Origin of the sequence: Helicobacter valdiviensis, from assembly GCF_003245365.1 — a bacterium.
Lineage (GTDB): Bacteria > Campylobacterota > Campylobacteria > Campylobacterales > Helicobacteraceae > Helicobacter_D > Helicobacter_D valdiviensis.
The window spans coordinates 57,672-115,342 of the sequence record NZ_NBIU01000002.1; the positions used below are offsets into that span (position 1 = coordinate 57,672).

Here is a 57,671-nt window from a genome sequence, read left to right on the forward strand (position 1 = left end):
ACACATCATAGCAAATGACTATTTAGAATCTATAGTCGCACTCCCTACCAATATGTTCTATAACACAGGAATTCCCACTTTTATATGGATTATCACAAATAATAAGCCAGAGCATAAAAAAGGCAAAGTCCAGCTAATAAACGCTACAAGTCCTAAATATTTCTCCAAGATGAAAAAGTCCCTAGGACAAAAGCAAAACGAGATGACAAAAGAGCATATAGAAAAAATCACAGATTTATTTTTGAATTTTAGTGAAAATGAGGATTGCAAGATTCTAGATAATAGCGACTTTGGCTATACCAAAATCCTTATAGAAAAGCCAAAAAGCACAGAATCTCTAAAAGATGATGAAAAATTTGCAAAACTAAAAGATAAAGACAAAATCCTACAAAAACTACAAGAGCTAGAATCTAGCCCAAAAGATTTCAAAGATAGAGCAGAGTTTTTCTCCTATCTTGGAGTGAAGCTAAAAAAGAGTGAAGAAAATCTCCTGCTAGATTCTGATAAAACCAACAATACAGAGAAAATCCCACTAAAAGTAGATATACAAAGCTACTATGATAATGAAGTAAAGCCTTATGTTTCAAACTCTTGGATGGCTTGGGAGAGTGCAAGTGTAGGCTATGAAATCCTTTTTAACAAATATTTCTATACCTACACACCACCAAGAAGTTTAAAAGAAATTGATAGCGAACTAAAAGAGCTAGAAAAAGAAGTGCAAGATCTCTTAAGTGAGATTATACAATGAGAGCTTTTAAAGATAGCGGTATAGAATGGCTTGGGGAGATTCCAGAGTATTGGGAAGTGGTGAAAATTAAGCATATTGCCGAGAAATTGATTGGAGGCGGAACACCTGATACATCAATATCTGACTATTGGAGTTCAGATAAAAGCAATTCATATTTGTGGGTGTCTATTGAGGATATTACTAAGTCAAGTTTTATAAGGGATACAAGTCGGCGTATTACTCAAAAGGGTTTAGAAGCATCGTCAGCTAAGATTATTCCACCATTTTCAATCCTATATTCAATTTATGCGTCATTAGGGAAGATTGCATATTCTGATTTACCTGTAACAACAAATCAAGCCATACTTGCAATTCAACCAAAAAAAGAAATTTTTTATAAATTTCTTTTTTATATTTTGCACTCAACAACGAAATATATTATTACACTTTCAAGCGCAACTACGCAAAACAATATTAGCTTGCTTATTGTTCAAAATCTTAAAATCCCACTTCCATCCCTAGAAGAGCAAAAAGCAATTGCGGATTTTTTAGATTCTAAATGCATGCAGATAACAAACTTCATAGAGAAAAAGCAAAAGCTCATCACACTTCTAAATGAGAAAAAGCAATCCCTTATTAATGAATGCGTTACCAAGGGACTTGATAAAAATGTAAATTTCAAAGATAGTGGCATAGAGCATTTAGGAGAGATTCCAAAGCATTGGGAAGTAAGCAAAATTAAATTTGTGGCTTATGTTAAAGGCAGAATAGGTTTCCATGGATTAAATAGCAATGAGTTTCAGTATAATGAAGGAGCTTATTTGGTTACAGGCAATGATTTTGATAACAATGAAATCTCATGGGATAAATGTAGAAGGATAGGCGAAAAAAGATTCTATGAAGACCCAAATATACATTTGCAAAATGATGATTTACTAATAACAAAAGATGGAACTATAGGAAAAACAGCTATAGTTAAAAAATGCCCCAATCAAGCCACGCTAAACACAGGAATTTTTCTTGTAAGGGTTAGGGAAAAAATATGCTCTGTAAAATATTTATTTTATATTATAAATGCGCAATATTTTAAAGAATTTGTTGCTTTAAAGACTTGTGGTTCAACTATTAAGCATTTATATCAGTCTGATTTTCATGAGTTTAAATCCCCACTTCCGCCTATAGAAGAGCAAGAGCAAATCGCACAATTTTTAGATTCTAAAATTTCTAAGATAGATAAAATCATAGAAAAAACCAAAAAACAAATAAAACTCATAAAAGAATACAAAACCACACTTATAAATCAAGCCGTTTGTGGTAGAATTGGAAAAAACTAAATTAACTATAATTTTGGAGGTTAAATTATGAATAAATACACTAAGCCATATTTTGAAGGAAAAGCGTTTAATTGTCCTCATTGTGAAGTATATTCAAGTATGAAATGGGATACTTTTTATGAGTGTACAAGCAGGGATATAAAACAAGTGGAGGGATATTCTTTTTTTGATTCTACTTGTTTTAATTGCAAAAGGAGTGTTATTTGGTATTTAAAAGATAAAAATGCAAAAATATTCTTTCCAAGGGAAGTTACTATTCCTCCTGAAGAAAATATGCCTGAAAATGTTAAAGAAATTTATGAAGAAGCATCTTTGGTTTTGGGTGATTCTCCTAGGGCCGCTTGTGCTTTATTGCGGTTGGCGTTGCAAGAATTAATGAAATATCTTAAAGAAAACATTGAAGGGTATAACGAATTAAAAATCGAAAATCTTAATCAAGATATTGAAAAAATAATAGAAATTGGAAATTTTTATCAAGCTCAAGAGGCAATGATTAAAGAAGCAATGAATTCTGTTAGATTGATTGGCAATAGAGCTATTCACCCTTCAGAATTGGATATTAATGATAATTTAGAGATTGCAAATATTCTTTTTGAAATGATTAATTTTATTATAGGAGAAATTATTACAAAACCAAAGGAAAGAGAAGAAAGACTTAATAAACTAAAAAGCGCTTTAGGTAAAAAACAATAAATCAAAGGAAAAATATGGAAGATCGATTCTTGACATACGATGAAGTTTTAAAACAAACAGGTGAAAAAAGACACCTTCTTTTGGGAAATGGTTTTAGTATGGCTTACAATAAAGAGCGTTTTTCTTTTGCTAGCTTATTGCAAAGTGCTATTGATAAAGGCATCATAAAAGAAAATTCAAAGATTCATCAAATATTTAAAAACAATAACACTAGCGATTTTGAAGAAGTTGTTAAAATTTTAGAAAATACTTCTAAAATTATACAAATTTATACACAAGATGAAAAATTATGCAAGCAATTATTGGAAGATTCTAAAAAATTAAAACAATTTTTAGTTGATATTATCACAAATAATCATCCAGAAAAAATAACAGAAATTTCTGATGATAAATTTTTTTTAACTATAGATTTTATAAAAGAATACAAAAATATATATTCATTAAATTATGATTTATTGTTATATTGGACTACTGAAAAATTAAGAGAAAAAATAAAAAATAAGCAAATTCAAGATAGCACGAAAGTATTTATTGATGGTTTTTGCAATGGCAAAAATGGAAATGAAGTAGTATTTGATAACAATTCTCATGGCAATACTTGTTTTTATCTGCACGGGGCTTTACATATTTTTGATAGTGGAGATGAAATAATTAAAAAAACATATTCAAGAACAGGTAAACCTTTAAAAAGGCAAACTGAAGAAGAATTAAATAATAACAGATATCCAGTTTTTGTATCGGAAGGCACATCAGAACAGAAAAAAACAAAAATTATTCACAATGCATATCTAAATCATTGCTATAAAAGTCTATGTGCCATAGATGGAGATTTAGTTGTTTTTGGGACAACATTAAAATCAAATGATGAACATATACAAGATGCTATTTTGACAAGTAAAATTAAAAATATATATTTTGGGGTATCGGATTTAAACAAAGGACAGCAGGAGTTATTGGATTTTATTGAAAAAAATAACAATTTAGAAAAAAATAAAAAGCAAATTTTCTTTTATGATTATAAAAGTGTGAAAATTTGGTAAAAAATAAAGGAACTAATAATGCCTAACTACCAAGAAAAAGATTTAGAAAACTTTATAGAATCTTATCTACTAGAAAATAATGGTTATGCAAAAAGAGTAAGTCAAAATTACGATAAGGCTTTGTGCTTTGATGAAGAATTGCTTATAAACTTTTTACAATCCACACAAAGCAAAGAATTAGATGAGCTAAACAAGCGTTTAGGAGAGGATTATCAAGATGAGATTTTAAAACAAATTGCTTCTAAAATCACAAAGCAAGGTATTGTCAAATCCCTGCAAAATGGCATAGAAATACGCGGGATAAAGCTAAATCTAGCCTATAGAAAACCAAGCAATAGCCTAAATAGCGATAGCGTAGAAAATTATAATAAAAACACCCTTTCAATCATTCGCCAACTTTATTATAGTAAGGAAAATCAAAATTCTATTGATATAGTGATTTTTCTAAATGGTGTGCCACTTTTAAGTATCGAGCTTAAAAACCAACTAAGCGGGCAAAATGTCTATAATGCAATAGAGCAATACAAAAAAGATAGAGATCCAAAAGAGAGGCTTTTACAAAATTGTATCGTGCATTTTGCACTAGATTGTGATTTAGCCTTTATGAGCACAAAGCTAGAAAGAGAAAAGACAAGATTTCTCCCCTTTAACCGTGGGCTAAATAATGGTAGTGGCGAGATAGGCTTAAAGAGCGGTGCAGGAAATCCGCCAAGTGAGGGGCTAAAGAGTGCTTATCTTTGGGAGAAGATATTAAGAAAAGATATTTTGCTTACGCTTATTTTTGATTTTGTAAAAATGATAAAAGATAAAGAGCAAGAAAAAATCATTTTTCCACGCTATCATCAATTTGATGTGGTAGAAAAGCTTTTAGATGACGCAAAGGCTAATGGTGTAGGGAAATGTTATTTGATAGAGCATAGTGCAGGAAGTGGCAAGAGTAATTCTATTTCATGGCTTGCACATAATCTTGTAAGTTTGCATGATAGAGATTCAAAACCTATTTTTGATAGCATTATTGTTGTTACAGATAGAAAGGTGCTAGATTCTCAAATTAGAGAAAATGTAAAATCCTTTTCAAATACAAAAAATCTAGTAGAAGCTATCACGCATGGAAGCAGACAGCTAAAAGAGGCACTAGAAGAGGGTAAGAAAATCATCATCACAACTATTCAAAAATTCCCCTATATTTTAGATGAAATCACAACCTTAAAAAGCAAAACTTTCGCAATTATCATTGATGAAGCACACTCTAGCCAAAGTGGTGTTAGTGTGCAAAAAATGGGCGAGGCTCTTAGAGATAAAAGCCAAGATGAAGAAAAAGATATAGATGAAAAGATTATAGAGATTATAAAAAGCAAAAAATTACAAAAAAATGCTTCTTATTTTGCCTTTACCGCTACGCCTAGGCCAAAAACATTAGAGATGTTTGGGACGCCTTGCAATGTAAATGGAGAGAAGAAGTTTATCCCTTTTCATCTTTACTCTATGAAACAAGCAATAGAAGAAGGGTTTATCCTTGATGTGTTAAAAGGCTATACAACTTATAAAAGTTATTATAAAATCCTCTCTTCTATCAAAGAAAATCCTTTATATGATAAAAAAAAAGCTACTAAAAAGCTAAAAGCCTATGTGGAAAACCATAGAGATTCTATTGCTAAAAAGAGTGAAATTATGATTGATCATTTTTTCACTCATGCTTATAAGAAAATAGGAGCTAGAGCAAAAGCTATGGTAGTAACCAAAAGTAGAGAAAATGCACTTAATTATTATTTTGCCTTTAGAGAATATTTAAAGAGGAATTTTCCAAACTTTGAAACGATTGTTGCATTTTCTGGTGAGCTAAATATTAATGGTGAAACTTATAGCGAAAGTGCTCTTAATGGATTTAGCGAGAATGCTCTAAAAGAGGAATTTAAAAAAGATAAATATAAGTTTTTAATCGTAGCAGAGAAGTATCAAACTGGATTTGATGAGCCATTATTACATACCATGTATGTAGATAAAGCCCTAAGTGGTGTAAGTGCAGTGCAAACGCTATCACGCTTAAATAGAGTATGTAAAGATAAGGAAGATACTTTTGTGTTAGATTTTGTAAATTCACATGAAGAAATCGCAAAATCTTTTAGCACATTTTATGAGCAAACTTATTTGGGTGAAAAAAGTGATGATGAAAAGATTTTTGAACTTAAAAGCAATCTTTTAGAATATGAAATCTATACACAAGATGAGATAGATACTTTTGTAGAATCTATTTTAAACAAAGAAAAAGAAAATATTATTCACACACAGCTAGATAGAATGGTAGAGCGATTTAATCAAAAAAGCGATGATGAAAAAACAGAATTTTATAGCAAGGCAAAAACTTATTTGAATAACTATGCGTTCTTAGCACAGATTTTGCCCTATGAGGATATAAACCTAGAAAAGCACTATATTTTATTAAAGAAACTTATTGCAAAGATTTTTCCTCCAAGAATAGAAGATTTGGCAAAAGGGATTTTAGACAATGTGAGCTTTGATAGTTATCGTGTGCAACTTGTAGAAAGTAAAAATATAGAGCTAGAAGGTAATGGTGAGCTTTTGCCCTCAAATGCCGATGGTTCAAGCAAAACACAAGAAGCAGAATTGCAAGAGCTTTTAAGTATTGTTAAAGAATTTAATGAAAAGTATGGGAATGTAGAATGGAGTGAGGGGGATAAAATAGCAAGGACATTGCAAAATATCAAAGAAGATGTTCTAAAAGATGAAGGCTTTATTCAATCTTCTAAGCATTCTGATAAGCAAAATTTGCGTATTGAATTTGAAAAATTACTACAAACAAAAATGCAAGAGATTATAGAGGTAAATTTTGCCTTTTATAGAAATTTTAATGAAGATGAAGCATTTAAGCAAAGGGTTGTTCAAAAGATGTTTGATGTTGTGTTGGCAGAAGTAGGATAAATAGGGTAGAATAAAAGATTATTCCACCGTTACACTTTTTGCTAGGTTTCTTGGCATATCTACATCATTGCCTAAACGCAAGGAAACTTCTAGGGCAAAAAGCTGTAAAGCTACCATCATTTCAAAGAATTCTTCCATATAGCTTTGGCTTTGAGAGATTTGTATAAAATCATCACTACCTTCATAATTTTCCACACTAATCGCACAAATCATCGCATCTCTAGCACTTAGTTCTTCTACATTGCTTTTAATTTTTTCATACAAAAGATTTTTAGGCATGAGTGCTACACAAAATAGCCCACTATCTGCAAGTGCGATAGGACCATGCTTCATCTCTCCGCTAGGATAGCCCTCAGCATGTAGATAGCTAATTTCTTTTAGCTTTAATGCACCCTCTAGGGCTAGAGGATAGAAAATATCCCTGCCTATAAAGAAAAATCCATGTCCATGTAGATAGCGTCTAGCAAGTCTTTTGATGTGTTCGTGAGTTTTTTTATTAACTTGTGTGAGTTTTGTAGCATTTAGCATAGTTTGAGAAAGGATTTTTATCTCTTCTTTGGTTAAGAGATTGCGTTTTTGGGCTAGAAAACTTGCAAAAATCCACAATACCATAACCTGCGTAGCAAAGGCTTTAGTGCTTGCAACCCCTTTTTCAATTCCAGCGCGCGTAAGAAGCGAGGCATCACTTTCTCTTACAATGCTACTATTATCTACATTGCAAATACTAAGAGTTTTTAAACCTTGTTTTTTAACAAGCTTGAGGGCTTCTAAGGTATCAGCAGTTTCGCCACTTTGTGAAATAACGACAAATAACTCATCTTTGTGCAAAATTGGCTCTTTGTAGCGGAATTCACTTGCAATTTCCACTTTGGTTTTTACTTTTGCATAGCGTTCTAGCAGGTAGCTTCCAGCAAGTGCTGCATGGTAGCTTGTCCCACAAGCACAAAGGGTAATAGAGTTAATGTTATTTAGATTTAAATTATCTAATTCTCCTAAATCAAAAGAAGTTTCATTAACCCTTCCCATCATAGTTTCTAATAAAACCTTGTGTTGCTCATAAATCTCTTTTTCCATAAAGAAAGTAAAACCATCTTTTTGTGCAGAAAGTTTATCGCCTTTTAATTCTTTTAGATGCAAAAGAGTAGCAAAGTTTTCTTTATTCATCGCACCCAATGCTCCATCTTCAAGATAGCAAACTTCTTTAGCAAGTCCAATAAGGGGTGCATCAGAAGAAGCAAAGAAGATTTCATCATTTTCACCTTTTCCTATGATGAGTGGAGAGCCATTTTTGGCATAGAAAATCGTATCTTTTGCTTGATGAGTAATTAGTAAGATTGCATAAGCACCTTTTAAAGAAGCAATAGTTTTTTTAAAAGCTTCTAGTGGAGTTTTGGAGTTTTGTAAAAAATCTTCAAAAAGATGCACGATTACTTCTGTATCTGTTTGTGATATGAAATGAATTCCCTTTTTTTGCAGCTCTTCTTTTAGGCTTTGGTAATTTTCAATAATTCCATTATGCACGACATTGCTAAATTGTCCAAAGTGTGGGTGTGCATTAACTTCTGTGGGTTTTCCATGTGTAGCCCATCTTGTGTGTCCTATCCCCACTCCAAAATCACTAGAAGTAAAATCTTGGCATTTTCTCTCTAAGTTTTCTAGCTTCCCAACTGCTTTAAAGGTTTCTATTTTATCTTCTTTTAGAACGCAGATTCCAGCAGAATCATAGCCTCTATATTCAAGCTCTTTTAATCCATTTAAAAGAATGGATTTTTTCTCTTTTGTGCCAATATAGCCGATAATTCCACACATTGCAGACACTCCTAAAATTTAAAAATTTTTGTATTCTTGCATAAATTCTATAAATAAAAAGTAAATTAGCGAGGTTTTAAACATTTATTTTATAATTTTAAGTAAAATTAGTATGTTTTATTTGATAGAGTTATGGCAAAAATTAAACTTTAATAAGTTTTTAAAATAAAATTTAAAATTTCAACGCCACAATAAAAGGACAAAATTGCAACGAGATGTTTTTTATATCGCTGGTTATGATCCTAGAGGACGCAGACATTACTATACACTTTTAAAGGAAAATTTACTGAAACAAAATAAAATCAATGGATTAAATTTAGAGATTTCTCCTTTGCAAAAAGGGGAGCTTTCTTTTTGTGAAATTACACATAAGAGTGCAAAAACACATTATTATTTTCTAGAATGGGATAGTATCATAAGAGCACATTGGGCTAGAGGGAGTTTGCAATATTTGCAGGAATTTTTGTATTTTTTAAGAGTGTATGTTTTTTCTAGTTTATTTATGAAATTTGCAAGAGCTTCTAAAACACAACTTATTGCAGGGCTTTATCCGGTGATTTATTTTACTTTTATGCAATTTTTTGGGATTTTTTTGGTTTTAGTTGGTTGGAAGATTTTGGCAGGTTTTGGGAATTTTTTATTAGCTTTGGGTGTGATTTTTGGGATTGTTTTTTTTAAATTTTGGAATGATTTTGTAATTTTTTGCGGTAAAAAATTAGCCGTTTTTTGGCTTTCTAATATTTATGTATTTTGTGCTAAGTTTGCAAAGGGTAAAATTCCACAACTCAATGCTAAAGAAAATGAGTTTGCACAAAAGATTGTTAAGATTTTGGAGCTAAACCACCAAAATAAAAATTATGAAATGCTTATTGCCTCGCATAGTGTTGGGACGATTTTAAGTATCGGGGTGGTTGCTAGAGTAATAGAACTTGCCAAAAAGAAAAATTTAAATCTTAAGAATTTAAAGTTAGTAACTTTAGGAGAGTGCATACCACTTGCAAGTTTTCAAAAAGAAAATGAAGCATTTATTGCCAAGCTTGCAAGCATTATAGAGGAAAAATTGATATGGATAGATATTACTTCCCCTATTGATGGGGCTTGTTTTCCTCTTTTGGATTTTGTTACAATAGCAGGTATTCAAAAAGAAAAATTTCCGCATTTTAAAAATGCACGATTTTTTACACTCTTTAGCAAAGAAACTTATGCAAAAATACGAAAAAATCGCTATTTGGCACATTTTTTATATTTGTATGCCAATGAGATTTTGGGTGAATATGATTATTTTGCGCTTATAGGTTCTTGTGAGTTTTTAGAAAATAAATTTAAGGAGTGAAGATGGGTGAATGCCCCTTTTTTCCAAGCCCACACAAAAACAAAGCAAGCTTGCTTGTAACTTTTTTACTAAAGCGTAGATCATGGCTTGATGGATTGTATGAAAGAAGCTATAAGATGAAATCAGGTAGGGTAAAAATGCCTGGATTTGATTTGGTAATTGCAAATCATCCAAAAGATGTGCGTAATATTATGGTAGATGAGGTAAAAGAGTTTCCTAAAAGTCAGCTTTTGCATGAGCTTTTAAGTCCTCTTTTGGGAGAGAGTATTTTTACCACTAATGGAGAAGTTTGGAAGAGACAAAGGGAGCTTTTACGCCCTTCATTTGAGCAGGCTAGAATCACTAAAGTTTTTTCATTGATGAATGAAGCGGTTTTTGATATGATGCAAAAAATAGAGGATTTAAGCACTAAAGATAGCATTCTTGAAGTAGATGAGATTATGACTTTTGTAACTGCGGATGTAATTTTTAGAACTATTATGTCAGAAAAACTAGACGCAACAAGGGGAAAGGCAGTATTAGATGCGTTTGTTATCTTCCAAGAGCAGACTGTGCATACAGCCATCCATAAAATGTTTTGCTTTCCAAAGTGGATTTCTATACTTTTAGGAGAATACAAAAGAATTAAAGCAGGAAATACAATTAGGAAAGTTCTAGCAGATATTATAAAGCCTCGCTATGAGCAATCTCTCCAAGGCAGTAAGAGAGAGTATAGCGATATTCTTTCTTCGCTTTTAGAGGTTGTGGATGCAAATACAAATGAGCGTTTTAGTTTTGAAGAAATTTTAGATCAAGTGGCAATGCTTTTTTTAGCAGGGCATGAAACTTCAGCAAGTGCGCTTACATGGACTCTTTATCTTTTAAGCTCTCATACAAAAGAGCAAGAATTGGTTTATGAAGAGATATGTTCAATTAATCCAAATGGGGATTTTAGTGTTACGCATTTAAGAGCTTTGAAATATTTAAATAATGTTTTTAAAGAATCACTTAGATTGTATCCGCCAGTTGGATTTTTTGCAAGGACTGCTACAAAAGATACTAGTATTCAAAAAAATGCTTTAAAAGAAGGAAGCGGAGTGGTAGTAGCTCCTTGGCTTATCCATAGGCACAGCGATTATTGGGAGAATCCTCATGCTTTTAATCCTATGCGTTTTGAAGAAAAAGATAAAATTAAAAAAGATACTTATATGCCCTTTGGTATGGGGGAGCGTATATGTATAGGGCAGGGATTTGCTATCCAAGAGGCGATGTTGATTTTAGCAAATATTTTAAGGACTTATAAGTTAGAATTACAAGATGGTTTTGTTCCAGATGTGGTAGGGAGGCTTACTATCCGCTCAGCAAATGGAATGAAGATTAAATTCACTAAAAGATAAAGAATAATGAAAGAGAAACTAGCAGGAACAATTCTACTTTGTGCACTTGTGCCATTGATGGTGATAGGATATTTATTTATTGTCATTGTAGGGACTTTTGGCAAGGTTAGTCGCGTAAGGCAAGGGGTTAGAGCGCTAGATCATTTTGTAAATGCAACACTTTTTAATGGATATGCTTGGGAGTCTATTTCTTCACATGCTTGGAGAGAAAGAGATAAAAGATGGGCTAAAATTGTGATAAAAGTTACAAATTTTTTCCAAAAAGATCATTGCAAAAGAGCAAATTCAAGAGAGCAACCTATCATAGACTTAATGCTAAGAAAACGCCTTAATGATCAAACTATTGGCAAACAATTATAAAGGAAGATTATGCAAACTTATCTTTTTACAGGGGCGTGCGGGTATATAGGCTCACATACAGCTTATTGCTTTTTAAAAAATACAGATTGTAAGATTGTAATTTTAGATAATCTTAGCACAGGTTTTAGGGAAAATCTTAGCTTTTTACAAGAGAGTTTTAAAGGGCGAGTAGAGTTTATTTGTGGGGATTTTGGAGATATTGGAATTTTAGAGGAGCTTTTTAGCGCATTTAAAATAGACGCTATTGTGCATTTTGCTGGGAGTTTGATTGTAAGTGAATCGGTTGTTAAGCCTTTACTTTATTTTCATAATAACACAGCAAAAACGATTACTCTTTTAGAAATGGCGCAAAAATTTGGCATCAATAAAATGCTTTTTAGCTCCACCGCTGCAGTTTATGGAGAAGTTCAAGACGCAAAACCTATTAAAGAAAGTGCCATGCCTAATCCTATTAACCCCTATGGTGCCTCTAAACTTATGATTGAAGAGATTTTAAAAAGCTTAGAAGTGGCAAATAAGGACTTTAAAAGTGTGATTTTGCGTTATTTTAATGTAGCAGGTGCATTAAATGATTCTAAAAATCTTGGACAAAGATCGCTAAATGCTACACATTTAATTAAAGTGGCTTGTGAATGTGCTGTGGGTAAAAGGCAAGAAATGGGAATTTTTGGTGTAGATTATCCTACAAAAGATGGAACTTGCATAAGAGATTATATCCATATTGATGATTTAGCAAACGCACATTTAGAAAGCTTGAAAACACTAGAAAAAGAGGGGAAATCACAAATTTATAATGTGGGTTATGGTGTTGGCTTTAGTGTAAAAGAGGTTATTCAATGTGTTAAAGAAGTTAGTGGGGTGGATTTTGCGGTTAAAGAACAGCCAAGAAGGGCTGGAGATCCTGCGATTTTAATGAGTGATAATCAAAAGATTTTAACCCATACAAATTGGAAGCCAAAATATAATGATTTAAAGATTATTTGCAAGAGTGCTTATGAGTGGGAGAAGCAATTAAAGCATTAGGGTGAATGGTTATGCCTCTATGTTTAAAACATAATTGAAGGAAAATGCTATGGAAAGCATCAATAACTATGAAGATTGCAATCCTTTCTTTTATGGAGCGATTGTAATAAATGATTTTGTAATAGAAATGCAAAAAAGAAGAGTTAAGCTTAATTTTTCTTTGCAAACTGCACTCAATGAGCTAAAAATAAAAGATATTATAGATTAAAGAAAGTAGATTTATTACTTGGCGGTGTTTGAATCTGGTTAAGAGAACATATGGGAAGATTTTAAGAAATATCATAAATTATATTTAAGTATAAGGAACGCCTTTTGCTTACTCCTTTATAAATAAATCATAATAAAGGGGTTTAGCAATGGCAAGTGTATCTAATACTTATAACAGTTATGTTTTAAATGGGGCTTACACAAGCCTATATAAGACTTCTAATCCTAAAGTTTCTAATACTCAAGATGATGTTTTTATATCCTTGCAAGGCAATAATAAAGAGCAAACAAATTTAAGTGATAATGAGATTTTAGAAAAGATAAGGAATCAAACACATACCTATCAAGAGGCTTGGAGAAAAAGTTTAAATGTAAATGATATGGTGTGTTATACTAATGAAAGTGCTTTATATAGCGATGATACAGATATAAACTTCATAAACAATATAGATACCCAATTAAAACAAAATATGAATAAGAAAATTACCTTGCAAGAAGCAGAGGAAGCACAAGAGTTTTTAAATAAGCAAATGGATTCTATTATGCTAGAGCTTTATAAGAAAAATCCAAAGCTTATGGAAGACACTATGAAAAAAGAATATGACTTTTATACTAATGGCGGTTTTAGTGGAGATTATAAGCCTAGTGAAGAAATAGCTAATTTACAAACGGATAGAAAACTATCCTCAATTTTACTAGCCTATCAAGAAAGAGTAGAACAAGACAATATTGATAAGGATTTTAGTAACTTTATAAAAGGCTTTAAAGAAAACTTCAAAGAAGAAGAGATTGATGAAGAAACTTTAGCATATTTTAAAAAAAATATTGATTTTTATCTAAGAGCCAAACAAGATGCATCAGGTTATCACTTCTTTTCCTATGTTACCGATATGCTCTCTCCTTCTCAACAAGAACAAATTAGCAATGCCATCTCTAAAGTAATAACATTTTACTCACAAACGCAAACCTTAGAAGTTGATGGGGCTAAATTATCGTGGGAAAATCAACAAGCTAACAATAAAGCTTTGGATAAAAATTTAATGTATGGACTTCATAATTACTATGGTTTTGGACTTGATAATTTAAAGATAGAATACAAAGCAGATTTAAACAAACCCACCAACGAACTCTTAACTTCTCTAAGTTCTAATCTTAATAGCACACAAAACTTTTTTGATATGTTAGAACAAAGAGAAAAGCTAGAAAAAGAAAATCAAGAATTGCAAAATAAAAGAGGATTGAATTTAGTCAATAATCCTTATATAGAAACTAAAAGTGATGGTATTTTAAAAGAAGTGTTAAAGAGTAAAGATAAGGAGATAAAAGCATAGGGGCTATTTAAAGAAGCTCCTATTGGGGAATTCTAGTTTTTTAATAATAGGGGGTTTTCTATCTTTTCTTGCTATAAGGAGTGCGTATCCTCCTTTATTAAATCTATCCCAAACAGAATAAAATTCTTTTTTGGTGCTAATATATTCTCCAAAATTGGGATCTAGTATTTTAATAAAATCTCCCTCATAGTTAATAACTACTACAAAATGAGGAAATCTAGGGTCATCTTCAATTCTTACTAAAAGTGGGTAAGAGATTTTTTCTAAAATATCTCTTGAGAGCTGAAAACCTTTTGTTTCATATCCTAAAAATGTTGCTACTTCTTTTAATTCTTGAAAGCTAAGCATATCAGTTTTTTGTTGCAAAAGTTTTAAAATATCTTGTTCGCTAAATTGCTTAAATTCAAAGAAGTTTAGTAAATTTGCCAAAGATGAAGCCCCACAAGATTCTTCATAATTTTGTCTTACGACAAATTGATTGTGGATTTCTTGCAAAGATTTTACAGCAAAGCTATAACTAAATTCCATCATACACAATAAAACTAAAATACTTTTCTTCAAATTAACTTCCTAAACCATTAAAATTTCTCTTAAAAATATATCATATTTTATCAAATTTTATAAAATTGCACTTATTTTTACTAAATTCTATGTAAAAAAACTAAAAAATGATTAGTTTTGGAATGGCTTTTGCTATATATTACATTTTATATCTAAAAAAAGGAATTACAAATGGCAAAAAGGATTTTATTATCTTTATGTTTATTGTTGTCTATCAGTTATGCATCTGACCCTGTTACAATGGACTCACTTTTCAAAAAACAAATCGGCTTAAGGAGCATTACAAGCATTAGTTATTTAAGTAGTGGAAATGCCTATATTTATAATATGTATCCAACTCTTGTAGCACAGCCTGATACAAAAACTTGGACAGATACCAAACAAATCTCACTCAACCAAACTTTTATTTATACTCTTACACCCAAATTTGACTTATTAGTATCTGGAAGTGGTAGCTATAAACAAAATGAATATGTTGATAATTTTAGTTTCAAATATAGCTCACAAAGATCTGTAGATTTTGATTCTTTATGGATTGGTGGAATTTACACTGCCGATACTATAATGGATATGTTTGTGCCACAAATCACATTGCAAGCTGGGGTAATCCAACAAGAAGAACATTTTGATGAGGAAAAAAACTTTATGTTTAAATCCTATTCTGCACAATTTTCTTTAAGAAACTATTCTGACCCTGTAATTTCTTCTCTTTATATTGGAAGTGTTTATAATGCTGATAGGAAATTTGATTATGGAAAATTAGAATATGGCAATAGCTTTTATTTTGGCTTTGATATGTCTGTGATTTTAAGTCCTAAAATCTCTTTAGATGCAGGATTGGAACAAAGATATCAAACTGCTTCTAAATTTGAAAGCATAAAAACTTCCAATTCATATTCTATTCCCACATTCTCTTTAGGAGCAACTTATAGTCTTGATAGTGATACTTCTGTATCAATTTCTGGAACTGCTGGTGGTAGCTCTTCGGCTCCTGATAGTGTTTTTACTTTTAGTCTATGGAAAAAGTTTTAGATATTTTAAAGGAGGTTTTGTGTGATATTCTGACACAAAACACTTTAAAAATATTTTTACTCCTTTGTTAATGATTTGAAACTCCTCTTTTTTTTGGATATAATGTTGCGTTTTTTCTCAAAAAACTTTAAAAAATACAAAATACATTCTAAAGGTAAAGCATAATTTTAGTATTTTATTTTTATATTACAAAAAGGATTTAACATAACAATGAAAATATTATTAACTCTACTACTTAGTTTTACATTTTGTTTTGCAGAATTTGGACAAATCGCTTATGATAATAGAAGCGAAGAGGTTTTAAGCACTTTTGATATCGAGCCTAATTTTTTAAATAATCCCTATTTTATGGATGTTAAAAATTCTTTTTTTAAAGAGGATAAAAAAAATTATATTCTTAATAAATTTGAAAAAGGTTATGAATTTATTCCCACACTTAAAGAAATGTTTTTAAAAGAAGGTATTCCTCAGGAATTTTTATATCTTGCAATGATTGAATCAGAATTTTCTCCTCTTGCAAAATCCAGCAAAAAAGCTGTAGGAATATGGCAGTTTATCCCACAAACTGCTAAATCTATGGGCTTAGAGATTAATTCTCAAATTGATGAAAGAAGAGATCCTATTAAATCTACTCAAGCTGCCATTGCTTATTTAAAATATTTAAAAAATACTTTTGGTAAATGGTATCTTGCAGCTATCGCATATAATTGTGGTGATGGAAGATTAAGGCGTGCCATTAAAGAGGCGGGGAGTGATTCTTTAGCAGTTCTTTTGGATCCTGATGCCAAATATATCCCTTTAGAAAGCAGAATGTATATCCGAAAAATTCTTTCGGTTTCTCTTTTGTTTCACAATATAGATTTGTTAAAATCTAGCGATTATGATTATTTTTTAAACCGTGGGGCAAATTCACTTTTAGCTACCATTGAAGTACGCCCCTCAACTCCGCTTAGTCTTATTGCTTCACAAGCCAACTTAAGTTTAAAGGAATTAAAACATTACAATCCGCATTTTAAGCAAAATTCCACACCTCAAAAAGCAAGAATTTATAATGTATATTTACCTTACCATCTTCTAGCAAATTATAAAGAGGAAAATATCAAAAGAGGTAACAAAGTGCAAAATTTTCTTGTGCATAAGGTAAATAAAGGAGATACTATTTATTCTATTGCAAAACGCTATGGAATTTCTTCTAAAAAACTTGCTAATTTTAATGCAATTAAAAACTCAAATAGCCTTTCTATTAACCAAGAAATTATTATTCCCCTAGATGGAGGCAATGTATGAAAAAAATCTTATTATTTGTGAGTGTTCTTTTGTTTTTAGGAGGGTGTGGCTATAAAAGTAGCTCCTATAATCCTTCTTCCTATACTCCTTCAGCCACTAAAAACTATGGTACTATGAATAATAATGAACGCGTCCATAAAGCTACAATGCGTCCCTATCAGATTAATGGAAAATGGTATTATCCTACTTCTGTTGCACTAGGTGAGAGGAGCGAGGGAATTGCAAGTTGGTATGGCCCAAATTTTCATGGAAAGAAAACAAGCAATGGTGAAACTTATAGTATGTATGCTCACACAGCAGCACATAAAACTTTACCTATGAATACTATTGTGCGTGTAACTAGTAAGGAAAATGGTAAAAGCACTATTGTTAGGATTAACGATAGGGGGCCTTTTATTAGTGGCAGAGTGATTGATCTTTCAAATTCTGCTGCTAGGGATATTGATATGGTAGGAAAGGGAACTGCTAGAGTAAGCTTAGAAGTTATTGGGTTTAATGGGCAAATTTCTAATACTATTCCACTAAATACAACCACACTTGCTAATACAGAATATAAAGTGGCACACACACAAACAAGTGTAGAAATTACAAGTTTTATGGTGCAGATTGGAGCTTTTAGAAACAAAGAGGGTGCATATAGATTCCAAAAAAGTCATTCCCATTATGGCTATCAAGCATTGGTTAGAGAATATTCCTTAAACAATGCACCAATTTATCGTGTCATGCTGAGTGGATTTAAAAGTGAAGCAGAAGCTAGAGATTTCATAGCCTCTAAAAAATTAGTAGGCTCATTTATTATCACACAATAAGGATAGATTATGGCAACTCTCACAAGACAAACCAAAGAAACTAGCATTAAAGCAACTCTAGAAGTCTATGGAAAAGGGATAAGTAAAATCCAGACGGGCATTGGTTTTTTTGATCATATGTTGGGCTCTCTTGCAAAACACGCTTTGTGGAATTTAGAGCTAGAATGTAAAGGAGATTTACATATTGATCCTCATCATAGTGTTGAGGACTGCGGGATTGTTCTTGGATGCTTGCTTAAAGAGAATCTTTATCCCATTTCTTGTGTAGAACGCTTTGGAAATGCTTCTATTGTTATGGATGAAGCTTGTGTAGAATGTGATTTAGATCTTAGCAATCGTCCTTTTTTGGTTTATGAAATTCCCGCTTTAGAAGGAAAGCTTGGAAATTTTGATTGTGAGTTGGCAGAAGAATTTTTTAGAGCTTTAATCTTTAATGCAGGAATTTCTGCACACATTATTTTTAAAAGAGGTAAAAATCGTCATCACATTATTGAGGCAAGCTTTAAAGCGTTTGCTGTAGCTATGCGTAGAGCTTGTGTTATTAATAATGCCTTTAATATTCCCAGCACAAAGGGCGTATTGTGATCAAAATGATTGTATTAGATGTAGATGGAACTCTAACAGATGGTTCAATTACCTATAATGAAAAGGGGATTGAGAGTAAAACTTTTAATGTAAAAGATGGCTTAGGAATTGCAGGTTGGATAAAATTAGGCAAAAAAGTAGCTATTATTACAGGTAGAAAGTCTAAAATCTTAGAACTAAGAGCTAAAGAATTGGGTATTACCTATTTAAAGCAAGGTATTAGTAATAAAGCACTTGTATTAAAAGAAATCTTAGAAAAAGAAAATCTAAAATCAAATGAATTTGCTGTAATTGGAGATGATTTAAACGATCTTTGCATGTTAAAATTAACAAAATATTCTTTTGCGCCTAAAGATTGTGCTAAAATTTTACATAAAAAAGTCTATAAAGTTTTAAAATCAAAAGGCGGTAAAGGAGCAGTTAGAGAAATGATTGATTTTCTTATCCAAAAAGAAAATTTACAAGAGGAATTTTATGCACTCTTTTAAAACAAAATTCCAAAAAGGCTCTTTGGTTATTTATTTTTTTATTTTTTTATGCATTGCTTGTGTAGTAATGGCACTCATACTTAGCCAACAAAATCGCAAAATTGCAGATGCAGCCAAGCAAATTGAAAAATTTGAAATTTTTTCTTTTTTATACCAAAAAATTACTCCTTTTGGAGTAGAAGTTATAGCTAATGGCATCAAAGCCAAACAAAATAAAGAAGGACAAGAAGAATTGGAAGATTTTGTGGTTAAACATTATCTTTTTGATGAAAGAAAAATAGAAACTCTAACCTCTAGTTTTGCAATCCATAAAAATGATAATATTTATATGCCACAAGGTGCAACATATCAAAAAGATGCTTTAAATTTTTGGAGCGAAGTTGCAACTTATGAAATTAAAACCAAAAATTTATTAAGTCAAGGGGATTTTAAAATTATAGAAAAAAATTACCAATTTAATGGTAAAAATGCAGAATATAAAAATGGCAAAATTTATGCTAAAGATATTAAAGGAATCTTGCAGACAGGAAAAAAATTATGAAAAGATTTTTTCTTTTAACTTTTTTATGCTTAAGCCCGCTTTTATGCGATGAAATACAAGTGAGCGCACAAGAGCTTAGTGCAGATGAAACTAGCAAACTCACACATCTAAAAGGCGATGTTCGTATTAAACGCTTAGAAGATCGTCTCCATGCTGATGAGATGTTTATTTATTTTAATAAACAAAATCGTCCTGAAAAAATGGAAGCAAAAAATAATGTGCAATTTTGGCTTACTCTAAAAGATTCTCGCAAAATAGAAGGTAGTGCAGATACCCTTATTTATTTCCCTCAAAAAGAAGAATATCAACTTATAGGAAAGGCTTTTGTAAAAGAACCTGCTAAAAAAAATGAAGTGAGAGGAGATAAAATCATTATTGAACAAAAAAAGGGTGCTATTAATGTTTTAGGTGATACCAAAAAACCTGCTGTGTTAATTTTTGAATTAGAGAAAGAAAAATAATGCAAGAATATAAACTCTTAAATTCACAATTTATCACTTCAGCACAAAATATTTCACAATGTCCCCCACCTCTGCTTAGTGAAATTGCTTTTTTAGGCAGAAGCAATGTGGGTAAAAGCACAATCATCAATCTACTTTGTAACAATAAAAATCTAGCCAAAAGCTCCCAAACTCCAGGCAAAACACAACTTATTAACTTTTTTTTGACCCAATGGTGTAAAGAAGAAGAAAAACTCCAGCTTTATTTTGTGGATTTACCAGGATTTGGATATGCAAAAGTCTCTAAAACTCAAAAAGAATTATGGAATAAAAATCTTGTAGAATTTTTACAAAAACGCGATAGTATTAGACTTTTTATACATCTAGTAGATAGCAGACACCCTAATTTGGAAAATGATGTTAATCTTGTTTCCTTTGTGAATGGATTTTTAAGGGGTGATCAAAAAATCTTAAGAATTTTTACTAAAATTGATAAGCTAAATTCCTCTCAAAAGCAAAAATTAAAAAACTCTTTCCCACAAGCACTTTTTAGTGGCAATAAAGAAAATATTGCTCCTATTAGACAAAGAATTGTGCAAGAAGCTTTAGGAATTTATAAGGAGAATTGATGATTATTATACAGCCTACATTAGATTTGATACCCAAAATGCAAGAACTCTTAAAACCTGAAATTGAAAAGGGTGTGATTTTAGAGCGTTCTTCTGAAGTTATGGCAAATATGATTCGCTCTTATCATGTAGCTTTTGAAGAGGAAGAAAAGTTAAAAGAAAACTCCTTATTTTTGGAACAAAAATCCCTAGAGGATTTTAAAAATCCCATTATGCTAGGATTTTGTGCTTTGCATATTCATTCAAGCACATTAGCAGAAATTAGAAGTCTCATTGTCAATCCTCTCTATCAAAGAAAAGGAGTTGCAAGAAATCTTATACAAGATTGCATTAGTGAGGCAAATATTCTTAAAATCAAGGAGGTTTTAGTCTTGACTTACAAAAGAGAGCTTTTTTCTAAGCTTGGTTTTGTAGAAATCAGTAAAGAGAAAATCCCAAATCAAAAAATTTGGGCAGATTGTATTTTATGTAAGCACTTCCCTGTATGCGACGAAATAGCCCTCATCAAAAAAATTTAAGATTTATTTTCTTAATTATTGGCATTATTATTTACTTACCTTTAAGTGATATGTCTTATTATATGCCTCCTTTATTTGGTGTATTGTATGTATTATCACAAGATGCGTATGAGAAAGCCAATTATAATGCTTTTTATATTCTTGTTCCTATTTTGCTAATTTTTGAAACAACTAAAAATCTTCCTTTAGGAAGCACGCTTTTATTTTTAGCATTTTCTTTTGCACTCTTATTGCCAAAAGTGCGTAAATTCTTAGGGTTTAGTAAAATTCTTGTCCCTTTTTTCATTCTCTATAGCTATTTTGGATATTTCTTATTTTTAAAGCTTTTTGGCATAATTTTAGATGAAGAATTTTTAAAATTTAATTGGATATTTGCTTGGTATGTTTTGTGTGAGATTTTTCTTATTTGGATTTTTCTATGGATTTTATAGATGATTAATAGACAATTTTATCTTTTTATCTTTGTTTTTGTTGTTTTTTGGGGAATTCTGTTTTTTCGCATTTTCCATATTGGCATTATTTCACATGAAGACTATGAGAAGCAAGCTTTAAATAATACTTTAAGAACAGAACCTATTATTCCTTTTAGGGGTCAAATTTTAGATAGATATGGGCTTCCACTAGCTACAAATATGGTAAATTTCAATATAGCTCTTCCTCCACGCCTTTCTTTAAAAAGCAATTTACCTATTTTAGAAAAAGAAATTGATAAAATTTTAGAATTCTTTCCACAATATTCTAAGCAAGAATTGATAACAAAATATAAAAAAAATGATTCGCCTTATAGTCATGATCTTATTAATGTTATTGAATTTGTAGAACATGATTTTATCTTAAAGCACCACACACACATTTTGCAAAGTGAAAATATAAGAATAATTCCTACCGCTAAGCGTCTTTATCCTAATAATTCAAGTGCTTCCCATGTGATTGGTTATATTAATAAAGCTAATCAAAAGGATATAGAAAGAGAGCCTATAGCACAATACACAAAAATTATTGGCAAAGAAGGGCTAGAGCGACAATATGATAATTTTTTACAAGGAAAAATCGGAAGTCGCGTTATTAAAGTAACCGCCTTTAACAAAGAAATTGAAACCCTTTCTTATAAAGAAGCTAGTGATAACCAAGATTTAATTACAACGCTAGATATTAAAATCCAAAAGAAAATGGATGAAATTTTTACAGGCTATAATGGTGCTGCAATCATTATGGATGCTTCAAATGGTGAGATACTAGCAGCAGGTAGTTATCCTGAATATAATCTCAATCATTTTGTGGGTGGTATCTCTCATGATAATTGGAATACTTTGCTTAATAGTCCTTATAAGCCACTAATTAATAAGTTTATTAATGGGCTTTATCCTCCAGGCTCTGTTATAAAAATGGGAATGGGATTAGCTTTTTTAGAAAATAGCGATATTGATGAATTTAGCGAACTAAAAACACCGCCTTTTGTAGAAGTTGGAGGTAGAAAATTCCGTGATTGGAAAGAGGGAGGACATGGAAGTGCTGATCTTTTTAAAGCATTAAAGCGTAGTGTGGATGTGTATTTTTATCTTCTAGCTCAAAAGAGTGATTTTGAAAAAATCGCAAATGTGATTAAACAAATGGGGTTTGGGCAAAAAAGCGGTGTAGATTTAGCAAATGAATCTGTTGGAATTGTTCCTTCTCCTTCTTTAAAAAAATCAAAATATAAACAAGATTGGTATGTGGGAGATAGTATTGTGAGTTCTATTGGGCAAGGTTTATTTTTAGTTACTCCTATGCAAGTGGCAAACTATACTGCCCTTATTGCAACTGGGAAATTGCCTATTCCTCATTTTGTAAAAGCTGTTGGCGATGAAGAAATACAAAGGGAAAGCAAAGATGTTTTAAATGATTTTCAAAAAAGTAAATTAAAAGTTTTAAGAGAAGGTATGTATCAGGTATGCAGTGAAGTGGGAGGAACTGCATTTTATGCCACAAGAGAATCTAAAGCACTTTTGGCTTGTAAAACCGGAACAGCACAAGTAGTAGGCATCTCGCAAACCGATAAAGAGCGTATCAAAGAAAAAGATATGGAATATTTTCATCGCTCACAAGCTTGGATTACAGGTTTTTTGCCTGCAGATAATCCACGCTATGTAATTACTATTATGGTAGAGCATGGTGGAAGCGGTTCTGGCACAGCAGGACCTATTTTAGCTAAACTTGCAAATACTCTTGTAGATTTTGGCTATGTTGCACCCAAAAAATCTAAAAAGGAGCAATAATGGATATAGGCTTTCTCCCACCTCTTTTAGAAAACAAAAAAGTGATTTTAGGCGTTAGCGGAAGTGTATCTATCTATAAATCCTTAGAGATTTTAAGAGGCTTGCAGAAGTTAGGTGCTAGTGTGCGTGTGGTTATGAGTAATGAGGCACAAAAGTTTATCCAACCCTTGCTTTTTGAAGCACTAAGCCACCATCAAGTTTTACATAAAAGTAGCCAATCTTGGAGTCAAAATCCTTGTAATCATATAGAGTTAGCTACCTTTGGGGATGTTTTTTTGATTGCTCCTGCAAGTGCAAATACAATCAATAAATTGGCAAATGGAATTGCTGATAATCCTCTTTTGGAAACTTTTTTAGCTTATGAGGGTATTAGGCTTATTGCCCCTTCTGCAAACACTAAAATGCTAGAAAACAAAATCACTCAAGATTCTTTAAAAAAGCTTGAAAATCTGGGAATTTGTATAATTCCCCCTCTTTGCAAAGAGCTTGCTTGCAAAACCATAGGCAATGGTGCATTAGCAGAGCCTTTAGAGATTATCTATAAACTTTTAAGAGAATGTTTTAAACAAGATTTTTGGAAACAAAAAGAAGTATGTATTAGTGGTGGAGGAAGTATTGAAGATTTAGATAGTGTGCGTTATCTTTCAAACCATTCAAGTGGTAAGATGGCTCAATATCTAAGTATTGCCTCCTATCTATTGGGAGCCAAAACCACATATATAGGCTCTAAATTTCCTTTTATTTTGCCTCAAGAAATCAAAAAAACTCCTGTAAAAAGCACACAAGACTTTCTAAAAGAACTAAATATTTGGCAAGAAACCTCCAAAAACCACCTTTTGATTATGGCAGCAGCCATTAGCGATTATTTGCCAAAATACACACATTCTAAAAAACTAAAGAAAGAAGATTTAGGTGAAAACTGGAACTTAGAACTTATAAAAAATCTAGATATTCTAAGCACAATTCAAAAAGAAAACCAAACTACAATAGGCTTTAAGCTTGAAAGTAGTAAGGGATTAGAATCTGCAAAAAAAGCCTTAAAAAATAAAAATCTTGATGCAATTTGTCTTAATATGATTGATGAAAACTTTAGTCCTTTTAATGCAGAAAATAATGATATTACTTTTCTTAGCAATGATACTTGTGAAAATCTAGGCAAAGGGCATAAGTTAGATTTAGCCTTTAAAATCTTAAATAAGGCAAAAAGCTTATGATTAAACAAATGGCACAAGTAGCAAACCTCCATAATAAGCTACAAGCCTCCAATAATCCTACGCAATTTAATGCTACCCTCCCTATTAAGCTTGAAGTGTTAGAAAAATATCAAGGTATCCGTTATATGATAAAAGTAGGAAATGTGGCTATGGAAACTAAAAGCGTTAAAGAGCTTGAAGTGGGAAAAAATTATTGGGCACTTATGGGGAAATCTAATGGTTCTATTACGCTATCTAACCTCATAAAACAGCCCAATTTACTTAAAGAAACCAATACACCCTTAAAATTAAATCCCGAACTTTTAGAGAAATTTTTACAAGATGGAGCAAATCCTTTTGAGGCAATGAAGCAATTTGTGGGTGAAAGAATGGCAAGTGCTGAATCTAAATGGGAATTTGCCTTTCTTAGCCATATGCTAATGTCCCTAAAACATAAAGTTTTAACGCTTCCGCTCCATTATGATGATGAAAAAAAAGATGGTTTTTTACAGCTTAAAAAAAGAAAAGTTCAAGAATTGGAGGTTTTAGAATTTTATTCTGTGTTTGCAAATCTTGGTGCTACCTCTGGAATTTTAAGAAATTCTAATGAAGGTGTGAAGCTTGATATTAGTGTTATGTATGAGAGTGTAGCAAGGTTACTTAAAAACAATTTAGATGAACTTGCTTTCATTCAAAAAGTTAATATTAATGTAGATTCTTCTATTGCTCCACTTTATGATTTTAGTGATCAACTTTTGGATTTAGAGGGTTAAATGCTTCATTTAGCAATTATTATGGATGGCAATGGTAGATGGGCAACTCTAAAAAATAAACCACGCCATTATGGACATAAAGAAGGTGCTAAAAAAATTAGAGAAATTACACAAAGTTGTCTAAAACTAGGGGTTAATCATCTCACTCTTTATGCTTTTTCTACAGAAAATTGGAAACGCCCTAAAAGTGAGGTGGATTTTTTAATGAAGCTTTTAGAGCAATATTTAAAATCTGAAAAAAACACTTACAAAAATAATGGTATTGCTTTTAAGGGTATTGGAGATTTGAGTATTTTTTCTCCAAAACTTCAAAAACTTATTCAGGATTTAGAAGAGGAAACTAAAGATGGGGCTAAGCTTACACAATATCTTGCATTAAATTATGGCGCAAAGGATGAAATTATTCGCACATTTAAAAAGCTAAGTGCTAGTGCAATTTCTTTTAATGAAGAGAATATCAAAAAACATCTTGATAATCCACAAGATGTGGATATTCTAATAAGAACAGGAGGAGATTGCCGTCTTTCTAATTTTCTTTTATGGCAATGTGCTTATGCAGAACTCTTTTTTACCAAAACACTTTGGCCAGATTTTAATAAAGAAGAACTAGAACAAATTATTCAGGAATTTCACAACAGAGAAAGGAGGTTTGGGGGGTTAAAATAATTTCTTTAAATAATATTAAAATATTGCTAATTTATAATTCCCAATATATTTTAGTATCTAAAAATAAAGGAATAAGTGCATTGTTGGTCTTATTTTTAAGTTCTTAAAATAGCAATAAACTAAATAATTAAATTTAAAAGCAAGTATAATACAAGAACAGCCAGTATTAAAGAGATAAATTTTATAGAAATTTTTTTATATTTGCTTTTGGCTATTGGATAGAAGCTTGGTTTTTATTATATTTCAATTTTTTAAATTGGATTAAATATTTAGGAAATTTAAATAGCCCCTATGCCCTTATCTCCTTATCTTTACTCTTTAACACTTCTTTTAAGATACCATCACTTTTAGTCTCTATATAAGGATTATTGACTAAATTCAATCCTCTTTTATTTTGCAATTCTTGATTTTCTTTTTCTAGCTTTTCTCTTTGCTCTAACATATCAAAAAAGCTTTGTGTGCTATCAAAGTTAGAATACTTAGCATTTAGAGGTAACAATAAATCATCATTATTTGTTCCATATTCTATTTTTACATCAATACAAGCTACATCCATTGTAACATTAGAACCCCAACCATAAACACTATTTGGGTCTTTACTTTCTGGCTCCCAAGAAACTTTAGTTCCATTAAGCTCTATGCTATTAGCTCCTGAATAAAAAGATAATACATCAACAATAGCATCTGTAATCTTTTCTTGTTCTTCTTTTGAAAGCATATCAGTAACTTGTGAGAAGAAAGCATAACCACTCATTTCCATTTTTTGGTATCTATATATGCCAACACCTTGTCTTAATTCTAAAATTAACTCTTCATCAATATTTTCACCTTGAAAATTTTCTCGCATTTTTGCTAAAAATTTTTCAAAACTTTTATCAAGTTCTTCTCCCTCTGTTCTAATTCCATAATCTATTAATAATCTCTCTATTCTTTCATCAGATTGCAAATTGGCTATTTCTTTACTAGGCTTATAATCTCCACTAAAACCACCATTAGTATAAAAGTCATATTCTTTTTTCATAGTGTCTTCCATAAGCTTTGGATTTTTCTTATAAAGCTCTAGCATAATAGAATCCATTTGCTTATTTAAAAACTCTTGTGCTTCCTCTGCTTCTTTTAGGGTAACCTTTTTAGTAGCTTTTTCTTGCAATTTAGTATCTATTTTATTGATAAAGCTTTTATCTTGAAGAAAAAAACTGCCTGATGAAATAATAGTTTCTACATTAGGGTATTTTTTTCTATAATCCTTATCTATTTTTTCAATCACACCATTTATTAAGATATCTTTATCATTAACATTATAAAAAATAGAGGTTCTCCAAGCTTGTTGAGTAATGCGTGTTTGATTCCTTATCTTTTCTAAAATCTCATTATCACTTAAATTTGTTTGCTCTTTATTATTGCCTTGCAAGGATATAAAAACATCATCTTGAGTATTAGAAGTTTTAGGATTAGAAGTCTTATATAGGCTTGTGTAAGCCCCATTTAAAACATAACTGTTATAAGCATTAGATACACTTGCCATTGCTAAACCCCTTTATTATGATTTATTTATAAAGGAGTAAGCAAAAGGTGTTCCTTATCTAGAGTATCTGCTTCTGTAATTGTTCCTCCAATATCTGTCAGCGTCTGTATATATGTAATGATTAAGTCCATCTTTAATCTGATTTTTATATTTTGCAAGCAATTGATTTGCATAATATCTGTCAGCTGGGCGTGTATATACAGGATTGTATTGATTAACACCAATAAATGAATAGCTGAGCGAATTACTACCACAACAAGAATAAGTTAGTGTAGCTTGAATCATAGCTTTGTATCTTCTACTACCATCATCTACATTTAATGGAAGTAGTTCATTCCTAACATTTTCTCCTAATTGGTAATAAGCAGTATAAGAAACTTTAGTGCCAGAATTGTTTCTTTTGCCATATTGATGCCAAGCATTTCCAACTATGTATACTCCTCCCACAATCTCATTCATTTCTTGATTGCTAAGAGCTTTCACCCCTAATGAACTTTCATTAGCTTTTCCATTAGTAGCAAGAGAGATTAAGTCTGTTGCATTGGCTCCACTTATAAGTCCTAAAGCTATAAGACTACCACATAACAACTTTTTCATTGTAACTCCTTGTAAAATATAAGATACAAATTCATTCTATCTAAAGCTTAATCATAAAACAACTATATTATGATTAAGTTATTAGTTTTTATAGGATTGTTTCTAAATAACTCAAAAGCATTAGAAAGTTATTATTACGCAAAGTTTTCTAAAATGCTGTAATTGGGGTAGTTTTTTAGCAGAATTGTATAAAGAAATTTAGAAATTTGAATAAGATTTGAAAGTTTTAAGCTAATAAGAGTATAATTGTAAGGATAAAAATTATTATTTACAAGGAGACAGAAATTATGGCTGGTTATATTGAATTAACAGAGCAAAATTTTGAAGAAACAATTAAAGATGGCGTTGTAATGGTTGATTTTTGGGCACCTTGGTGTAATCCATGCAAAATGATTTCACCAGTGATTGACAAGCTTGCAGTTGAATATGCAGGAAAAGCAAAAATTTGTAAAGTAAATACAGATGATCAACAAGAATTAGCAATGAAATTTGGAATTCGCTCTATCCCTACTATTTTCTTTTATAAGAATGGGCAAAAAGTGGATGAAATGATTGGTGCATCAAGCGAACAAGATTTTAGAAATAAAATTGATAGTTTATTATAAGAAATTAAAATGAAAGAGGGGGCAGAGTTTGAAAAAATGTTGCCCTAGCTTTCCTATTGCATTTATTATTGTTTTTGCATTAGGAGCTTTTTTGTATTATCAATATTCTTTTAGAGCTGTATCAAAGATTAATTTTAAAGAAAATGGATTTTTTATACAAAAAGATGATAAAGGAATAGAATATTTTGAGCCTAAAGATTTAGAATATCAATTATGTTTTTATAGTTCTCATCAAGAAAATTGGAAAGATTTTTTAAACCAACAAAGTAAAGATTATCAAAATAAAATTTTAGCAGTAGATTTATACCAAAGTGGAATAATACAGGATAATAAAATTGTAAATTTAAAAGTAGGTAGTCATGGTTTGCTAGAACTCATTAATCGCTTTGAAATCAAGAAAGTTCCCATTTGCTTTAAGATTAAGCAAAACAAGGAAAAAAAAGAATTGTATGAGAAGCCTAAGGAGAATGGCATTTATAAGTTATTTAATTTTCAAAAATAAATTCTATCTATAAGGAGTTAAGATGTTAGAATTAGCAATTATTGGTGGAGGTCCTGCAGGATTAAGTGCAGGATTGTATGCTACTAGAGGTGGATTAAAAGATGTGGTAATGTTTGAAAAAGGAATGCCTGGTGGACAAATAACTTCAAGCAGTGAAATGGAAAATTATCCTGGCGTTGCGGAGGTTAAAAGTGGATTTGATTTTATGCAACCATGGCAAGAGCAATGTTTTAGATTTGGGCTAAAGCATGAAATGGCGGAAGTGAAATATATAAAAAGAAAAGAAAGCCATTTTGTATTAGTTTTAAGTGATGGTAAAGAGGTAGAAGCTAAAGCTGTGATTGTAGCGACTGGTGGAAGCCCGAAGCGTTCAGGTGTAAAAGGCGAAGATACTTATTGGGGCAAGGGAGTTAGTTCATGTGCCACTTGTGATGGATTTTTCTATAAAAATAAAGAAGTTGTTGTCTTAGGTGGTGGAGATACTGCAGTAGAAGAGTCTATTTATTTGGCAAAAATTTGTTCTAAAGTTACATTAATCCATAGAAGGAATGAGTTTAGAGCATCGCCTATTACACTAGAGCGTGCTAGAAATGAGTCTAAGATTAATTTTTTAACACCTTATGTAATTGAAGAGATTTGTGGAACTAGTGAAGCAGGTGTAACAGGACTAAAACTTAAAAATTTAGAAAATCAAAGCACTATGGATTTAAAGATTGATGGAATTTTTGTTTTAATTGGCTATAATGTTAATAACAAAGTGCTTTTAGGAGAAGATGGTAGCTCAATTTGTGCTTTAGATGAGTATGGACAAGCAATTGTAAATTTAAAAATGGAGACAAATATTCCTGGATTATATGTAGCAGGAGATTTGCGTAAAGATGCTCCAAAGCAAGTAGTTTGTGCAGCAGCAGATGGAGCTACAGCAGCTTTAAGTGCGATTGAATATATAGAACATCATAAATAAATCACAATAAAGGGGAACTTTATGGTAAAGATTGGTGTGTTTGGTGCTGGTGGGCGTGTAGGCAAGCTTGTGGTGGATTTAGCTAGAGAGAGCAAAGAAATTAAATTGGAGAGCGTTTATGTAAGGCGTGAGCTAGACTTTTCTATAGATCCTGGAGTGCTTATCACAAGCGATTTAAAAGTTTTTTTGCAATCTTGTGATGCGGTAGTAGATTTTACAACACCGCAAGGCACAGAAAATCTTTTAGAAGTTGCTATGCAGGGATATCCTAAGCCTATCGTTATTGGCACAACAGGATTGGAAACTCACCATGAAAATCTTATCAAAGAAGCTTCTAAAAAAATGCCTATTTTATATGCTTCTAATATGTCTTTAGGGGTAGCAGTATTAAATAAAGCTATTGCAATGGTAGCTTCTACTTTGAGGGATTTTGATATTGAAATTGTAGAAACACACCATCATTTAAAAAAGGATTCCCCAAGTGGAACAGCGTTAAGTCTAGCAAAAACTTGTGCTAATGCAAGAGAGCTTGATTTAGATAAAGTTAGAGTGAGTGGAAGGAATGGAAATATAGGCGAACGCAAAGTAGATGAAATTGGCGTGATGTCTTTAAGAGGTGGAGATGTAGCAGGTATCCATAATGTAGGTTTCTATGGAGAGGGTGAATATTTAGAATTTTGCCATACTGCAACTTCAAGAGCCACTTTTGCAAAAGGAGCACTAAAGGCTACTTTATGGCTTAAAGATCAACCAAATGGGCTTTATAGTATTGAAGATTCTCTAAATTTATAAGGAGTTTTGTGGAAACTAGAGATTGGAATGAGGAATGTGCTGTCGTAGGTGTTTATAATGTGCAAAATGCAGCAGTAAGTGCGTATTACTCGCTCTTTTCTATGCAGCATAGAGGGCAAGAAGCGACAGGAATTGCAAGTAGCAATGGAGAAAAATTAAATTGTATTAAAAATCATGGATTGGTTACAAGTGTATTTTGTGATGAAACCTTAAGCAAATTAAAAGGTTTTAGCGCAATAGGACATAACCGCTATTCCACAGCAGGTGAGGATTCAATGGCGGATGCACAGCCTGTTTTTGCAAGATATGATTTAGGAGAGATTGCTATTGTTCATAATGGTAATCTTACAAATGCGAAGCAAATACGCAATGAACTTATTGCAGAGGGTTCTATTTTTCAAAGCCATATGGATACAGAAAATCTTATCCATTTGATTGCAAGATCTAAAAAAGAAGCTTTGATTGATAGGATTAAAGAAGCGGTATTACGCGTAGAAGGTGCTTTTTGTTTTGTGATCTTAAGCCGTAAGAAAATGTTTGTAATACGGGATAGACATGGGTTTAGGCCTTTAAGTTTAGGGGAGATTAAAAATCCAGATGGAAGCATAGGATATATTGTTGCAAGTGAGACTTGTGCATTTGATTTAGTGGGTGCAAAATATGTGCGAGATGTGAAACCTGGAGAAATGCTTGTCTTTTCAAAAGAGGGAATGCAAAGCCATAGTATTATGCCTGCTAATCCTTATCCTTGTGTGTTTGAGTATGTTTATTTTGCGCGCCCTGATAGTCATGTGTTTGGTAGGCTTGTATATAATATTAGAAAAGCTATGGGAAGAGAGCTTGCTAAGGAAAATCCTATTGATGCAGATTTGGTAATACCAGTTCCAGATAGTGGAGTGGCTGCTGCATTGGGATATTCTCAAGAGAGTGGTATTCCCTTTGAGCTTGGAATTATTAGAAACCATTATGTAGGAAGAACTTTTATTGAGCCCACACAGCAAATTAGAGAGTTAAAAGTTAAGTTAAAGCTAAATCCTATCCGAGAGCTTATTGAAAACAAACGCATTATCGTGATTGATGATTCGGTGGTTAGAGGAACTACAAGTAAGCAAATTGTAAAGATTTTGCGTGATTGTGGGGCTAAAGAAATCCATATGAAAATTTCTTCTCCTCCTACGATTTCTCCTTGTTATTATGGGGTGGATACTCCTAGTGTGGGAGAGCTAATTAGTGCTAGAATGAGCGATGAGGAAGTGTGTAAATTTATCGGTGCTGATTCTCTTTCTTTTCTTTCGTTAGAGGGCTTAAAAAGAAGTATAGGAGTAGAGGATTATAAGTTTTGCCAAGCCTGTTTTGATGGGAATTATATTGTAGAAATAAAGGAATAGAATTGAAACAAATGCTAACCTTTGGACGCTATTGTAAGCGTCGTTTTGGGCAAAGAGTGCGTAAAGTGCCTATTGCATTAGCAGGTTTTACCTGTCCTAATATTGATGGTAGTGTGGCCAAGGGAGGTTGTATTTTTTGTAAAAATGAAAGTTTTTCTCCTACTTTGGAGCATGAGCCTAAGGCGCCTTTAAAAATTAATCCTAGAATGAGTGAAAATCCTCTTTTACCTATGCAACTAAAACAATTGCATTCACAATATGAATGGCAAAGTGATTTTCATAAGAATAAATTTGGTGTGGGTAAATATATGATTTATTTCCAATCTTTTACAAATACTTATGCGCCTTTTTCTACTTTAAAAACGCTTTATACGGAAGCTTTGAAATTGCCTAATGTTGTGGGTATGTCTATTGGCACAAGAACAGATAGTGTAAGTTTGGAAATTTTAGATTTACTTGCAAGCTTGCAAGAAGAAAAGGGGCAAGAAATTTGGGTAGAATATGGCATACAATCTGTATATGATGAAACGCTAAGGTTTATTAATCGCGGGCATACTACAGAGGGTATGGAATATTGGATTAATGAAACTAAAAAGAGAGGCTTAAAGGTGTGTTCTCATATTATTTATGGGCTTCCAAATGAAACTAAAGAGATGATGTTACATTCTTTAAAGCAAGTAATTGATTGGGGAAGTGATGGGATTAAAGTTCATCCACTTTATATTATAGAAAAGACGATTTTAGCCTCATTGCATGAAAAAGGAGAATATACACCTATTACTTTGGTAGATTATATAGATTTAATCGTGCAGTCATTAAAAATAATCCCACAAAATGTAGTGATTCATCGTGTGAGTGCAGGAGTTAGAAACGACACGCTTATTGCTCCTAAATGGTGTTTTGATAAAAATATCCAAATGCGTTCTATCCGCGATGCTTTAAGGGAAGCTGGGATTGAATATTGATTTAAATTTAAGTTTTTGTTAAAATTTATCTATTGAGAAGATTACAAAAAAGGAAGTAAATTGCCAAAAATGACACAAAATGAAAGCTCTACGCTTGAGCAAGTTTCTATGCAAATTCAAGAACCTTTTTACTATAAGGTAATTTTGTTAAATGATGATTATACAACGCAAGAATTTGTGATTGAGATTTTACAAAAGATTTTTGGTAAAAATTTTGAAGATTCTCTTAATTTAATGCTTCAAATCCATCACAATGGAAAGGGTGTATGTGGAATTTATCCTTATGATATTGCAGAAACTAAAGTTGCACAAGTTAGAAAAAAATCTAAAGAGCAACAATATCCTTTGCGTGTTATTTTAGAAAAAGCCTAAAAATGATTGAAATTAGCAAAGAATTAAATCATATTTTGCAGGGTGCTCAAAAGAATGCAAAAACTTTTAAGCATGAGTATTTAACTACAGAACATATTTTTTATGAATTGCTTTTTAATGCTAGAATGGTGCAAGCTTTAGAAGCATGTGGAGGGAATATCCAGCAAATTAGAGAGAAGATTTATCAATATTTGGTAAAAAATATCCAAGTAACACAAGGGGCAGATCCTATTGAAACTTTGGCGCTCTCTCGTATTATTGAAATGATGATAAGCCATGTGAGAGGCTCACAAAGAAAAGAAGCAAGTGTAGAAGATTTGTTGGTGGCTATTTTAGAAGAGGATAAAGCATATAGCACACAGGTTTTAAAATCTTTTGGAATTACGCGTTTGGCGATTTTAGAATATATTACTGATAAGGGCGTTTCTAAAGAGGCTGGCACAACAGAGGAAGAAAGTTTTTTAGAAAAATACTGCATAAATTTAAGTAAAGAAGCAAGAGAGGGGAGAATTGATCCGTTAATAGGTAGAGATGAAGAGGTTAAGCGTTGTATGGAGATTTTATTAAGACGCAAGAAAAATAATCCTCTTTTAATAGGAGAACCAGGAGTTGGAAAAACAGCAGTAGCTGAGGGTTTAGCACTGAATTTAGAAAAGAGTCCTCTAAAAGGAAATGAAATTTATGCACTTAATCTTGGAGCTTTGGTAGCAGGGACGAAGTATAGAGGAGATTTTGAAAAGAGATTAAAAGGATTAAGTGAGGAGATTTTAAAGAAAAAGAATATTATTTTATTTATTGATGAGATACATACTCTAATGGGTGCAGGTGCAACAAATGGTGGTAGTATGGATGCTAGCAACCTTTTAAAACCAGTTTTAGGGAATGGAAAATTGCGTTGTATTGGTGCTAGCACTTATGCAGAATATAGAAATCTTATAGAAAAAGATAAGGCTTTTTCTAGGCGTTTTGCTAAAGTAGAAGTGGATGAACCTAGTATTGAAGAAAGCATTTTAATTCTAATGGGACTTAAAAAGCATTATGAAAAACACCATAATGTAATTTATACTAAAGAAGTGATTAGAGGAATTGTAGAGCTATCTAGTCAGTTTTTGCATGAGCGATTTTTGCCAGATAAGGCTATTGATATTATGGATGAAGTGGGGGCAAGTTATAAACTAGAGGGAAAAAATGGAAAAGTAAGCTTGCAAAGCATTAAACAAAGAGTGGCAACGATGGCTAAATTGCCACAAATTGAAGCTACAAAAGATGATAAAAGTTTGCTAAAAACCCTAGAAGCAAAACTAAAAGCAAGAATCTATGGACAAGATCATGCAATTTGTGAGGTTGTTAAGGCGCTTAAACGCAATAAAGCAGGTTTGGGAGCTCCTAATAAGCCTATAGGTTCTTTTTTATTTAGTGGTCCTAGTGGAGTGGGTAAAACAGAACTCGCAAAAGAACTTGCAAAACTTTTAGGAATTGGTTTTTTTAGGCTAGATATGAGCGAATATATGGAAAGACATAGTATTTCACAGCTTATTGGAGCTCCTGCTGGATATGTGGGATATGATAAAGGTGGGATTTTAACAGAGATGATTAAGAAAAATCCGCATACACTTTTGCTTTTAGATGAGATTGAGAAAGCACATCCTGATGTGCTTAATCTTTTTTTGCAAGTGATGGATTATGCTAAATTAACCGATAATAATGGAGTAAGTAGCGATTTTTCATCTGTGATTATTATTATGACTTCTAATGTAGGTTCTAAAGAAGCTCCTACGCTTGGATTTAATCAAGATAGCACTTTAAAATTTGAGCGAGCTATCAAAGAGAGTTTTAGTCCAGAATTTAGAAATCGCTTAGATGCTATTTTGCCTTTTAATGCTTTAACTTTAAAAGAGATTGTAAAGATTGTGGATAAAAATATTTTAGATTTAAATACACAAATTAGTAAAAAAGGTATCAAGGTAGTTTTAAGTAAAAGTGCAAAAGAATATCTAGCAAAACAAGGCTTTAGTGAAGAGCTTGGGGCAAGACCACTTTATGGATTGATAGAAAGAGAGATTAAAAATCCTATGAGTGATTTTTTGTTGTTTGAAAATCTAAAAAAAGATACAGAAATTTTTGTAGATTGCACAAAAGATGGCTTAAAAATTTCAAAAAAGAGTGCAAAATAATGGAATTGATTTGGGATTTAGAAAAATATAATGCTGCTATTTATCGCTATGATTCTTTATTGGGAAAAGATTATTTTCATTGGGTAGAAGAGTTGGAGGAGGTAGATTTTAAGGAATTAAAAAATCTTGAGAAAGAAAGAGCAATTTTAGAGCAAAACACAAGAGCGTTTTTACAAAAAGATGCGGGAGTTAATGTTCTTTTGTGGGGTGCTAGAGGTTGCGGAAAATCCTCTTTGGCAAAAGCAATTTTTACAAAATTTATAAAAGAGGGTTTGAAAGTTTTGCAAATTTTTAAAGAAGATTTAAAGGCATTACCTAAAATTGTGGATTGTTTGCGTCAAAAAAAAGCTAAATTTATTATTTTTTGCGATGATTTAAGTTTTGAGGAAGGGGAAGACTACAAAGCCTTAAAAAGTGTATTAGAAGGAAGTATTGAAAAGTTTCCTAAAAATATTTTAATTTATGCAACCTCTAATAAAAAACATCTAATGAGAGAAAATAACGAAGAAAATGATCTTTTTGGCTTTATGGGAAACGATGATAAAATTTCATTAAGTGATAGATTTCCTATTGCTCTTGGGTTTTATGCTTATGGTGCTAAGGAATATTTAGAGATTTTGCAAGAAGAATTTAAAAAGGGTAATTTTAGTGGATATGAATGGGAAGAAGTTTCTAAAATTGCTCTTAATTACGCTACTAAGAGAGGTTCTAAGAATCCTCGTATTGCAAAGCAATTTTGTGAGCTTTATCAAAGTGGTTTGTTAGAGTTTATTTAAGGAGATAAGATGAATAAAAATGTTAATATCAAAAAGTGTTTATTCCCAGCAGCGGGGTATGGGACAAGATTCTTGCCTGCTACTAAGGCTATGCCAAAAGAAATGTTACCTATTGTTAATAAACCTCTAATTCAGTATGGAGTAGAGGAGGCTATTGAAGCAGGAATTTCAAATATGGCTATTATTACAGGGCGTGGCAAGAGAGCATTAGAAGATCATTTTGATATTAGCTATGAGTTAGAACATCAAATTAAAGGAACAAGCAAGGAAAGCTACTTGCAAGAAATTAGAAAGATTTTAGAAACTTGCACTTTTTCTTATACAAGACAAATGGAAATGAAAGGGCTAGGACACGCTATTTTGATGGGAGAAAATCTAATAGGCAATGAGCCTTTTTGCGTGATTTTAAGTGATGATTTGTGTGATAATGAGGAAGAGGGTGTCTTAAAGCAGATGTGTAAAGTCTATGAAAAATACAAATGCTCCATTGTAGCAGTAGAAGAGGTGGAAGAAAAAGAAGTAAGTAAATATGGAGTAATAGCGGGTAGAGAGATAGATAAGAATGTATATGTAGTGGATAATATGATAGAAAAGCCCTCTATTAAAGAAGCTCCTAGTAATCTTGCTATTATTGGGCGTTATATTTTAACACCTGATATTTTTGAAATTTTAAAAAAGACAAAGCCAGGAAAAAATGGAGAGATTCAAATCACAGACGCACTTTTAAGCCAATGCAAAAGCGGAATGGTTTTGGCTTATAAATTTAAAGGGAAGCGTTATGATTGTGGGAGTGTAGAAGGATTTGTGGAGGCTACAAATGTATTCTATGAAAAATATAAAAACTCCAAGGCTTAAAATTTGTATTATTTAGATTTTTATTTTTTTGTTTGGGTTTTGATGATTATTGCACTTATGCCCTTTGCGTTGCTTTCAGGGGTGGCTATTATTATGCAAAATATCCAAGCTTATCTTGAAGAGCAAAGAAAAAAAGAGAATCTATTAAAAAATATCCAACATTTGATTTCTGTTCTAAAAGGCACACCTAGTGATGATGAAGTCCAAGAGGTTTTAGAAGCGTTTAAAAAGTATTTTAATCCCTTTACAAATCATAAAAAAGAGAGTAAAGAATATCAAGAAAGAATGGACTTCATTTCTGCACTTGCTTGGTGTGCAAGTGTAGATATTGATAGCATTGTAAGATATAGAGAGGAATTTGTAAAGCTTAATCCAAACTATAAAAAGGAAATTGAGACAACTATTGGTTCTGCATTGAAAAATCGTGAAACTAATGAAAAAAAGAAAAAATAAATTAAAGGAGCAATATGGATTTTTTACGATGTGAAGGTGGTCGGAAGTTACAAGGTTCAATTAATATTTCGGGCGCTAAAAATTCTGCATTGCCTTTAATAGCGATGGGATTATTAGCTAAAGATTGTGTAGTTTTAGATAATTTACCTAATGTTGTGGATATAAAAACTTTTCTTACACTTTTGGAGATGTTAGGTTGCAAAATACAAAAAGAAGGGGAGCATTTAGCGAAAATTTACACTTTAGAGCTTCATAGCACCAAAGCAGTATATGATATTGTGCGTAAGATGAGAGCTTCTATCTTAGTTTTAGGGCCACTTCTTGGAAGATTTGGGCATTGCGAAGTGAGTTTGCCAGGGGGTTGTGCAATTGGTGCAAGGCCAGTGGATTTACATATTAAAGCATTGGAGAAAATGGGAGCAAGTATTCGGATTGAGGGAGGTTATATTATTGCTGAAGCAAAAAGTGGTTTAAAGGGTGCTACGATTAATTTTGATAAAATCACTGTTACAGGAACAGAAAATATTCTTATGGCAGCGGCTATGGCAGAGGGTAAGACAAAGATTTTAAATGCAGCCAAAGAACCAGAGGTAGTGCAACTTTGTGAAGTTTTGCAAGAAGCGGGAGTAGAAATTAATGGAATTGGAAGTGATGAATTGGTGGTTTATGGCACACAAATGCAAGGGTTGGATTTTAAAAAGGTAATTAGTGTTATTCCAGATAGAATAGAGGCAGGAACTTATTTGTGTGCGGGTGCGATTTGTAATTCTCCTATTACTTTACATAAAGTAAATTCTAATCATTTAGGAGCGATGATTTCAAAACTAGAAGAAATTGGCTTTAAAATTACGGCAAATGAGGGGAGCATTAGTATTTATCCTGCAAGTAAATTGAATGCTTTTGAAATTTCTACTGCAGAATATCCAGGATTTCCAACGGATATGCAAGCACAATTTATGGCATTGGCTACGCAATGTGAGGGGACAAGTATTATTCAAGAAAGACTTTTTGAAAACCGCTTTATGCATGTGAGTGAGCTTCAAAGAATGGGGGCTAATATTAATTTGCATGGCAATAGTGCAAGCATTCATGGAAAAAGTGAGCTGTATGGTGCAGATGTGATGGCAACGGATTTGCGTGCTTCTAGTGCGTTAGTCTTGGCAGCACTTGTAGCAAAGGGATATACAAATATCCATAGAATTTACCATTTAGATAGGGGTTATGAGGCATTAGAAACAAAGCTTTGTAAGTTAGGAGCAAGTATTATTCGGGAGAGTGAATGAGTCCTCATATTAGTGTTTTGCCAAATGAAGTTGTAGAGAGCTTTAACACTCCTTTGGTGCATCAAGGGGGAGTTTTATTGGATTGCACTTTAGGTTTTGGAGGACATACTTCTAGGCTATTAGAGGCATATCCAAAGTTAAAAGTAATAGGAATTGATAAAGATAAAGAGGCACTTAGTTTTTCTAAAGAATTTTTGGCTAAATTTGAGGAACGCTTTACACTTCTTTATGGAGATTTTAGTGTGAGAGCATTAGAGGTTTTAAAACAAGAAAGATTGGTAGGGATTTTAGCAGATATTGGGGTTTCCTCTTTACAGTTTGATAAAGAAGAGAGAGGTTTTAGCTTTAAGTCTAGCGAACTTGATATGCGTATGGATACAGGTAAGCCTCTAAGTGCAAAAGAAGTGGTAAATTCTTATTCTCTTTTAGAATTAGAGAGAATTTTTAGAGATTATGGCGAGATTAGAGAATATAAAAAAATGGCAAGATTGGTTGTAGAATGGAGAAAAGAAGGAAAAATTACAAATGCACAAGAACTAAGCTCTAAAATAGCTATGCATTTTAAGGCTAGTAAAATCCATCCAGCTACTTTAGCTTTTCAGGCTTTGAGGATTGAAGTAAATGATGAATTAGGAGAGCTTGAAAGACTTTTGAGAGGGATTTTTGAAAATCCTTTAGAGGAGGGTGCTAGAGTAAGTATTATTTCTTTTCATTCTTTAGAAGATAGAATTATTAAGCAGCATTTTAAAAAATGGGAGAAGTCTTGCATTTGTCCTATGGAAGTGATGCGTTGTGAATGTGGGAATAACCATGCACTGGGTAAAAATTTATATAAAAAGCCTATTATTGCTACAGATGAGGAAAACAGAAAAAATCCAAGAGCAAGAAGTGCAAAACTAAGGACTTTTGAATTTGGAAAATAAAGAGAATAATTTTTATGAAGAACTGCGTTTAGGGGAAGCAGACAAAATACAAAAGATAGGCTTTTTTGAAAGATTGTTTAAAAAAGATTCTAAAATGCAAGAAGAGGATTTAGGATTTTTAGAAGAACGCTACAATAAAGAGGTTTATCAAGAAAATCATCAGGAAAATGGAGAATATTTTGATGAGGATTTGATATTGCCTTCTCCTTATAAAGAGCAATTGCAAGAGGTTGTAGAGGAATATAAAGAGGGCGATTCATTAAGTGTGGCTGAAAAGGAAGAAATCTTAGAAGCAACAGAGGAGCAAAATTTACCTTTCCAATTTGTAGCTTTTACACTCATTGCTATTTTTTTAACACTTTTAGTTTTTGTACCAAAAATTTATATTCGCAATAATATCTATTATTCTAGTAGAAATATTATCCAGTTACAAGCTCAAATGTCTTCTTTGAATGAGGAGAATAAATTTATTAAATCTCAATTAGAAGATATTAAATTTAAAAATCTCACACATGAGCTAGATTTTTAGTTTTTTATAAAGAATTTATTAATCTTTAGAGAACTGAATAGTAAATTTATTATTTTCTAAAGTTATGGGATAAAGTTTTTTGGTATTTAAATCAATCAAGAAGCATTCATCGCCATTTTCTAGGGAATAGCGTTCTTTTGGATAGAGGAGGAGGCGACGCTCTACCTCTTCTAAATCTTCGCACAAAGCACTAAAGCCAAACATTACAAGTTTGTAAGCAAAATCTTCCATTATAAAGAAGTAACTCTTGCTACACCACTATCAATAGCGGCTTGTGCTACGGCATTAGAAACAAACTCACATAATCTTGGATCAAAAGGAGAGGGGATAATATATTCTCTTCCAAAGCCACATTGTCTTTTGTGGATTGCTTCAAGTTCTGCTTTTATGGAAGAGGGTATTTCTTCTCTTGCTAAATCAGCTAGTGCTTTTGTGGCTGCAAGTTTCATTTCTTCATTGATACATCTTGCACGAGCTTTTAAGGCTCCTTTAAAGATATAAGGGAAACCTAAAACATTATTGATTTGGTTTGGATAATCGCTTCTTCCAGTAGCGATAATCGCATCAGGACGAACTTCTCTTACAATTTTTGGGTCAATTTCAGGAATTGGATTGCTCATTACAAAAATCATAGGATTTTCATTCATACCCTCAATATCTTTTGCTTCTAAAATATCTGCACGCGATAGCCCTAAAACTACATCAGCACCATCTAATGCCTCTTTGTAGCTGTTAATTTCTCTATCTACAATAAATTCTTTTTTAAAGCCTGTTAGATTATCTTTTCTATGGGTTGTAATAGCACCTTTACTATCAAACATGATAATTTCTTTTGCACCTAATGTTTTGGCAATTCTAGCACATGCAATAGCAGCACCTCCTGCACCCAAAACAACGATTTTTAAATCTTTGATATTTTTATTAGCTAATTTAGCTCCATTAATAATACCTGCTGCAGAAATAATTGCAGTTCCATGCTGATCATCATGCATAATAGGAATATTTAGGATTTCTTTTAAGCGTGATTCTATGTAAAAACATTCTGGTGCTTTAATATCTTCAAGATTGATACCGCCAAATGTTGGAGCGATTGCTCTTACAATATCGATGAATTTATCAGGATCGTTTTCATCTACTTCAATATCAAAGGCATTAATATTTGCAAATTTCTTAAAAAGGACTGCTTTGCCCTCCATCACAGGCTTTCCTGCAAGAGCACCGATATTTCCTAAGCCCAAAACTGCAGTTCCATTAGAGATAACTGCTACTAGATTACTTTTTGAAGTGTATTCATAAGCACAATAGGGATCTTTTTGGATTTCTTTGCAAGGAACAGCAACTCCAGGAGAATAAGCCAAAGACAAATCATATTCATTATTAAGAGGAGTGCGTGGGACAACTTCTATTTTACCGCCTTGATGGTAGGGAAGTGATTGTGGATAGGTTTGCTTTAAATCTTCCATAGGGGGAAACCTTAATGATAAATTTTGAAAGGAATTTAAGCAAAAAAATAATAAAAGCTTGGTTAAAGTAGGGTAAATTTTATAAAAATTTTATAGGTTTTGAGAGAAAGTTACACTATAAAAGCAATTCTTTGTATTTTTAAAAATCTAAAGAAAAGCTTTTAGATTGATATGGATAGTTATCAAATCTTAGTAAATCAAATGTGCCTCGTGTGTTAGAATCTTTAGTAATTAAATCTGTATAATTAAAAAGCTTTAAATTGTCTTTTTCTAGTGTAAAACGCGTTGTAATTAGATTTTCGTTGGTTAAAGTTTGAGAGAAAGTGCCTGTAAAATTTGTGTTTTTAAAACTCATTTTAGAACTTTTTTCTATAGCTTTAAGAAGTGGATTGTTTAAAGTTAGATTTTTGCTAGAAAATAAAATTTCTTGGACATCGTTATGGTGTGTAAAAGTAAAATCCCCAATCCCTTTAAAAAAGTGCGGATAATTAAAGATTCTATAAATTTCAGAAGTAGAAACATTAGAAAGGTTTAAAGATAACCTGTTTTTCATATTAAGTATTGTTGTTTTTATGCTTTGGTTATTTTGTAAAATTTCTCCTTCTAAATATAGATTAGTATCTGTCAAATTTCCTTGTAGCTTTAGCTCCCCATTTGGAAGACTTTTGTTGTTGAAAGAAATATTTTGCAATTTTGGAAATTGTAATGAAATTGGGGCTTTTATATTATTTATTAAAGCATAAGAAGCATTTTGTATTTTTAGATTCAAAAGATTAGAATTAAAATCTAAATTGAAAATCCCTTTTCCCTCTGCTAATTCAAGCTGTGAGAAAAAATTAAAAGTAGTGTGTGGAAAACCTAATTGCGTTTTTTCCTCTATAAGTGGGCTATTGATAAAGAGATTTTTAGAATCTAAAGTAGCAGTGCCTGAGATTCCTTTTAAAAAATCTCTAAGGTTAATATTTAGATTAAAATTTCCTTCAAGATAAGGCTTTTGGCCAAAAAACATAAAAAGATCTTTAGCTTGTAAATTATTAGAAGACATTTGCAAAGTTTTTGGATAAAAATTATCTAAATTTAGTGTGTAATTAATTTTGGAATTTTGTAAGCTTAAATCCCCCATTGCAAGCATATTATATAAATCCCCTTTTAAGATTCCTTTTGCATTAAAACTTCCTTGAGTAGGGAATTTAAAGAATGCAGATAAAGGAGAAAGATTAGAAAAAGTGGCTTCATAATTTGTATCCATAGAGAGCGTTTTAATTTGTGTGTTTCCTTTTGTTTTAATTTCACCTAAATTGGAATAGAGATTAAAATTATGCTTTAAAAGATTGTCTTTTAAAGTTAGATTTAAATCAGCCATAAAATTTGTTGTGGGAATTTTTAAATCAAATTCCTCTAAAAAGGTTTGTTCTATTGCATACCCACCCTCTAAATTTGCTTTAAGAGTGCCATTTGGAATTTTATTGATCCATTCTATTTGGCTGTCTATATCTAAAAGTCCATCGGCATATTTTTTTTCTTTTAGAAACTCAAGGACATCTGCAAGAGGAATTTGTTTTAAATTTATATCTAAAGATTGTGGGGTAAGATAGGATAAAACAGCCTTAAAAGAGTGTGAAGAGTCCTCTTTATTTACAATGCTATAATGATTAAAACTTCCAGTTATTTTACCATTTAGTAAGAGATTTTTGGGTAGATGTAAGTCTTTATTGAGAGCTTTAAAATCAAAACCATTAGATTGTGCTAAGAAATTTAAATCTAAAGTTTGTAAAAAGAGCGAGTAATTTCCATCAATAAAGAACTCAAACTGTTTGTCTTTAGATGAAAAATGTAAATTTATTTTTGTAAAACCCAAAGAAAAATCTTCTTTTGTCCATTCTATACTTGTTTTTTTATTTAAATAGGAAAGTAAATAGTCTGCAACAATGTTGTTACCAAAAGGAGTAAAGAGAGTGCCAATAAAGGTAGCCATAATCACTATAAGAAAAACAAATAATAAAAGAAGTTTATAAAAAATGCTTTTCTTATTAGCTATTTTAGCGTTCATAGGGATTACCTATAATTTATTTTTTGGTGCAACGGAGTTTGCATTGTTCAGCAGCAGGAGTGCCTTTACCATACTGGATATTGCAATCTTGCAAACAACCTTTTACTTTGATGGCTTCACACATTCCGCGTGCTTTTTCGCATTCATCTAGGCAAATCATTCTACTTTTGCCTTGTTTTGCACACTTGTCTAGACAAATCCTTTTGGCTTCATTGCAATTTGAACTTCCATATACTAAATTTTTATCTTCATTGCTAGAACAGCCACTAAAACTTAAAATTCCAATACTAATCATTAATAAAACTAACTTTTTCATCAAGAAAAGTTTATAAAAAAAAAGTTAAAAAAAGCTTTAATGTCTAGTAAAATAATGCTTATTTAAAGCTATGTAGAGTAAAATTAGTAAATTTTTAGATTGATTTTAATTGTGAGAAGAGGAAATGGATTACAAAGATACTTTAATATTGCCTAATACAAGTTTTCCTATGCGTGGAAATTTACCTGCAAATGAGCCTAAAACTTATGAAAAATGGAAAAATAGTTCTCTTTATGAGAGAATTTTGAAAAATAGAGAAAATGCAACAGCAAGTTTTTGTTTGCATGATGGACCTCCTTATGCGAATGGGCATTTACATATAGGACATGCTTTAAATAAAATTCTTAAAGATATGATTATAAAATACCATTATTTTCAAGGGGAGAAAATCAACTATACTCCAGGTTGGGATTGCCATGGATTGCCTATAGAACAGCAGGTAGAAAAAAAGATTGGCAAAGAAAAAAAAGAAATTTTACCAAAAACAAAAATTAGAGAATTATGTAGAAAGCATGCACAAGAGTTTGTAGAAATCCAAAAAAATGAATTTTTAGAACTTGGAATTTTAGGAGATTTTGAAAACCCTTATAGAACTATGGAGTTTGCTTTTGAAGCAGAGATTTATAAGGCTTTGTGTGAAATTGCTAAAAAAGGACTTTTAAAAGAGCGTAGCAAACCAGTTTATTGGAGTTGGGCTTGTCAAACTGCACTTGCAGAAGCAGAAGTGGAGTATGAAGAAAAAGAAAGCGATTCTGTTTATGTAAGTTTTCCTTTACAAGAAGATGCACTAAAAGCATTGGGGATAGAAGGGGAAGTATCATGTGTGATTTGGACGACTACTCCTTGGACATTGCCAGCAAATAGCGGGATTGCACTAAGTCCAACAGAAGATTATGCCCTTACAAAAGATGGTAAGATTATTATGGCTTCGCAAGTTGAGAAGCTTTGTGCTTTAGGAATTGTAGAACAAGAGATTTTAAAGACTTTTAAAGGTTCTCTTTTGGAGAATACTCATGCCACAAATCCTTTAAATGGTAGAGATTCTAAAATCATCTTGGGAGATCATGTTGGAGTTGGTGATGGAAGTGGTTGTGTGCATACAGCACCAGGACATGGTGAAGATGACTATTTTGTGGGGTTAAAATATAATTTGCCTCTTTTGATGCCTGTAGATGATTATGGTAGATATGATGATACTCTTATTAAAGAGGGGCTATTCTTTAATCCTAGTGAATTTGTGGGACAATTTGTTTTTGATACACATGCAAGAATTTTTGAGCTTTTGGGCTCTCATCTTTTGCACCATAGTAAAATCAGGCATTCCTATCCGCATTGCTGGCGTTCGCATCAACCCATTATTTTTAGGGCAACACAGCAATGGTTTATTATGATGGATGAGCCTTATACTAAAGAGGGGAAAACCTTAAGAGAGGTTGCATTAAGCGAGATTGATAATACAAGATTTTATCCAGAGCATGGGAGAAGAAGAATCCGTTCTATGATTGAAAATCGTCCAGATTGGTGCATTTCAAGACAAAGAGATTGGGGGGTGCCTATTGCCTTTTTTAAAGATAGGCGAAGTGGAGAGGTATTATTAGAAGAGGAAGCGCTTCAATATGTTGCAGATATTTTTGAAAAAGAGGGTTGTGATGCATGGTGGAGTAAAGAGGTTAAAGAACTTTTAGCACCTAAATATTCCAGTGATGCGGAGCATTTTGAAAAAGTGCATCATATTTTAGATGTATGGTTTGATAGTGGAAGCACTTGGAAAGCGGTTTTACAAAGCGGAAGATATAGAAGTGGAGGCTATCCTGCTTCTATGTATTTAGAAGGAAGCGATCAGCACAGAGGATGGTTTCATAGTTCTTTGCTTGTAAGTTGTGCAATTAATGAAAAAGCTCCTTATAAAAGTATTTTAACCCATGGATTTACTATGGATGGGAATGGCAATAAGATGAGTAAATCCAAAGGAAATGTGATAGCTCCAAAGGATGTATTAAAGGAATTTGGAAGTGAGATTTTAAGGCTTTGGGTTGCCATGAGCGATTTTCAAAATGATCAAAGAATTTCACAAAATATTTTGAAGCAAGTAGGCGAAACTTACAGAAAGATTCGTAATACTATTAGGTTTTTGCTTGCAAATGTTGAGGGATTAGATAAGCTTGATATAGAAAATTTCAGTCAGATAGATTTGTGGATTTTAGAGCGTGCTAGAAATTGCTTTTTGAATGTTAATAAACTTTTTAGTGAATATGAATTTTCTAAAGGTTTGCAAGAACTTATTTTCTTTATTACCACAGAGCTTAGTGGAATTTATTTGGATTTATGCAAAGATAATTTGTATTGCAATGCTAAAGGAAGCAAAATTAGAGAAGCAAGTAGAAGTGCTATGGCAATCATTAGTGGAAGAATCTTTGCACTTTTAGCTCCTATTTTAACTTACACTATTAATGAGGCTTTAGAACATAACAACTCTAAGGCTTTAATGGAGAGTTGTGGTGCTAAAGAGGGCGATGTGTTTGAAATTTTATATTTACCTATGCCACATTTTCCATCTCCTAAAATAGATTTTGAAAAGCTTTTAAATCTTAGAGGTGCTTTTTTAGAGCAGATTGATCTTTTGAAAAAAGAAGGCAAGATTAAATCTACGCTAGAAGTGGATTTAATGGTGCTAGATGAGGAGATTTCTAAATTTGAAGCATTAAATTTATGGCTTATGGTAAGTGCTATCCATAAAGAGCCTACAAATGAAGTTCTAGCGACTTTTAGTGTAGAGGGTAAGGAATATAAAATTTTAAAAGCAATGGGTAAAAAATGCCCAAGATGTTGGCAATTTACTTCACAAGCTGAAGAGGAATTGTGTGCTAGATGTCAAGAGGTTTTAAAATAGAGGGATAGTGTGGAAGACTTTTTTGATTTGACTAAGCCTGTGGGCTTAGATGAAACTTGGATAAGTATCTTTGTTGTTACTTTTTTGATAGCATTGTTTTATTTTTTGCTTAAAATGAGAATAAAAAATAAAACATAATTCAAAAAAATAGTTTTTGTTTATCGTTTGTTATTTTTTTAAGCTTGTGGTTATGCTCTTTGTAGTAAAATTTGGGGTTCTCTAAAAGAAAAAGGGAAATCTTTAGTAAAGAAGGAGCGTATATGCAGGCAAATTCTGCGTTAGAGTATGATTATTCTATTGCAAAATTATTTCTTTTTGCAACAATCGCATTTGGTATTGTTGGCATGTTGTTAGGGGTTGTGGTTGCATTTCAAATGGCATTCCCATCACTTAACCATTTAGCTGGCGAATTTGGAACTTTTGGTAGGCTTAGACCTTTGCATACTAATGGAATTATCTATGGATTTACATTAAGTGGTATTTGGGCAGCTTGGTATTATTTGGGACAAAGAACCCTAAAAATCTCTTATCATGAATATCCATTTTTAAAATTTATTGGTTATTTGCACTTTATACTTTATATTATTTTAATGGCTTTGGCAGTTGTAAGTCTTTTTGCAGGACTTAGTCAATCTAAAGAGTATTCCGAGCTTGTTTGGCCATTAGATTTACTTGTAGTTGTTGTTTGGGTGCTTTGGGGGATTAGTCTTTTTGGCTCTATGGGAGTAAGAAGGGAGCAGACAATTTATATTAGCCTTTGGTATTTTATTGCTACTTTTGTAGCTATTTCTGCACTTTATATTTTTAACAACCTTTCAATTCCTACTTATTTAGTGTCAGGTGTGGGATCATTTTTCCATTCTATTTCGCTTTATGCTGGAACAAATGATGCAATGGTGCAATGGTGGTTTGGACACAATGCAGTTGCTTTTGTATTCACTTCAGGGATTATTGGGATTATTTATTATTTCTTACCTAAAGAATCAGGACAACCTATTTTCTCTTATAAGCTTACGCTATTTTCATTCTGGGGATTGATGTTTGTTTATATTTGGGCGGGAAGTCACCACCTTATTTATTCTACTGTTCCAGATTGGATGCAAACAATGGGTTCAATTTTCTCTGTTGTATTAATTTTGCCATCTTGGGGAACAGCTGTGAATATGCTTCTTACAATGAAAGGGCAATGGCATCAATTAAAAGAATCGCCTCTTATTAAGTTTTTGACTTTAGCATCAACTTGGTATATGTTAGCAACACTAGAGGGACCTATTCAATCTATTAAATCCGTAAATGCACTTGCACACTTTACAGATTGGATTGTTGGGCATGTTCATGATGCTGCTTTAGGTTGGGTTGGATTCACAATTATTGCTGCTTGTTATCATATGACACCGCGTCTATTTAAGCGTGAGCTTTACTCTAAAAAACTTGTGGAAATCCAATTTTGGATTCAAACTATCGCTATTATCCTTTATTTCTCAAGTATGTGGATTGCAGGTATTACACAGGGTATGATGTGGAGAGCTACAGATGAATTTGGAAGCTTGGCTTATTCATTTATTGATACTGTAACTGTATTGTTCCCATATTACACAATTAGAGCTATTGGTGGGGCGTTGTATTTGTTAGGATTTATTATCTTTACTTATAATATTATTATGACCATTGTTGCAAGTAGAGAGCTTGAAAAAGAGCCAAATTATGCAACTCCAATGGCAGCGTAAAGGAGGGTTTATATGTTTCATTGGTTAGAAAGAAATCCGTTTTTCTTTACGGTAGCATTTTTGTTAGTGTTTTCAATTGCGGGGCTTGTAGAGCTACTACCAGATTTTGCAAAAGCATCTCGTCCTACAGAAAATCTTAAGCCTTATACGCTTTTAGAAACTGCAGGAAGACAGATTTATATTGCAGAGGGGTGCAATACTTGTCATTCACAGCTTATTCGTCCTCTAAAAGAAGATACTAGTCGTTATGGTTCTAGAAGTTTGAGTGGTGAGTATGCTTATGATAGACCATTTTTGTGGGGTTCTAAAAGAACAGGGCCTGATTTACACCGTGTAGGAGATGTAAGAACAACAGATTGGCATGAAGAGCATATGTTAAGCCCATCAACTGTTGTGCCAGGTTCTATTATGCCAGCATATACGCATTTATATGAAAAGAATGTGGATGTGGATACTGCCTATGCAGAAGCTTACACACAAAAGAAAGTTTTTGGAATGCCTTATGATGTGGAAAATAATCCAAAATTGGGTGATTTAAATACAGCTAGAGAGGAAATCTTAGCAGAAGCTAAACTTTTAGCAGCAGATATGAAAGATCCAAAAATTAAAGAAGCTTTAGAAAAAGGCGAAATCAAGCAAATTGTTGCATTGATTGCTTATTTGAATAGCTTAGGTCAAAAAAGAAGGGCAAATTAATCGTGGAATATGAAACTATAAGGGTATTACAAGGTTATATTTATTGGTTTTTAACAATTGTTTTGGTGGTTTTTCTTTATGGATATATCTATCATTTGTATAAAAACCAAAGGAGCGGTAAAGTAGATTATGAAAAGTATTCAAGATTGGCTTTAGATGATGATTTGGGTGATACTCTAATAGAAGCACGAAATAAAAAAGAAAAGAAGGAGAGCTAAAATGGAATGGTTAAACTTAAGCGATAGCATTAATCAAATTACCTTGATAGGTGCTATTGCTATTTTGGCTTTGACTATCTTTGTAGCAGGTAACTATATCAAAAAGATGAAAGATAGCAAAGCAGAAGGAGAGCTGACAGAAGAAGAGTGGGATGGCATTAGAGAATTTAAAAATGATATTCCTATTGGTTGGGGTGTAACCTATTTAGTGCTAATTATTTGGGCATTATGGTATTGGTTTGTAGGTTATCCTCTCAATTCTTATTCTCAAATTGGAGAATATAATGAAGATATTAAAGCTCAAAACGCAAGATTTGAAAGCAAGTGGGCTAATATTGATGAAGATACTTTAAAGAAGATGGGGCAAAACATCTTTTTAGTGCAATGCTCACAATGCCATGGAATTACTACAGAGGGTAATAATGGAATAGCAGCAAACTTGGTAGATTGGGGTAAAGAAGAAGGTATTATTAATACTATTAACAATGGTAGCAAAGGATTAGGCTATATGCTAGGCGATATGTTGCCAATTAGTGAAGTAGCCCCAGGAGTGCTTAATAATGATGAAGATAAGAAAGCAGTAGCTGCTTATGTAATGGGTGAGCTTTCAGAAGCTAAAAAGACCAAATATCCTGAGTTAGTAAGTAAAGGCAAAGAGCTTTATATGGCTGCAACTTGTAATGCCTGCCATGGAGAAGATGGAAAAGGTATGGGAGGAATGGCGCCTGATTTAACAAAATATGGAACACCAGATTTTGTAGTAGAAGTGTTAGAAAAAGGGAAAAAGGGACATATTGGAACAATGCCATCTTTTAAAAATCAAATGCTAACAGATACGCAAAAGAAAGCTCTAGCACATTTTATTTATTCTAATGAAAATTAAGGGAGGTTTGTGTCTATGAATGGTTTATTTGGTTTGAATGGACTTGGAGGCTACATTATAGCAGTTGTTTTATTGCTTTCAGTTGTGTTTGGGTTAGGTTATAAGGCTGTGATGACACAGCATACACAAGCACTTAATCCTTATGTTATTGAAGATATTAATAACATTAAAAAAATTAGCACAGAAAATAAAAAACATTTTCAAGATGTAAAAGCTGCAACCAAGGAGTAGTCTATGATTAAATATAGTGGTTTAGAAAAAATACTTTTTATTGCAAATGTTGTGATTGCACTTGTATCAATCGCTGTTGTTTTTATTCCAGATATGCTTTTATATTTGGGCTAATGAGGAGCTTTAAAATCATTATAGGGATTTTATCCCTATGGATTTTTAGCGTGAGCTTAAACGCTAAATCCTTTGTTTTAGATAACCAAGGAATACTTGTAGAAAAAACTACAGATTTTATGGAGATATTATCTTTAGAGGTTTATGAGAAAAGTGGTGTAAGGATGTATGTTGTCGCTCTTGAGGATTTAGGAGATATGAGTCTTCAAGAGAGAGAACAAACTTACACTAAAGGGTTGAAAGAGCCTTATTTGGTATTGTTTTTTGTTAAGAATAATAAGAAGATTGATATAATAACTTCCAAAAGTGTAGAAACAATGTTTGATAAGCGTGCGGTGTATTGGGATTACATAGTGCCTTTAATCCCTCTTAAAGATGAGGAGCTAACACAGCAAAATATTTCTGCATTTTTGCTTAATGGTTTTGTGGATATTGCAGATAGGATAGCTGAATTTCATAAAATAGAATTAGAACATAATTTTCCAAAGCAAAATAAAGGTGTGCAGATTGCTACTAGAATGACACTTTATGTAATGATGTTTGTTTTGCTTGTTTTGTTTTTATTTGTGTATTTGAGGAGAAAATAATAATGAAAAGAAATTATTGGCCTTTAGGCATTTTTATGCTTGCTATGGTTGTAGTGGGAATGATTATTCTTACTTTAAAAATGGCTTTGGGAAATCCCGTGGAATATACTACAATATGTGGTTGGAAGCCACAAGAATTTGATGAAAAAAATAATGAAATTATGGTTGCTAAAAGTCAATTTTTACAAAAATATAATGTGGATTTTGAAGGCAAAATAGAGCCCACCAAAGAAGAATTTAAAAGACTCTTTGTAAGGGTAAAAAATAAGGATAATAAAATTGTTCAAGATGCAAAAGTGGATTTTTTCTTGACGCGTCCTCATACTGCTAAAGAAGATAAGGAATTAGGAATGGCAGAGCTTGTAGATGGGTTATATGAGAGTAAAGATTTTGCAGTGGAAAATTTAGGAAAATGGGAGGCTCAAGCACTCATTAGAATTAATGAAGATTATATTTGTATCACAAAAGAATATCAAGTAAAATAAGGAGTAAGAATGGCTTGTGTTTTACAAATTGGGGCAGGTGGTGTAGGTGGCGTAGTAGCGCATAAAATGGCGATGAATAGAGAGGTTTTTTCTAAAATTATCCTTGCTTCTCGCACACTTTCTAAATGTGAGGCAATTGCAGATTCTATCCGCTCTAAAGGCTTGGGTGAGATTATTTGCGAGAGTGTAGATGCGGATAATGTGGATTCTATAGTGGCTTTGATTGAGAAATATCAGCCAAAGCTTGTTGTAAATGTAGCATTACCTTATCAAGATTTAGCGATTATGGAAGCATGCCTTAGAACAAAAACACATTATTTAGATACAGCAAATTATGAGCACCCAGATAATGCACACTTTGAGTATAAAGAACAATGGGCGTATGATACACGCTATAAAGAAGCAGGAATCTTCGCTCTTTTAGGCAGTGGCTTTGATCCAGGAGTTACCAATGTATTTTGTGCGTATGCACAGAAGCATTATTTTGATGAGATAGAATCTATTGATATACTAGATTGCAATGCAGGGGATCATGGCTATGCGTTTGCTACGAACTTTAATCCAGAGATTAATTTGCGAGAGGTGAGCTCTAAGGCTAGATTTTGGGTAAAAGATGAGAATCTATCACTAAATTCAGACCTTAAAAAAGATACTATTTATCGTAAGTTTGAAAGAGAGGAGCGACATTGGGAAGCAGAAGTAGCCAAGAAGGAAAGTGCAAGAGCGGAAGCATCTCTAGGGGATTTTAGTAGTTATCAAGGTGGTGGCGAAGGGAGTTTAGCAAACCTAAATGAGCAAGCCACCAGTGCAGATTCTGCTAAAATCACCAGAGAGGCAACGCGCCTAAAAAATGAGAGTTATTTTGGTGGAGAATGGAGGGATGTCGCTCCACTTGATTTAATGAAAGAGTGGGAATATCCAGAAGTGGGCGTAAAAAATAGCTATCTACTTTATCATGAGGAGCTAGAATCGCTTATTAGAAATATCAGAGGGCTAAAGCGAATCCGCTTTTTTATGACTTTTGGAGAATCTTATCTCACGCATATGAAATGCCTAGAAAACATCGGATTCTTGCGTGTAGATGAGATTGAGCATAATGGACAAAAAATCGTGCCTATCCAAGTGCTAAAGACGCTTTTACCTGACCCTGCATCTTTAGCTCCTAGAACCAAAGGGCAAACACACATTGGCTGCTATATCAAAGGCAAAAAAGATGGCAAAGAGAGGACAATCTATATTTATAATATTTGCGATCATGAAAAATGCTTTGAGGAAGTTAATGCGCAAGGTGTGAGTTATACTACGGGCGTGCCTGCGATGATTGGAGCAAAGCTGATAGTTGAAGGCAAATGGGGGATAAATACGCCAAAGAATGTATCTTTTGTGCAATCTTTGCAGGAGCTTGATAAATCCTCAATCAATAGGCAAGATACCTTATCTCAATCGGATTTATCTACACAACCTACAAATCTCACACAAAATATCCATTCTTGCAATACATTAAGCGATTCTAGTATAGAAGCTTTTAACAAAACTCGCCTAGAGCAAAACAAAGATATGCCAAAGGGTGGAGAATATCAAGGGATTGATAATGGCGCAGAGCTTTATGCACAAAACAATGGCAAAAATAGCACACAAGCAGTTGAGATGAGAAATTGTAGCTTTCAAGGAGTGAATGCAGGGAGTTACCAAAAGGGTAATGACCAAATGAGCGACGCAGAATCTGTAATTTATCGCTCAAATGTGCCGTGTGGTGGGGTTTGGAACATGGAGCAAAACGACCCTGATCCCTTTATGGCAGAGCTAAACAAGCAAGGACTCCCTTATGTGGTATGTGAGATAGATTCTAATGGAGAGAAAAAAGTGCTAGAGGATGGGAGAAACAATGAATGATAGTCTTAAATATGATGGATTTATTCAAAAAGTGAAAATAAGTTTATAGCGATTGATAGGCTAGAAAAAGAATATATCATTAATAATTATTCTAATGATATGTTTTGTCCAGAGTGCCATTTAGCAGAGCTGTATTTTGTATCAAGTGTTAATACACCACATCTTCGAACAAAGAGAAATTCATCCCATAATGCAGATTGTTATTATAACTATGAGCCTGTAAGTAATCAAGTTGCACAAGATTTTATAAAAACACTTAATGACAAACAAATACAAGACAAATTAGATTCCATAATGCGTTATCTTTGTCATAAAAATAATACTCAAGCTATATCGCAAGGAAATTCAACCACGATAAACCCATTATCTATTGAACATCATCATTCACAAGACAATATAAGAACAATGCAAGTTTTAAAGAAAAAAAGTTTAAATTCATTTTTTTCTTTAGAGGATATAGGCAATATTTATGCATTTTATGGTAAAGTAACGCTTAATTTATTGATTGGAAATAAAGAAGCCCATCAATATGCTTATTTGAGGTTATATATAAATGGAAAAAAGAAATTTCAAATTTATTTTAAAAATAATATACCAAACGATATAGACAATAATGCGATGTATAATATAGTAATAATTGGAAGCATTAATACGCACAAGCAAGATGAGGAATTCTTACTGCCTTTTAAAATAAAACTACTTCAATCAAATTGTATTAAGTATGAAAAACTATAAGGAATCAACATGCCCTGTCAAATCACCTTGCAATATAAAAATGACAAAATTTATTCGCATATACGCAAAAAATATTTAGTTGCCACGCCAGAAGAGCAGGTGAGACAAAATTTTGTCTGCACGCTTGTCAATAATTATCATTACACACTAGAGCAAATGGATGAAGAAGTTAAGGTAAAAGAAGGCAAGGGAAGTGTCAGGGCTGATATTGTCATTTGGAAAAGTATTAAAGATAAACAAGATAAAAAGCCGCCCTTTATCATCATAGAATGCAAAGCAGATTCTATCCACATCAAAGAAGATGATTATATGCAGGGTGAAAGTTATGCAAGAATTGTTAATGCACCTTTTTTTGTAACTCATAATAGTTATGAAACAAGATTTTGGCGGATTAAAAAAGACAAAATGCCCGGATACAGACAAGAAATCTCAAATATCCCTGCAAACAACGCCAATGAAAAAGATATAGACAAGCTTTATAATGACCTAGTAGCCTTTAAAGAGGATGAGTTTGCCGCACTGCTTCATCGTTGCCATAATATCATAAGGAATATTGACAAGCTTGATCCAGCTGCTGCCTTTGATGAGATTGCTAAAATTTTATTTATGAAAGTGTATGTTGAACGCACTCTATTAAAAGGTGAAAATAAAAAGTTTAATTTAGAATGGCTACAAGAAGCAAGAAATTATAATGCTAAACCCATTGAAAATTATTTTGAAGAAGCCAAAAAAGAGTTTGCTAAAGATCAAATATTTTTAGCAGATGAGAAAATCAATCTCAAAGAGCATACTATTTTAAAAATCATTGAAGAGCTTCAAAAATACAATCTCTCAATCACTTCCACAGATATAAAAGGAATTGCGTTTGAACGCTTTTTGGGCAGGACTTTTCGCGGGGAGATAGGGCAGTTTTTCACCCCTAGAAGCATAGTTGATTTTATGGTGGATATGATAGAGCCAAAAGAAGGTGAAATTGCTTGCGATCCTGCAAGTGGTAGCGGTGGATTTTTGATTAGAATCTTTAGCAAAGTCAGAGAGCATATCCAACAAGATATTATTAGTAAATATGAATCTTATAAAAAAGAGCTTCTAGGCGATAAAGATAAAGAAAAAATCACAGAAGAAGAAGCCAAAAAGTTGGCTAATAAATTCAAAGAATTGCAAAAAGATTTAGAAATTAATATTGAAAATCCCAATTCAAGACTTTATAAATTGTCAAATTTCTGTATTTATGGCGTAGATGCCAATGAAAGAATGGCAAGAACTTCTAAGATGAATATGATTATGCATGGTGATGGACATGGTGGCATTCATCATCATAATGGACTTTTAAATATCAATGGCGTTTTTGAAAATCGCTTTGATATCATTCTTACAAATCCTCCATTTGGCTCACAAGTGGAAAAAGCAGATCTAGTGCAAAATACAGATTCTCAGCTTGAATTTAGAGGCGAGAATCTAAAGCCAAGAAAAGGCTATGAAGACTACATTGAAGAATATTATCAAAGATATGGCACAGAAACCTATCAAAATGCTCAAAGAAAAATACTAGATAATATCGGCAAGCCCATAGCTTCGCTTTTTGAGTTAAAAGAAAATTTAGAAAGCAATAAAACAGAGCATCTTTTTATCAATCGTTGCCTAGATTTATTAAAGCCAAATGGAAGATTAGGGATAGTTTTGCCAGAAGGTGTATTTAATACGCCAAATGCTCTTTATGTGCGAAAATTTGTAGAAGGCAGAGCTTTTGTAAGAGCGGTTATATCCTTGCCACAAGAGACATTTACTAGCTCAAAAGCAAGTGTAAAATGTTCTATTTTATTTATCCAAAAATTTGATGAAGATTCTCTCAATCAATGGAATAGCTTATTAGAAAATCATAAAAATATACTAAGAGACGATCATAAAGAAAAATTACAAAAACTAGAAGAAATCATAAGCTATCGCAAACAAAAAGGAGAAAAGCAAGCTAAATTTAGTGCTGAAGATAAAAAACAAGCCAAAAAAGAGCTAAAAGACTTAGAAGAAAAAATAGCTAAGAATGCGTGGCAAAATGCAAAAAATGACTTCAACTATCCTATATTTATGGCAGAGGCTGAAGCTGTTGGTATCACTAGCACAGGTGAGACAGGAGAAAATATCCCAAACGAGTTAGTAGATAAGGTTGAGATAAATGAAAAGAGTAATGAAAGAATTATTATAGAAAAAGGCATTGCAACTCATTTTAAAGATTTCTTGCAAACATATAATATTAAGTGGGCTAAGCATGATTGAGCTAGATAAAAAGAGCCTAGAGAATGCCAAAAATCTCTTTGAAAGTGGCAAAATAGATTCTATAGAGGTTGGCACTACAAAAGGATTGCAAGAAATCCATTATCATCTTTTTTGTAATCTCTATGATTTTGCAGGAAAAATCAGGGAGAAAAATATCTCAAAAGGCAATTTTCGTTTTGCAAATGCCATATATCTTAAAGAAATCCTTATTGTCATTGATACAATGCCACAAAATAATTTCAATGAGATTATTGCCAAATATGTGGAGATGAATATCGCCCATCCCTTTTTAGAGGGTAATGGCAGAAGTATGAGAATCTGGCTTGATATGATACTTAAAAAGCAAATAAGGTGTATTGTAGATTGGCAAAAGATCGACAAATATAAATATCTTCAGGCAATGGAGCGAAGTCCTATCAATGATTTAGAATTAAGGACATTAATAGAGCCAAATTT

Annotated in this window: 59 protein-coding genes (2 of these 59 cut by a window edge); 51 read left to right on the forward strand and 8 right to left on the reverse strand. The window is 32.3% G+C overall.

From position 1 onward, the window contains the following. The 5 genes from B6S12_RS01090 to B6S12_RS01110 form a co-directional block, all read left to right on the forward strand. Window positions 1-748: the 3' portion of an N-6 DNA methylase gene (locus B6S12_RS01090; protein WP_111228976.1), read on the forward strand. 1,214 nt of this gene lie to the left of the window's left edge; only the last 748 of its 1,962 coding nucleotides appear in the window; the start codon falls outside the window, past its left edge; its stop codon occupies window positions 746-748. After that, a complete protein-coding gene (locus B6S12_RS01095) occupies window positions 745-2,061 on the forward strand; it encodes a restriction endonuclease subunit S (RefSeq protein WP_111228977.1) in 1,317 nt (438 codons plus the stop codon). The genes B6S12_RS01090 and B6S12_RS01095 overlap by 4 nt, the downstream gene beginning before the upstream one ends. A 27-nt stretch (window positions 2,062-2,088) precedes the next feature. After that, window positions 2,089-2,754, forward strand: a complete 666-nt coding sequence (locus tag B6S12_RS01100) for a DUF4145 domain-containing protein (protein WP_111228978.1) — start codon at window positions 2,089-2,091, stop codon at window positions 2,752-2,754. A gap of 80 nt (window positions 2,755-2,834) precedes the next feature. Next, entirely contained in the window at window positions 2,835-3,794 is a 960-nt protein-coding gene (locus B6S12_RS01105) for a DUF4917 family protein (protein WP_245892460.1), read from the forward strand. Window positions 3,795-3,812: 18 nt separating this feature from the next. Further along, a complete protein-coding gene (locus tag B6S12_RS01110; protein WP_111228980.1) occupies window positions 3,813-6,734 on the forward strand; it encodes a type I restriction endonuclease subunit R in 2,922 nt (973 codons plus the stop codon). A gap of 18 nt (window positions 6,735-6,752) precedes the next feature. On the opposite strand, the gene glmS is transcribed toward B6S12_RS01110, so the two are convergent. After that, complete coding sequence (glmS, locus tag B6S12_RS01115) at window positions 6,753-8,543, reverse strand: glutamine--fructose-6-phosphate transaminase (isomerizing) (protein ID WP_111228981.1); 1,791 nt, start codon at window positions 8,541-8,543, stop codon at window positions 6,753-6,755. 205 nt (window positions 8,544-8,748) lie between these two features. Here glmS and B6S12_RS01120 point away from each other — a divergent pair, with 205 nt between their 5' ends. The 6 genes from B6S12_RS01120 (at window position 8,749) to B6S12_RS01140 (ending at window position 14,173) form a co-directional block, all read left to right on the forward strand. Then, a complete protein-coding gene (locus B6S12_RS01120) occupies window positions 8,749-9,876 on the forward strand; it encodes a hypothetical protein (protein ID WP_111228982.1) in 1,128 nt (375 codons plus the stop codon). 2 nt (window positions 9,877-9,878) lie between these two features. Further along, the gene (locus tag B6S12_RS01125) at window positions 9,879-11,252 is read left to right on the forward strand and encodes a cytochrome P450 (protein WP_111228983.1); all 1,374 of its coding nucleotides are present in this window, start codon (window positions 9,879-9,881) and stop codon (window positions 11,250-11,252) included. A 6-nt stretch (window positions 11,253-11,258) separates the two neighbouring features. After that, on the forward strand, window positions 11,259-11,612 hold the full coding sequence (locus B6S12_RS01130) for a hypothetical protein (protein WP_111228984.1): 354 nt from the start codon (window positions 11,259-11,261) through the stop codon (window positions 11,610-11,612). A 9-nt stretch (window positions 11,613-11,621) separates the two neighbouring features. Continuing rightward, window positions 11,622-12,635 carry a UDP-glucose 4-epimerase GalE gene (gene galE, locus B6S12_RS01135; RefSeq protein ID WP_111228985.1) on the forward strand — a complete coding sequence of 338 codons (1,014 nt, stop codon included), beginning with the start codon at window positions 11,622-11,624 and terminating at the stop codon, window positions 12,633-12,635. A 49-nt stretch (window positions 12,636-12,684) separates the two neighbouring features. Further along, window positions 12,685-12,843 carry a hypothetical protein gene (locus tag B6S12_RS10990; RefSeq protein ID WP_181450913.1) on the forward strand — a complete coding sequence of 53 codons (159 nt, stop codon included), beginning with the start codon at window positions 12,685-12,687 and terminating at the stop codon, window positions 12,841-12,843. A gap of 148 nt (window positions 12,844-12,991) precedes the next feature. After that, the gene (locus tag B6S12_RS01140) at window positions 12,992-14,173 is read left to right on the forward strand and encodes a hypothetical protein (RefSeq protein WP_111228986.1); all 1,182 of its coding nucleotides are present in this window, start codon (window positions 12,992-12,994) and stop codon (window positions 14,171-14,173) included. 3 nt (window positions 14,174-14,176) lie between these two features. Here B6S12_RS01140 and B6S12_RS01145 read toward each other — a convergent pair whose 3' ends face one another. Beyond that, window positions 14,177-14,734 (reverse strand): C39 family peptidase, encoded by a 558-nt coding sequence (locus B6S12_RS01145; RefSeq protein WP_111228987.1) that lies wholly within the window; start codon window positions 14,732-14,734, stop codon window positions 14,177-14,179. A gap of 171 nt (window positions 14,735-14,905) precedes the next feature. On the opposite strand from B6S12_RS01145, the gene B6S12_RS01150 reads away from it, so the two are divergent. From B6S12_RS01150 to B6S12_RS01215, 14 genes are all read left to right on the forward strand, one after another. After that, a complete protein-coding gene (locus B6S12_RS01150; RefSeq protein ID WP_111228988.1) occupies window positions 14,906-15,766 on the forward strand; it encodes a hypothetical protein in 861 nt (286 codons plus the stop codon). Between the two features lie 210 nt (window positions 15,767-15,976). Next, window positions 15,977-17,053, forward strand: coding sequence for a lytic transglycosylase domain-containing protein (locus B6S12_RS01155; RefSeq protein WP_111228989.1), 1,077 nt, complete (start codon window positions 15,977-15,979; stop codon window positions 17,051-17,053). Next, window positions 17,050-17,862 (forward strand): septal ring lytic transglycosylase RlpA family protein, encoded by an 813-nt coding sequence (locus B6S12_RS01160; RefSeq protein WP_111228990.1) that lies wholly within the window; start codon window positions 17,050-17,052, stop codon window positions 17,860-17,862. The genes B6S12_RS01155 and B6S12_RS01160 overlap by 4 nt, the downstream gene beginning before the upstream one ends. 9 nt (window positions 17,863-17,871) lie before the next feature. Beyond that, on the forward strand, window positions 17,872-18,447 hold the full coding sequence (gene hisB / locus B6S12_RS01165) for an imidazoleglycerol-phosphate dehydratase HisB (protein WP_111228991.1): 576 nt from the start codon (window positions 17,872-17,874) through the stop codon (window positions 18,445-18,447). Continuing rightward, a complete protein-coding gene (locus tag B6S12_RS01170; protein WP_111228992.1) occupies window positions 18,444-18,935 on the forward strand; it encodes a KdsC family phosphatase in 492 nt (163 codons plus the stop codon). Before hisB ends, B6S12_RS01170 begins: the two co-directional genes overlap by 4 nt. Next, window positions 18,922-19,476 (forward strand): hypothetical protein, encoded by a 555-nt coding sequence (locus tag B6S12_RS01175; RefSeq protein ID WP_111228993.1) that lies wholly within the window; start codon window positions 18,922-18,924, stop codon window positions 19,474-19,476. The genes B6S12_RS01170 and B6S12_RS01175 overlap by 14 nt, the downstream gene beginning before the upstream one ends. Then, window positions 19,473-19,937 carry a lipopolysaccharide transport periplasmic protein LptA gene (gene lptA / locus B6S12_RS01180; protein WP_111228994.1) on the forward strand — a complete coding sequence of 155 codons (465 nt, stop codon included), beginning with the start codon at window positions 19,473-19,475 and terminating at the stop codon, window positions 19,935-19,937. The genes B6S12_RS01175 and lptA overlap by 4 nt, the downstream gene beginning before the upstream one ends. After that, window positions 19,937-20,545 (forward strand): ribosome biogenesis GTP-binding protein YihA/YsxC, encoded by a 609-nt coding sequence (gene yihA / locus B6S12_RS01185; protein WP_111228995.1) that lies wholly within the window; start codon window positions 19,937-19,939, stop codon window positions 20,543-20,545. Before lptA ends, yihA begins: the two co-directional genes overlap by 1 nt. After that, window positions 20,545-21,063 (forward strand): N-acetyltransferase, encoded by a 519-nt coding sequence (locus B6S12_RS01190; RefSeq protein ID WP_111228996.1) that lies wholly within the window; start codon window positions 20,545-20,547, stop codon window positions 21,061-21,063. The genes yihA and B6S12_RS01190 overlap by 1 nt, the downstream gene beginning before the upstream one ends. Beyond that, window positions 21,030-21,494, forward strand: coding sequence for a hypothetical protein (locus tag B6S12_RS01195; protein WP_111228997.1), 465 nt, complete (start codon window positions 21,030-21,032; stop codon window positions 21,492-21,494). Before B6S12_RS01190 ends, B6S12_RS01195 begins: the two co-directional genes overlap by 34 nt. Next, the gene (mrdA, locus tag B6S12_RS01200) at window positions 21,495-23,318 is read left to right on the forward strand and encodes a penicillin-binding protein 2 (protein WP_181450914.1); all 1,824 of its coding nucleotides are present in this window, start codon (window positions 21,495-21,497) and stop codon (window positions 23,316-23,318) included. Beyond that, window positions 23,318-24,532: a bifunctional phosphopantothenoylcysteine decarboxylase/phosphopantothenate--cysteine ligase CoaBC gene (coaBC, locus tag B6S12_RS01205; protein WP_111228998.1), complete on the forward strand. Its 1,215-nt coding sequence runs from the start codon at window positions 23,318-23,320 to the stop codon at window positions 24,530-24,532. Before mrdA ends, coaBC begins: the two co-directional genes overlap by 1 nt. Further along, a complete protein-coding gene (locus tag B6S12_RS01210; protein WP_111228999.1) occupies window positions 24,529-25,284 on the forward strand; it encodes a hypothetical protein in 756 nt (251 codons plus the stop codon). The genes coaBC and B6S12_RS01210 overlap by 4 nt, the downstream gene beginning before the upstream one ends. Next, a complete protein-coding gene (locus tag B6S12_RS01215) occupies window positions 25,285-25,950 on the forward strand; it encodes a di-trans,poly-cis-decaprenylcistransferase (RefSeq protein ID WP_111229000.1) in 666 nt (221 codons plus the stop codon). Window positions 25,951-26,239: 289 nt separating this feature from the next. Here B6S12_RS01215 and B6S12_RS01220 read toward each other — a convergent pair whose 3' ends face one another. Together B6S12_RS01220 and B6S12_RS01225 are read right to left on the reverse strand one after the other, a co-directional pair. After that, window positions 26,240-27,475: a hypothetical protein gene (locus tag B6S12_RS01220; protein WP_111229001.1), complete on the reverse strand. Its 1,236-nt coding sequence runs from the start codon at window positions 27,473-27,475 to the stop codon at window positions 26,240-26,242. A 54-nt stretch (window positions 27,476-27,529) separates the two neighbouring features. Then, window positions 27,530-28,072, reverse strand: a complete 543-nt coding sequence (locus B6S12_RS01225) for a hypothetical protein (RefSeq protein ID WP_111229002.1) — start codon at window positions 28,070-28,072, stop codon at window positions 27,530-27,532. Between the two features lie 287 nt (window positions 28,073-28,359). Between B6S12_RS01225 and trxA the strand changes: the two genes are divergently transcribed. The 14 genes from trxA (at window position 28,360) to B6S12_RS11400 (ending at window position 40,653) form a co-directional block, all read left to right on the forward strand. After that, a complete protein-coding gene (gene trxA / locus B6S12_RS01230; protein WP_111229003.1) occupies window positions 28,360-28,677 on the forward strand; it encodes a thioredoxin in 318 nt (105 codons plus the stop codon). A 28-nt stretch (window positions 28,678-28,705) separates the two neighbouring features. Next, entirely contained in the window at window positions 28,706-29,179 is a 474-nt protein-coding gene (locus tag B6S12_RS01235; protein ID WP_111229004.1) for a hypothetical protein, read from the forward strand. Window positions 29,180-29,201: 22 nt separating this feature from the next. Next, window positions 29,202-30,143 carry a thioredoxin-disulfide reductase gene (gene trxB, locus B6S12_RS01240; RefSeq protein WP_111229005.1) on the forward strand — a complete coding sequence of 314 codons (942 nt, stop codon included), beginning with the start codon at window positions 29,202-29,204 and terminating at the stop codon, window positions 30,141-30,143. A 21-nt stretch (window positions 30,144-30,164) separates the two neighbouring features. Then, the gene (gene dapB, locus B6S12_RS01245) at window positions 30,165-30,935 is read left to right on the forward strand and encodes a 4-hydroxy-tetrahydrodipicolinate reductase (RefSeq protein WP_111229006.1); all 771 of its coding nucleotides are present in this window, start codon (window positions 30,165-30,167) and stop codon (window positions 30,933-30,935) included. Between the two features lie 8 nt (window positions 30,936-30,943). Beyond that, window positions 30,944-32,323, forward strand: a complete 1,380-nt coding sequence (purF, locus tag B6S12_RS01250) for an amidophosphoribosyltransferase (protein ID WP_111229007.1) — start codon at window positions 30,944-30,946, stop codon at window positions 32,321-32,323. A gap of 11 nt (window positions 32,324-32,334) precedes the next feature. After that, the gene (mnmL, locus tag B6S12_RS01255) at window positions 32,335-33,288 is read left to right on the forward strand and encodes a tRNA modification radical SAM protein MnmL/YtqA (RefSeq protein ID WP_181450918.1); all 954 of its coding nucleotides are present in this window, start codon (window positions 32,335-32,337) and stop codon (window positions 33,286-33,288) included. 69 nt (window positions 33,289-33,357) lie between these two features. Further along, complete coding sequence (gene clpS, locus B6S12_RS01260; protein ID WP_111229071.1) at window positions 33,358-33,660, forward strand: ATP-dependent Clp protease adapter ClpS; 303 nt, start codon at window positions 33,358-33,360, stop codon at window positions 33,658-33,660. Window positions 33,661-33,662: 2 nt separating this feature from the next. Next, entirely contained in the window at window positions 33,663-35,834 is a 2,172-nt protein-coding gene (locus tag B6S12_RS01265) for an AAA family ATPase (RefSeq protein WP_111229009.1), read from the forward strand. Further along, the gene (locus B6S12_RS01270) at window positions 35,834-36,610 is read left to right on the forward strand and encodes a DUF815 domain-containing protein (protein WP_245892462.1); all 777 of its coding nucleotides are present in this window, start codon (window positions 35,834-35,836) and stop codon (window positions 36,608-36,610) included. Before B6S12_RS01265 ends, B6S12_RS01270 begins: the two co-directional genes overlap by 1 nt. Before the next feature lie 9 nt (window positions 36,611-36,619). Beyond that, window positions 36,620-37,465 carry a UTP--glucose-1-phosphate uridylyltransferase GalU gene (galU, locus tag B6S12_RS01275; protein ID WP_111229010.1) on the forward strand — a complete coding sequence of 282 codons (846 nt, stop codon included), beginning with the start codon at window positions 36,620-36,622 and terminating at the stop codon, window positions 37,463-37,465. 3 nt (window positions 37,466-37,468) lie between these two features. Beyond that, window positions 37,469-37,918, forward strand: coding sequence for a hypothetical protein (locus tag B6S12_RS01280; protein WP_111229011.1), 450 nt, complete (start codon window positions 37,469-37,471; stop codon window positions 37,916-37,918). A 14-nt stretch (window positions 37,919-37,932) separates the two neighbouring features. Next, the gene (gene murA, locus B6S12_RS01285; RefSeq protein ID WP_111229012.1) at window positions 37,933-39,201 is read left to right on the forward strand and encodes a UDP-N-acetylglucosamine 1-carboxyvinyltransferase; all 1,269 of its coding nucleotides are present in this window, start codon (window positions 37,933-37,935) and stop codon (window positions 39,199-39,201) included. Then, complete coding sequence (gene rsmH / locus B6S12_RS01290; RefSeq protein WP_111229013.1) at window positions 39,198-40,124, forward strand: 16S rRNA (cytosine(1402)-N(4))-methyltransferase RsmH; 927 nt, start codon at window positions 39,198-39,200, stop codon at window positions 40,122-40,124. The genes murA and rsmH overlap by 4 nt, the downstream gene beginning before the upstream one ends. After that, complete coding sequence (locus B6S12_RS11400) at window positions 40,114-40,653, forward strand: hypothetical protein (RefSeq protein ID WP_111229014.1); 540 nt, start codon at window positions 40,114-40,116, stop codon at window positions 40,651-40,653. The genes rsmH and B6S12_RS11400 overlap by 11 nt, the downstream gene beginning before the upstream one ends. Before the next feature lie 18 nt (window positions 40,654-40,671). On the opposite strand, the gene B6S12_RS01300 is transcribed toward B6S12_RS11400, so the two are convergent. The 4 genes from B6S12_RS01300 to B6S12_RS01315 form a co-directional block, all read right to left on the reverse strand. Next, complete coding sequence (locus B6S12_RS01300; RefSeq protein WP_111229015.1) at window positions 40,672-40,884, reverse strand: hypothetical protein; 213 nt, start codon at window positions 40,882-40,884, stop codon at window positions 40,672-40,674. Continuing rightward, a complete protein-coding gene (locus B6S12_RS01305; protein WP_111229016.1) occupies window positions 40,884-42,116 on the reverse strand; it encodes a malic enzyme-like NAD(P)-binding protein in 1,233 nt (410 codons plus the stop codon). Before B6S12_RS01305 ends, B6S12_RS01300 begins: the two co-directional genes overlap by 1 nt. Before the next feature lie 139 nt (window positions 42,117-42,255). Then, on the reverse strand, window positions 42,256-44,166 hold the full coding sequence (locus tag B6S12_RS01310) for a translocation/assembly module TamB domain-containing protein (protein ID WP_111229017.1): 1,911 nt from the start codon (window positions 44,164-44,166) through the stop codon (window positions 42,256-42,258). Window positions 44,167-44,182: 16 nt separating this feature from the next. Continuing rightward, the gene (locus B6S12_RS01315; protein ID WP_111229018.1) at window positions 44,183-44,482 is read right to left on the reverse strand and encodes a hypothetical protein; all 300 of its coding nucleotides are present in this window, start codon (window positions 44,480-44,482) and stop codon (window positions 44,183-44,185) included. 124 nt (window positions 44,483-44,606) lie between these two features. Between B6S12_RS01315 and ileS the strand changes: the two genes are divergently transcribed. From ileS to fic, 12 genes are all read left to right on the forward strand, one after another. Next, window positions 44,607-47,372: an isoleucine--tRNA ligase gene (gene ileS / locus B6S12_RS01320; protein WP_111229019.1), complete on the forward strand. Its 2,766-nt coding sequence runs from the start codon at window positions 44,607-44,609 to the stop codon at window positions 47,370-47,372. A 260-nt stretch (window positions 47,373-47,632) separates the two neighbouring features. Further along, complete coding sequence (gene ccoN, locus B6S12_RS01325) at window positions 47,633-49,099, forward strand: cytochrome-c oxidase, cbb3-type subunit I (RefSeq protein ID WP_111229020.1); 1,467 nt, start codon at window positions 47,633-47,635, stop codon at window positions 49,097-49,099. 12 nt (window positions 49,100-49,111) lie between these two features. Beyond that, entirely contained in the window at window positions 49,112-49,795 is a 684-nt protein-coding gene (ccoO, locus tag B6S12_RS01330; RefSeq protein WP_111229021.1) for a cytochrome-c oxidase, cbb3-type subunit II, read from the forward strand. A gap of 2 nt (window positions 49,796-49,797) precedes the next feature. Continuing rightward, window positions 49,798-50,013, forward strand: a complete 216-nt coding sequence (locus B6S12_RS01335) for a cytochrome c oxidase, cbb3-type, CcoQ subunit (protein WP_111229022.1) — start codon at window positions 49,798-49,800, stop codon at window positions 50,011-50,013. 1 nt (window position 50,014) lies between these two features. Then, complete coding sequence (locus B6S12_RS01340) at window positions 50,015-50,896, forward strand: c-type cytochrome (protein ID WP_111229023.1); 882 nt, start codon at window positions 50,015-50,017, stop codon at window positions 50,894-50,896. A gap of 15 nt (window positions 50,897-50,911) precedes the next feature. After that, entirely contained in the window at window positions 50,912-51,127 is a 216-nt protein-coding gene (locus B6S12_RS01345) for a DUF4006 family protein (protein ID WP_111229073.1), read from the forward strand. A gap of 113 nt (window positions 51,128-51,240) precedes the next feature. Then, window positions 51,241-51,828, forward strand: coding sequence for a TPM domain-containing protein (locus B6S12_RS01350; RefSeq protein ID WP_111229024.1), 588 nt, complete (start codon window positions 51,241-51,243; stop codon window positions 51,826-51,828). 2 nt (window positions 51,829-51,830) lie between these two features. Further along, entirely contained in the window at window positions 51,831-52,313 is a 483-nt protein-coding gene (locus B6S12_RS01355) for a FixH family protein (RefSeq protein ID WP_111229025.1), read from the forward strand. Between the two features lie 9 nt (window positions 52,314-52,322). After that, window positions 52,323-54,206 (forward strand): saccharopine dehydrogenase family protein, encoded by a 1,884-nt coding sequence (locus tag B6S12_RS01360; RefSeq protein WP_111229026.1) that lies wholly within the window; start codon window positions 52,323-52,325, stop codon window positions 54,204-54,206. Window positions 54,207-54,305: 99 nt separating this feature from the next. Beyond that, a complete protein-coding gene (locus tag B6S12_RS01365; RefSeq protein ID WP_111229027.1) occupies window positions 54,306-54,941 on the forward strand; it encodes a hypothetical protein in 636 nt (211 codons plus the stop codon). Window positions 54,942-54,950: 9 nt separating this feature from the next. Beyond that, entirely contained in the window at window positions 54,951-57,215 is a 2,265-nt protein-coding gene (locus B6S12_RS01370; protein WP_111229028.1) for a type I restriction-modification system subunit M, read from the forward strand. Next, a protein-coding gene (fic, locus tag B6S12_RS01375; protein WP_220083638.1) for a protein adenylyltransferase Fic crosses the window boundary here: on the forward strand, window positions 57,211-57,671 show its 5' portion. Its footprint extends 70 nt past the window's final position; 461 of the gene's 531 nt are visible here — the first part of the coding sequence; its start codon is at window positions 57,211-57,213; its stop codon lies beyond the right edge, outside the window. Before B6S12_RS01370 ends, fic begins: the two co-directional genes overlap by 5 nt.

Coding starts and splice junctions, on each gene's coding strand:
- B6S12_RS01095 (WP_111228977.1), top strand. CDS start 745: ATGAGAGCTTTTAAAGATAGCGGTATAGAATGGCTTGGGGAGATTCCA.
- B6S12_RS01100 (WP_111228978.1), top strand. CDS start 2,089: ATGAATAAATACACTAAGCCATATTTTGAAGGAAAAGCGTTTAATTGT.
- B6S12_RS01110 (WP_111228980.1), top strand. CDS start 3,813: ATGCCTAACTACCAAGAAAAAGATTTAGAAAACTTTATAGAATCTTAT.
- glmS (WP_111228981.1), bottom strand. CDS start 8,543: ATGTGTGGAATTATCGGCTATATTGGCACAAAAGAGAAAAAATCCATT.
- B6S12_RS01125 (WP_111228983.1), top strand. CDS start 9,879: ATGGGTGAATGCCCCTTTTTTCCAAGCCCACACAAAAACAAAGCAAGC.
- B6S12_RS01130 (WP_111228984.1), top strand. CDS start 11,259: ATGAAAGAGAAACTAGCAGGAACAATTCTACTTTGTGCACTTGTGCCA.
- galE (WP_111228985.1), top strand. CDS start 11,622: ATGCAAACTTATCTTTTTACAGGGGCGTGCGGGTATATAGGCTCACAT.
- B6S12_RS10990 (WP_181450913.1), top strand. CDS start 12,685: ATGGAAAGCATCAATAACTATGAAGATTGCAATCCTTTCTTTTATGGA.
- B6S12_RS01140 (WP_111228986.1), top strand. CDS start 12,992: ATGGCAAGTGTATCTAATACTTATAACAGTTATGTTTTAAATGGGGCT.
- B6S12_RS01150 (WP_111228988.1), top strand. CDS start 14,906: ATGGCAAAAAGGATTTTATTATCTTTATGTTTATTGTTGTCTATCAGT.
- B6S12_RS01155 (WP_111228989.1), top strand. CDS start 15,977: ATGAAAATATTATTAACTCTACTACTTAGTTTTACATTTTGTTTTGCA.
- B6S12_RS01160 (WP_111228990.1), top strand. CDS start 17,050: ATGAAAAAAATCTTATTATTTGTGAGTGTTCTTTTGTTTTTAGGAGGG.
- hisB (WP_111228991.1), top strand. CDS start 17,872: ATGGCAACTCTCACAAGACAAACCAAAGAAACTAGCATTAAAGCAACT.
- B6S12_RS01175 (WP_111228993.1), top strand. CDS start 18,922: ATGCACTCTTTTAAAACAAAATTCCAAAAAGGCTCTTTGGTTATTTAT.
- lptA (WP_111228994.1), top strand. CDS start 19,473: ATGAAAAGATTTTTTCTTTTAACTTTTTTATGCTTAAGCCCGCTTTTA.
- yihA (WP_111228995.1), top strand. CDS start 19,937: ATGCAAGAATATAAACTCTTAAATTCACAATTTATCACTTCAGCACAA.
- B6S12_RS01190 (WP_111228996.1), top strand. CDS start 20,545: ATGATTATTATACAGCCTACATTAGATTTGATACCCAAAATGCAAGAA.
- B6S12_RS01195 (WP_111228997.1), top strand. CDS start 21,030: ATGCGACGAAATAGCCCTCATCAAAAAAATTTAAGATTTATTTTCTTA.
- mrdA (WP_181450914.1), top strand. CDS start 21,495: ATGATTAATAGACAATTTTATCTTTTTATCTTTGTTTTTGTTGTTTTT.
- coaBC (WP_111228998.1), top strand. CDS start 23,318: ATGGATATAGGCTTTCTCCCACCTCTTTTAGAAAACAAAAAAGTGATT.
- B6S12_RS01210 (WP_111228999.1), top strand. CDS start 24,529: ATGATTAAACAAATGGCACAAGTAGCAAACCTCCATAATAAGCTACAA.
- B6S12_RS01215 (WP_111229000.1), top strand. CDS start 25,285: ATGCTTCATTTAGCAATTATTATGGATGGCAATGGTAGATGGGCAACT.
- B6S12_RS01220 (WP_111229001.1), bottom strand. CDS start 27,475: ATGGCAAGTGTATCTAATGCTTATAACAGTTATGTTTTAAATGGGGCT.
- B6S12_RS01225 (WP_111229002.1), bottom strand. CDS start 28,072: ATGAAAAAGTTGTTATGTGGTAGTCTTATAGCTTTAGGACTTATAAGT.
- trxA (WP_111229003.1), top strand. CDS start 28,360: ATGGCTGGTTATATTGAATTAACAGAGCAAAATTTTGAAGAAACAATT.
- trxB (WP_111229005.1), top strand. CDS start 29,202: ATGTTAGAATTAGCAATTATTGGTGGAGGTCCTGCAGGATTAAGTGCA.
- dapB (WP_111229006.1), top strand. CDS start 30,165: ATGGTAAAGATTGGTGTGTTTGGTGCTGGTGGGCGTGTAGGCAAGCTT.
- mnmL (WP_181450918.1), top strand. CDS start 32,335: ATGCTAACCTTTGGACGCTATTGTAAGCGTCGTTTTGGGCAAAGAGTG.
- clpS (WP_111229071.1), top strand. CDS start 33,358: ATGACACAAAATGAAAGCTCTACGCTTGAGCAAGTTTCTATGCAAATT.
- B6S12_RS01265 (WP_111229009.1), top strand. CDS start 33,663: ATGATTGAAATTAGCAAAGAATTAAATCATATTTTGCAGGGTGCTCAA.
- B6S12_RS01270 (WP_245892462.1), top strand. CDS start 35,834: ATGGAATTGATTTGGGATTTAGAAAAATATAATGCTGCTATTTATCGC.
- galU (WP_111229010.1), top strand. CDS start 36,620: ATGAATAAAAATGTTAATATCAAAAAGTGTTTATTCCCAGCAGCGGGG.
- murA (WP_111229012.1), top strand. CDS start 37,933: ATGGATTTTTTACGATGTGAAGGTGGTCGGAAGTTACAAGGTTCAATT.
- rsmH (WP_111229013.1), top strand. CDS start 39,198: ATGAGTCCTCATATTAGTGTTTTGCCAAATGAAGTTGTAGAGAGCTTT.
- B6S12_RS01300 (WP_111229015.1), bottom strand. CDS start 40,884: ATGGAAGATTTTGCTTACAAACTTGTAATGTTTGGCTTTAGTGCTTTG.
- B6S12_RS01305 (WP_111229016.1), bottom strand. CDS start 42,116: ATGGAAGATTTAAAGCAAACCTATCCACAATCACTTCCCTACCATCAA.
- B6S12_RS01310 (WP_111229017.1), bottom strand. CDS start 44,166: ATGAACGCTAAAATAGCTAATAAGAAAAGCATTTTTTATAAACTTCTT.
- B6S12_RS01315 (WP_111229018.1), bottom strand. CDS start 44,482: ATGAAAAAGTTAGTTTTATTAATGATTAGTATTGGAATTTTAAGTTTT.
- ileS (WP_111229019.1), top strand. CDS start 44,607: ATGGATTACAAAGATACTTTAATATTGCCTAATACAAGTTTTCCTATG.
- ccoN (WP_111229020.1), top strand. CDS start 47,633: ATGCAGGCAAATTCTGCGTTAGAGTATGATTATTCTATTGCAAAATTA.
- ccoO (WP_111229021.1), top strand. CDS start 49,112: ATGTTTCATTGGTTAGAAAGAAATCCGTTTTTCTTTACGGTAGCATTT.
- B6S12_RS01340 (WP_111229023.1), top strand. CDS start 50,015: ATGGAATGGTTAAACTTAAGCGATAGCATTAATCAAATTACCTTGATA.
- B6S12_RS01345 (WP_111229073.1), top strand. CDS start 50,912: ATGAATGGTTTATTTGGTTTGAATGGACTTGGAGGCTACATTATAGCA.
- B6S12_RS01350 (WP_111229024.1), top strand. CDS start 51,241: ATGAGGAGCTTTAAAATCATTATAGGGATTTTATCCCTATGGATTTTT.
- B6S12_RS01355 (WP_111229025.1), top strand. CDS start 51,831: ATGAAAAGAAATTATTGGCCTTTAGGCATTTTTATGCTTGCTATGGTT.
- B6S12_RS01360 (WP_111229026.1), top strand. CDS start 52,323: ATGGCTTGTGTTTTACAAATTGGGGCAGGTGGTGTAGGTGGCGTAGTA.
- B6S12_RS01365 (WP_111229027.1), top strand. CDS start 54,306: ATGTTTTGTCCAGAGTGCCATTTAGCAGAGCTGTATTTTGTATCAAGT.
- B6S12_RS01370 (WP_111229028.1), top strand. CDS start 54,951: ATGCCCTGTCAAATCACCTTGCAATATAAAAATGACAAAATTTATTCG.